At 64.2% G+C, this 54,483-nt stretch carries 44 protein-coding genes; 30 read left to right on the top strand and 14 right to left on the bottom strand.

Annotation, left to right across the window (positions count from 1 at the left end):
• Positions 1-44: 44 nt before the first annotated feature.
• The gene (gene purH, locus FJV80_RS28825; RefSeq protein WP_095793997.1) at positions 45-1,661 is read right to left on the bottom strand and encodes a bifunctional phosphoribosylaminoimidazolecarboxamide formyltransferase/IMP cyclohydrolase; all 1,617 of its coding nucleotides are present in this window, start codon (positions 1,659-1,661) and stop codon (positions 45-47) included.
• 148 nt (positions 1,662-1,809) lie between these two features.
• Here purH and FJV80_RS28820 point away from each other — a divergent pair, with 148 nt between their 5' ends.
• Positions 1,810-2,118: an antibiotic biosynthesis monooxygenase gene (locus FJV80_RS28820; protein WP_142878064.1), complete on the top strand. Its 309-nt coding sequence runs from the start codon at positions 1,810-1,812 to the stop codon at positions 2,116-2,118.
• 27 nt (positions 2,119-2,145) lie between these two features.
• On the opposite strand, the gene FJV80_RS28815 is transcribed toward FJV80_RS28820, so the two are convergent.
• The 3 genes from FJV80_RS28815 to htpX form a co-directional block, all read right to left on the bottom strand.
• The gene (locus FJV80_RS28815; protein ID WP_095775850.1) at positions 2,146-3,870 is read right to left on the bottom strand and encodes a heparinase II/III family protein; all 1,725 of its coding nucleotides are present in this window, start codon (positions 3,868-3,870) and stop codon (positions 2,146-2,148) included.
• Between the two features lie 235 nt (positions 3,871-4,105).
• Complete coding sequence (locus tag FJV80_RS28810) at positions 4,106-5,494, bottom strand: RsmB/NOP family class I SAM-dependent RNA methyltransferase (protein WP_185975280.1); 1,389 nt, start codon at positions 5,492-5,494, stop codon at positions 4,106-4,108.
• Complete coding sequence (gene htpX / locus FJV80_RS28805) at positions 5,485-6,504, bottom strand: zinc metalloprotease HtpX (protein WP_095775848.1); 1,020 nt, start codon at positions 6,502-6,504, stop codon at positions 5,485-5,487. Before htpX ends, FJV80_RS28810 begins: the two co-directional genes overlap by 10 nt.
• Before the next feature lie 102 nt (positions 6,505-6,606).
• Here htpX and FJV80_RS28800 point away from each other — a divergent pair, with 102 nt between their 5' ends.
• Positions 6,607-6,828, top strand: coding sequence for a DUF1674 domain-containing protein (locus FJV80_RS28800; protein ID WP_095775847.1), 222 nt, complete (start codon positions 6,607-6,609; stop codon positions 6,826-6,828).
• A 9-nt stretch (positions 6,829-6,837) separates the two neighbouring features.
• On the opposite strand, the gene FJV80_RS28795 is transcribed toward FJV80_RS28800, so the two are convergent.
• Positions 6,838-7,503, bottom strand: coding sequence for an HAD-IA family hydrolase (locus FJV80_RS28795; protein WP_095790278.1), 666 nt, complete (start codon positions 7,501-7,503; stop codon positions 6,838-6,840).
• Positions 7,504-7,673: 170 nt separating this feature from the next.
• On the opposite strand from FJV80_RS28795, the gene FJV80_RS28790 reads away from it, so the two are divergent.
• The 3 genes from FJV80_RS28790 to FJV80_RS28780 all read left to right on the top strand — a co-directional run bounded on the left by FJV80_RS28790 (position 7,674) and on the right by FJV80_RS28780 (position 12,020).
• Positions 7,674-8,543, top strand: coding sequence for a transglutaminase family protein (locus FJV80_RS28790; RefSeq protein ID WP_142878062.1), 870 nt, complete (start codon positions 7,674-7,676; stop codon positions 8,541-8,543).
• A 399-nt stretch (positions 8,544-8,942) separates the two neighbouring features.
• Positions 8,943-10,358, top strand: coding sequence for a pilus assembly protein (locus FJV80_RS28785; RefSeq protein ID WP_246689073.1), 1,416 nt, complete (start codon positions 8,943-8,945; stop codon positions 10,356-10,358).
• A 393-nt stretch (positions 10,359-10,751) separates the two neighbouring features.
• Positions 10,752-12,020 carry a cyclopropane-fatty-acyl-phospholipid synthase family protein gene (locus FJV80_RS28780; protein WP_095775843.1) on the top strand — a complete coding sequence of 423 codons (1,269 nt, stop codon included), beginning with the start codon at positions 10,752-10,754 and terminating at the stop codon, positions 12,018-12,020.
• Here FJV80_RS28780 and FJV80_RS28775 read toward each other — a convergent pair whose 3' ends face one another.
• Complete coding sequence (locus FJV80_RS28775; RefSeq protein WP_095790275.1) at positions 12,021-12,761, bottom strand: MOSC domain-containing protein; 741 nt, start codon at positions 12,759-12,761, stop codon at positions 12,021-12,023.
• Positions 12,762-12,812: 51 nt separating this feature from the next.
• Positions 12,813-14,768: an acetate--CoA ligase gene (acs, locus tag FJV80_RS28770; protein ID WP_095775841.1), complete on the bottom strand. Its 1,956-nt coding sequence runs from the start codon at positions 14,766-14,768 to the stop codon at positions 12,813-12,815.
• A gap of 315 nt (positions 14,769-15,083) precedes the next feature.
• Here acs and FJV80_RS28765 point away from each other — a divergent pair, with 315 nt between their 5' ends.
• Positions 15,084-15,356: an usg protein gene (locus FJV80_RS28765; RefSeq protein ID WP_095775840.1), complete on the top strand. Its 273-nt coding sequence runs from the start codon at positions 15,084-15,086 to the stop codon at positions 15,354-15,356.
• A gap of 215 nt (positions 15,357-15,571) precedes the next feature.
• Here FJV80_RS28765 and FJV80_RS28755 read toward each other — a convergent pair whose 3' ends face one another.
• Both FJV80_RS28755 and FJV80_RS28750 read right to left on the bottom strand, forming a co-directional pair.
• On the bottom strand, positions 15,572-16,606 hold the full coding sequence (locus tag FJV80_RS28755; RefSeq protein WP_142878060.1) for an aldo/keto reductase: 1,035 nt from the start codon (positions 16,604-16,606) through the stop codon (positions 15,572-15,574).
• Between the two features lie 58 nt (positions 16,607-16,664).
• The gene (locus tag FJV80_RS28750) at positions 16,665-17,846 is read right to left on the bottom strand and encodes an MFS transporter (RefSeq protein ID WP_142878066.1); all 1,182 of its coding nucleotides are present in this window, start codon (positions 17,844-17,846) and stop codon (positions 16,665-16,667) included.
• A gap of 122 nt (positions 17,847-17,968) precedes the next feature.
• On the opposite strand from FJV80_RS28750, the gene FJV80_RS28745 reads away from it, so the two are divergent.
• Positions 17,969-18,877 (top strand): LysR family transcriptional regulator, encoded by a 909-nt coding sequence (locus FJV80_RS28745; protein ID WP_142878059.1) that lies wholly within the window; start codon positions 17,969-17,971, stop codon positions 18,875-18,877.
• A 50-nt stretch (positions 18,878-18,927) separates the two neighbouring features.
• Here FJV80_RS28745 and FJV80_RS28740 read toward each other — a convergent pair whose 3' ends face one another.
• Positions 18,928-19,977: an aldo/keto reductase gene (locus FJV80_RS28740; RefSeq protein WP_142878058.1), complete on the bottom strand. Its 1,050-nt coding sequence runs from the start codon at positions 19,975-19,977 to the stop codon at positions 18,928-18,930.
• Between the two features lie 109 nt (positions 19,978-20,086).
• The gene (locus FJV80_RS28735; protein ID WP_142878057.1) at positions 20,087-20,749 is read right to left on the bottom strand and encodes a YggS family pyridoxal phosphate-dependent enzyme; all 663 of its coding nucleotides are present in this window, start codon (positions 20,747-20,749) and stop codon (positions 20,087-20,089) included.
• 156 nt (positions 20,750-20,905) lie between these two features.
• On the opposite strand from FJV80_RS28735, the gene leuS reads away from it, so the two are divergent.
• The 3 genes from leuS to FJV80_RS28720 all read left to right on the top strand — a co-directional run bounded on the left by leuS (position 20,906) and on the right by FJV80_RS28720 (position 26,944).
• Positions 20,906-23,530 (top strand): leucine--tRNA ligase, encoded by a 2,625-nt coding sequence (gene leuS / locus FJV80_RS28730; protein WP_142878056.1) that lies wholly within the window; start codon positions 20,906-20,908, stop codon positions 23,528-23,530.
• Positions 23,517-24,095, top strand: a complete 579-nt coding sequence (lptE, locus tag FJV80_RS28725; protein ID WP_142878055.1) for an LPS assembly lipoprotein LptE — start codon at positions 23,517-23,519, stop codon at positions 24,093-24,095. The genes leuS and lptE overlap by 14 nt, the downstream gene beginning before the upstream one ends.
• A gap of 266 nt (positions 24,096-24,361) precedes the next feature.
• Positions 24,362-26,944, top strand: a complete 2,583-nt coding sequence (locus tag FJV80_RS28720; protein WP_142878054.1) for a DNA translocase FtsK — start codon at positions 24,362-24,364, stop codon at positions 26,942-26,944.
• Positions 26,945-27,031: 87 nt separating this feature from the next.
• On the opposite strand, the gene fsa is transcribed toward FJV80_RS28720, so the two are convergent.
• On the bottom strand, positions 27,032-27,688 hold the full coding sequence (gene fsa / locus FJV80_RS28715) for a fructose-6-phosphate aldolase (protein ID WP_095775831.1): 657 nt from the start codon (positions 27,686-27,688) through the stop codon (positions 27,032-27,034).
• Between the two features lie 90 nt (positions 27,689-27,778).
• Between fsa and FJV80_RS28710 the strand changes: the two genes are divergently transcribed.
• The 9 genes from FJV80_RS28710 to lepB all read left to right on the top strand — a co-directional run bounded on the left by FJV80_RS28710 (position 27,779) and on the right by lepB (position 37,783).
• Positions 27,779-29,962, top strand: a complete 2,184-nt coding sequence (locus FJV80_RS28710; RefSeq protein ID WP_142878053.1) for a primosomal protein N' — start codon at positions 27,779-27,781, stop codon at positions 29,960-29,962.
• A 50-nt stretch (positions 29,963-30,012) separates the two neighbouring features.
• Positions 30,013-30,708, top strand: coding sequence for an aspartate/glutamate racemase family protein (locus FJV80_RS28705; RefSeq protein ID WP_095794004.1), 696 nt, complete (start codon positions 30,013-30,015; stop codon positions 30,706-30,708).
• Positions 30,709-30,884: 176 nt separating this feature from the next.
• The gene (locus FJV80_RS28700) at positions 30,885-31,280 is read left to right on the top strand and encodes a DUF4345 family protein (protein WP_095793986.1); all 396 of its coding nucleotides are present in this window, start codon (positions 30,885-30,887) and stop codon (positions 31,278-31,280) included.
• Positions 31,281-31,526: 246 nt separating this feature from the next.
• Positions 31,527-32,087, top strand: coding sequence for a F0F1 ATP synthase subunit delta (locus FJV80_RS28695; protein ID WP_142878052.1), 561 nt, complete (start codon positions 31,527-31,529; stop codon positions 32,085-32,087).
• Positions 32,087-33,616: a F0F1 ATP synthase subunit alpha gene (atpA, locus tag FJV80_RS28690; RefSeq protein ID WP_019861845.1), complete on the top strand. Its 1,530-nt coding sequence runs from the start codon at positions 32,087-32,089 to the stop codon at positions 33,614-33,616. The genes FJV80_RS28695 and atpA overlap by 1 nt, the downstream gene beginning before the upstream one ends.
• Before the next feature lie 32 nt (positions 33,617-33,648).
• Positions 33,649-34,533: a F0F1 ATP synthase subunit gamma gene (locus tag FJV80_RS28685; RefSeq protein ID WP_095793983.1), complete on the top strand. Its 885-nt coding sequence runs from the start codon at positions 33,649-33,651 to the stop codon at positions 34,531-34,533.
• A 70-nt stretch (positions 34,534-34,603) separates the two neighbouring features.
• A complete protein-coding gene (gene atpD / locus FJV80_RS28675; RefSeq protein ID WP_181167985.1) occupies positions 34,604-36,199 on the top strand; it encodes a F0F1 ATP synthase subunit beta in 1,596 nt (531 codons plus the stop codon).
• Positions 36,200-36,309: 110 nt separating this feature from the next.
• On the top strand, positions 36,310-36,717 hold the full coding sequence (locus FJV80_RS28670) for a F0F1 ATP synthase subunit epsilon (protein WP_095775824.1): 408 nt from the start codon (positions 36,310-36,312) through the stop codon (positions 36,715-36,717).
• Between the two features lie 88 nt (positions 36,718-36,805).
• Positions 36,806-37,783 carry a signal peptidase I gene (gene lepB / locus FJV80_RS28665; protein ID WP_246689072.1) on the top strand — a complete coding sequence of 326 codons (978 nt, stop codon included), beginning with the start codon at positions 36,806-36,808 and terminating at the stop codon, positions 37,781-37,783.
• Between the two features lie 22 nt (positions 37,784-37,805).
• On the opposite strand, the gene FJV80_RS28660 is transcribed toward lepB, so the two are convergent.
• A complete protein-coding gene (locus FJV80_RS28660) occupies positions 37,806-39,308 on the bottom strand; it encodes a mannitol dehydrogenase family protein (protein ID WP_142878051.1) in 1,503 nt (500 codons plus the stop codon).
• A 179-nt stretch (positions 39,309-39,487) separates the two neighbouring features.
• Here FJV80_RS28660 and uxaC point away from each other — a divergent pair, with 179 nt between their 5' ends.
• From uxaC to FJV80_RS28620, 8 genes are read left to right on the top strand one after another with little or no spacing between them, the layout of a single operon-like run.
• Positions 39,488-40,894, top strand: coding sequence for a glucuronate isomerase (gene uxaC, locus FJV80_RS28655; protein ID WP_142878050.1), 1,407 nt, complete (start codon positions 39,488-39,490; stop codon positions 40,892-40,894).
• 34 nt (positions 40,895-40,928) lie between these two features.
• Positions 40,929-41,906: a TRAP transporter substrate-binding protein gene (locus FJV80_RS28650; protein WP_095790261.1), complete on the top strand. Its 978-nt coding sequence runs from the start codon at positions 40,929-40,931 to the stop codon at positions 41,904-41,906.
• The gene (locus FJV80_RS28645; RefSeq protein ID WP_179296570.1) at positions 41,903-42,490 is read left to right on the top strand and encodes a TRAP transporter small permease; all 588 of its coding nucleotides are present in this window, start codon (positions 41,903-41,905) and stop codon (positions 42,488-42,490) included. Before FJV80_RS28650 ends, FJV80_RS28645 begins: the two co-directional genes overlap by 4 nt.
• A gap of 3 nt (positions 42,491-42,493) precedes the next feature.
• Positions 42,494-43,774, top strand: coding sequence for a TRAP transporter large permease (locus FJV80_RS28640; protein ID WP_095790260.1), 1,281 nt, complete (start codon positions 42,494-42,496; stop codon positions 43,772-43,774).
• Positions 43,775-43,785: 11 nt separating this feature from the next.
• Complete coding sequence (locus FJV80_RS28635; protein ID WP_095790259.1) at positions 43,786-44,559, top strand: FadR/GntR family transcriptional regulator; 774 nt, start codon at positions 43,786-43,788, stop codon at positions 44,557-44,559.
• A 22-nt stretch (positions 44,560-44,581) separates the two neighbouring features.
• Complete coding sequence (gene kduI / locus FJV80_RS28630) at positions 44,582-45,433, top strand: 5-dehydro-4-deoxy-D-glucuronate isomerase (RefSeq protein ID WP_095790258.1); 852 nt, start codon at positions 44,582-44,584, stop codon at positions 45,431-45,433.
• Positions 45,430-46,194 carry a 2-dehydro-3-deoxy-D-gluconate 5-dehydrogenase KduD gene (kduD, locus tag FJV80_RS28625; RefSeq protein ID WP_095790257.1) on the top strand — a complete coding sequence of 255 codons (765 nt, stop codon included), beginning with the start codon at positions 45,430-45,432 and terminating at the stop codon, positions 46,192-46,194. Before kduI ends, kduD begins: the two co-directional genes overlap by 4 nt.
• 9 nt (positions 46,195-46,203) lie before the next feature.
• Positions 46,204-46,563, top strand: a complete 360-nt coding sequence (locus FJV80_RS28620) for a cupin domain-containing protein (protein WP_095775816.1) — start codon at positions 46,204-46,206, stop codon at positions 46,561-46,563.
• A gap of 233 nt (positions 46,564-46,796) precedes the next feature.
• Here FJV80_RS28620 and FJV80_RS28615 read toward each other — a convergent pair whose 3' ends face one another.
• Entirely contained in the window at positions 46,797-48,218 is a 1,422-nt protein-coding gene (locus FJV80_RS28615; protein WP_095793978.1) for a coniferyl aldehyde dehydrogenase, read from the bottom strand.
• A 253-nt stretch (positions 48,219-48,471) separates the two neighbouring features.
• On the opposite strand from FJV80_RS28615, the gene recQ reads away from it, so the two are divergent.
• The 3 genes from recQ (at position 48,472) to FJV80_RS28595 (ending at position 53,499) form a co-directional block, all read left to right on the top strand.
• Positions 48,472-50,310 carry a DNA helicase RecQ gene (gene recQ, locus FJV80_RS28610; RefSeq protein WP_142878049.1) on the top strand — a complete coding sequence of 613 codons (1,839 nt, stop codon included), beginning with the start codon at positions 48,472-48,474 and terminating at the stop codon, positions 50,308-50,310.
• Between the two features lie 1,567 nt (positions 50,311-51,877).
• Positions 51,878-52,834, top strand: coding sequence for a DUF1403 family protein (locus FJV80_RS28600; RefSeq protein ID WP_063169437.1), 957 nt, complete (start codon positions 51,878-51,880; stop codon positions 52,832-52,834).
• Between the two features lie 2 nt (positions 52,835-52,836).
• The gene (locus tag FJV80_RS28595; protein ID WP_063169436.1) at positions 52,837-53,499 is read left to right on the top strand and encodes an SMC-Scp complex subunit ScpB; all 663 of its coding nucleotides are present in this window, start codon (positions 52,837-52,839) and stop codon (positions 53,497-53,499) included.
• Positions 53,500-54,483 lie beyond the last annotated feature (984 nt).

Raw genomic sequence — 54,483 nt, 5'->3', positions numbered from 1 at the left:
AAGCGCGCGCACCGACCCTCCCCATCGAGGGGAGGTAAAAGTGCTCAGTGCCGGAAATGCCTGACCCCGGTAAACACCATCGCAATGCCATGTTCATCGGCGGCCGCAATGACGTCCTTGTCGTTCATCGAGCCGCCGGGCTGGATGACGGCGGTGGCGCCGGCGGCGACTGCGGCAAGCAGACCGTCGGCGAAGGGGAAGAAGGCATCGGAAGCCACCACCGAGCCCTTGGTCAGCGGTTCGGCCATGCCGGCAGCCTCGGCCGCGTCGAGTGCCTTGCGGGCGGCGATGCGGGAGGAATCGACGCGGCTCATCTGGCCGGCGCCGATGCCGACTGTGGCGCCGTCTTTTGCATAGACGATGGCGTTGGACTTGACGTGCTTGGCGACGCGGAAGGCGAATTTGAGATCGGCCATCTCCGCCGGCGTCGGTGCGCGCCTGGTTACCACTTTCAGCTCGAGATCCTCGACCACGGCATTGTCCCGGCCTTGGACGAGCAGGCCGCCGGCAACGGACTTGACCGTCGTGCCGGGCGAGCGCGGGTCGGCCAGGCCACCGGTGACCAGCAGGCGCAGGTTTTTCTTCGCGGCAACGATCGCCGCGGCCTCGTCTGTGGCATCGGGCGCGATGATCACCTCGGTGAAGGTCTTCACGATGTCCTCCGCCGCTTCGGCGTCGAGCGTGCGATTCAATGCGACGATGCCGCCGAAGGCCGAGACCGGATCGCAGGCGAGCGCCTTGGCATAGGCTTGTTTCAGCGACGCGCCCTCGGCGACGCCGCACGGGTTGGCGTGCTTGATGATGGCGACGGCGGCGGAGCGGCTGGGGTCGAACTCGCCGGCCAGTTCGAAGGCGGCGTCGGTGTCGTTGATGTTGTTGTAGGAGAGCTGCTTGCCCTGCAGCTGCCGCGCCGTGGCGACACCTGGACGCTTGTCGCCATTGACGTAGAAGCCGGCGCTTTGGTGCGGGTTTTCGCCGTAGCGCATCACTTCGGCCAGCCGGCCGCCAAAGGCGCGCCAGGTCGGATGCTCGATCTCCAGCGCCTCGGCGAACCAGCTGGAAATCGCCGCGTCATAGCTGGCTGTGCGGGCAAAGGCCTTGGCCGCCAGCTTCTTGCGGAAATCCAGCGACAGCGAGCCGATGTTCATCTCCAGCGCGTTCAGGACCGAGGCATAGTCGCCCGGATCGGTGACGATGGCGACATAGGCATGATTCTTGGCCGAGGCGCGGATCATCGCCGGGCCGCCAATGTCGATGTTCTCGACGATGGCCGCATAGTCGGCGCCGGAGCGCCGGACTTCCTCGAACGGATAGAGATTGGAGACGAGGAGGTCGATCGGCTCGATGCCGTATTTGCGCATCGCCGCCGCATGCTCGGGGTCGTCGCGCACGCCAAGCAGCGCGCCATGCACGGAAGGATGCAGCGTCTTGACGCGGCCATCCATGATCTCGGGGAAGCCGGTGAGCTCGGAGACGTCGCGCACCGCCAGCCCGGCCTCGGCGAGCGCCTTGGCGGTGCCGCCGGTCGAGACCAGTTCGACACCGGCGGCGGCCAAGGCCGTGGCGAAGTCGATGAGGCCGGTCTTGTCGAACACCGAAAGCAAGGCACGGCGTACGGGAACGAGGTCCGGGGCGGGAATGTTCTTGGCGGCGACGGCCATGGGCTGGCGGCCTTTCACGGCTGGAGGGGCAAGCCCGCGCCGTAGCACATGACATCAGGAAATCAAGCGCCGTGCACCATTCGGCGGTTTGATATGCAATTTGCCGGCCCCGGGTATAGGCTGATCTCCTCGCGATGGAGGAATATTGATGGCATTTGTCCGTATTGGCCAGTTCACGGCATTACCGGATACGACCGAGCGGTTGCGGGCGATCTACGAAACCGAGGCGATCCCAGCCATCCGCGCCGCCAACGGCAACATCAGCGCCGTGCTGCTGCAGCAGCATCAGGCGCGCGACACTTTCATGGCAATCACCGTATGGAGCACTGTCGAGGACGCGGAGCGCTATGACCGCAGCGGTCAGGCGGCGGCGATGGCCGACAAGATCCGTTTCGCCTTCGCCGGTCCGCCGACGCTCAGCACCTATGAGGCCTTCGGCATCCCGCAGCAGGCTTGAGCGAGCCGGCCGCCTTCGCGCGGCAAATCAGTTGTTTTCCGGATAGCCGACGATGCTGGTGCGCGTCAGCTGCCAGTGGACTTCGGACATGTCGGACGCCTTGAAGGCAAGCACGATCTGCCGGCTGCGGCGCGGGCCGCCAAGACCGGCGAAATAAATCGATTCCTCGACCTCAGGTACCACTTCGCCCGAGGTGAACACCCAGCTGTCGGCCTGCTCGGCGGTCAGCACCAGGCGGTCATGTTCGTCCTGCAGCAAGTTGATGTCGGGGTGGACATGGAAGCGCACGGTGATGAAGTCACGGCCATTGTTGCGGATCGCGGCATTGCCGGGGCGCTGGAACCGGTCCCTGCCGGCCAGCACATTGCCGTTCGACGACAGTTTCAGCTCGCGCTCGTGCAGGAAGCCGAAACGTGGGACGTAGCCGTCATGGCGGGCGATGAAGCCCTGGACGCCCTTCTGGTCGATGCGCTTGCACTGCACATGCTGCGGGCCGCCGATCAGCGGCGAACCCAGCAGGTCGTTGACGCGCAGCGAATGGCTGAAGCGCGCCGACGAGGTGTCGTTGATGGTGGCGGTCGAGTGCGCGGCGGTGGCGCGGGCCAGCGGCCGGAACTCGGCGGCGCCATAGGTGTCGATGCCGGCATTGACGATGTAATGCTGGCGGCCGGACGACAGTTCGAAGGCAAGGCAGCCGGCGTGCGCTGCGTTGGAAACATCGACCGGCGGCGGTAGGCCGGTGTCGGCGATGACGGTGACGCCGCCCATCGACAGCCGCTCATAGCCCGAATGCGGCGCGTGCAGCAGCGGCGCGCCGGCGGTGTCGTCATGTCGCAATATGGTGGCGATGCGGTCATGGATGGTGGCGCCCATGCCGTTGAAGCGGGCGAGGCTGCCATCCTGGTGGCGGAAGAAGCGCAGCGCCGGCAGCATGCGGTCGATGGCGCCGATCAGTGCCTGCGGCGGGGTCTCCGCCTGGTTGGCGTAGGTCTGGCGCAGCGGCAAAAGGTCGGCGAGGATTTCCAGCACCGACATCGGATTGCGTGAGATATGGCCGCCATCGGCGAGGATCTGGCGGTTGAGTTCCTCGGCGAGGTTGCGGGTGGCGCCGCGCAGCGCAGAAGCCGGCGCCGGCAGGGAAAGCGCGGCGAAGGCAAGTGCTATGCGGGCGCGCAGCCGGTCCTTGCCGTCGGGCATTTCGCGCGCCATCGACCTGAGGTAGCGGATCTGGACGGCCAGCGATTTCAGGAAGGCGCGATAGAAGGGGAACTCTGCGCCCTGCAGCACGACGGAGGAATGCTGCAGCCAGGCGATGACGCGCTTCGCCGTCGTCCCGGGCTCCCAGGCGATACCGGCAATGTTGTTTCCGTGCATGGCGATCCAGTCGGACACCAGGGCACGCGCATTGGCGGCGGCAAGTTCGGTGCCGGCGGCGCGCATGTGGCGCAGCCAGCGAAAGCCATGCAGCGTCTTTTGCCAGCCGTGATTGGGCACGTTGATCTGGAAGGGCGACTTGCCGCCGGTTTCGACCAGGTGCCCCGACAAGGGATAGCGGCCGTAATAGATCTCGAGCGCGATCTGCGGGTCGGCCAGCCGCAGGTCCGGCGGTGCGATCAGCACGCGTTCGGGCGTGCGGCCGGAATAGCGCCAGCGATAGACCGGCCCGGCGCGCAAACGCCGGCGCGTCTTGCGCCAGAACTCCTTCGCGACAAGCGTCCACAGACGCGTCGTGTTGCTGGCAGCCAGTGCCAAAAGCCCTCCTGGTCCGTCCTCTACCCCGGCGCAGAGTTTACATGAATGAACGAGTCGTGCGAAGGCGAATTCCTGGGTATAGGTCCGGGGGCCTATACTCTCCCTAAAAAAGTCAGCAAATCCTGTGAGTTAAGTCAAATAGCGCCGCACCCGCCGGCCGGACGCGACGCGACTTGCTTTTTGTTCCATGCATGTCGTTATCCCAAAACCGCTACGCACTTTTGGGCGACATGCATTAGCCGGCGCGGCGCATGCGCGCGGCGAAGAAGCCGTCCAGGCCCGAGCGTTCCGGCGCGCCGAGGTCGAGGTCGGCCGGCGTGGTGCGCAGCGTGCCTTGTGGCGTCAAGAACGAATCGATGCCGGCGATCTCGCCTTGCCGCAGCGGATCATCGACGACCACTTGCGTTTCCTTCAGAAACGCCAGATGCAACCCTTCGCCTTCGAGCGGGTCGAGCGAACAATTGGAAAAGACGATCCGGCCACCGGGCCTGACCAGCGTGACGGCGCGGGCGAGCAACCGCCTTTGCAGGTCGGCGAGCTTTTCGACATCGGCCGCCGTCTTGGTCCATGGCACGTCGGGATGCCGGCGCACCGTGCCGGTCGACGAGCACGGCGCGTCGAGCAGCACGGCGTCGAACAGCTCCGTGGGCTCATATTTGAGCAAGTCGGCCTGGACGATTTCGGCCGAGAGGCCGAGGCGGTCGAGATTCTGCGCCAGCCGCCCAAGCCGGTTTTTCGAGGTGTCGACGGCGGTGACCCGGGCGCCGGCCAGGACCAGCTGCGCGGTCTTGCCGCCGGGCGCGGCGCAGAGGTCGGCGACGCGCAATCCGCCGACATCGCCGAAAAGCCGCGCCGGCAGGCTGGCCGCGGCATCCTGGACCCACCAGGCACCTTCGGCGAAACCGGGCAGGTCGGTGACGGCACCGGCAAGATTTTGCACGCGCACCGTGCCGGTCGGCAGCACGATGCCGCCGAGTTTTTCGGCCCAGAGTTCGGGATCGGCCTTGACCGAGAAGTCGACCGGCGCCTCGTACCGGTGCGCGGCGAGAATGAGCTTCGCTTTATCGGCGCCATAGGCAGCCTTCAGCCGGTCGGAAAACCATTTTGGAGCTTCATCAGTCGCGGCAAGAGCGGCGGGCAGTTCGGTTTCCTTGGCGCGCGCGAGCGTGCGCAGCACGCCGTTGACGAGACCGGAAAAGCGCTGCGTGCGCGGATCGGACTTGGCGTGGGTGACCGCAAGGTCGACGGCGGCGCTGTCGGGAATGTCGAGGAACAGGATCTGCGCGGCCGCCACATGCAGCATATGCGACAAAGCGGTGGCGTTGGGCGGCAGCGGCTTTTCCAGGCGCCGCGCCAGCAGACCCGTAATGGTCATGCGGAAGCGCAGCGCGGTGACCAGGATTGCCCGCACCAGGCCACGATCGCGCAAATCGAGCGCCTTGTATTGCGGATGGCCGTTTTCGTGGTCGGTCAGTCCGTCGAGCGGAGTCCTGGCATCGATGACAGCGGCAAGCAGCCGCGCCGCCGCCTTGCGGGCGGCGAGACCGGCGACGAATTCGCCGCCGTCTCTATGATCCTGATTGCCTGAGCCTGCGCGTCGAGATCCCGCCACGCTCACGACCATCGGCCTTTGGGTCCGGTCGGATTGCGCCCCCATGGGTTGGCCTTAGGCCTTTCCGGTTCCGCCGGCTGTTCCGCTTGAGGGGCCTGGCCCCACGGGCCGGACGGCTGTTGTTCCCCGGCCTGCCGAGGCGCTGGCGTCGGGCGCGGGGCGGCCTGGTTGCCGCCCGCCATCTGCCGTGCCATCTCCTGCAATGCGGTGATGCGGTTTTCAGTGCTCGGGTGGGTGGAGAACAGATTGTCCATGCGCTCGCCGTGCAGGGGATTGATGATGAAGAGATGGGCCATCGCCGGATTGCGCTCCGCATCGGGGTTGGGAATGCGTTCGGCGCCGCGGGCGATCTTGTCAAGCGCCGATGCCAGCCACAGCGGGTGTCCACAGATTTCGGCACCGCGCCGGTCGGCCTCGTATTCGCGGGTGCGGCTGACCGCCATCTGCACGATCATCGCGGCAAAGGGCGCCACGATCATCGCCGCCAGCACGCCGACAAAACCGAACGGGTTGTTGTTGTCGCGGTTGCCGCCGAGGAAGAAGGCGAAATTGCCGAGCATCGAGATGGCGCCGGCGAAGGTGGCGACGATGGTCATGGTCAGCGTGTCGCGGTGCTGGACGTGGGCGAGTTCGTGCGCCATCACGGCCGCGACCTCTTCATGGGTCAGCCGCTGCAGCAGCCCGGTGGAGGCGGCGACCGCCGCGTTCTGCGGGTTGCGGCCGGTGGCGAAGGCGTTGGGCTGCGGGTTGTCGATCAGATAGGTCCTGGGCATCGGCAGCCCGGCCTGCTTGGCCAGCCCCTGGACGATGGCGTAATATTCCGGCGCGTTCTTCTCATCGACCTCGACGGCGCGGTTCATCGACAGCACCATCTTGTCGGCGTTCCAGTAGCTGAACAGATTGGTGCCGGCGGCGATCAGCAGGGCGATCATCATGCCGCCCGAACCGCCGATCAGGAAGCCGACGCCCATGAACAGCGCCGTCATCGCGGCCAGAAGCATGGCGGTGCGAAGGGTGTTCATCGTCTGCTCCTGTCGTGGTGGTAAAAAGGGGTCGATCGTCGTGAGTTCATGGCTATATGATGGGAAACACCTGCCCCCATTTCAATCTGCCGGGACTATCGCATGACCGACCAGACCAGCAAAACGCCAGCCGGCCCGAACGACGATGCGCCGCCAAGAGACCTGTCGCCCGCCGCACAGCGGGCGCTGGCCGAGGCCGAGGCGCGGCGTACGGATTATCGCAGCAAGGAAGCCGCGCTGCCGAAGGAAGTCGGCGGCCGTGGCGGCAAGGAACCCGGCCGCTATGGCGACTGGGAAGTCAAAGGGCTGACCAGCGACTTTTAGGGATTGGTCTCAAGCGGCGTTGCGCTGCGCCTCAAGCGCCAGCCAACCGCGCTCGTCGATGGTGATGCCGACATTGTCATAGCCCAGGATCGCGGCATGCAGCGTTGGCAGTGGGTGCGAATGCGTGGCGCTGATCACCATGACCGCGGCTTGCGCGGCCTCGGCCGCCGCGATGCCGGCCGGAGCATCCTCGAACACCAGGCAGTCGCGCGCATCGAAGCCGAGCCGTTGCGCGCCAAGCCGGAAACAGTCGGGGGCCGGCTTGCCACGCGAAACGTCTTCAGCCGCAACGATGACCGCGGGGACAGGAATGCCGGCAGCCTCCATGCGCGCAAGCGCCAGGGAGCGTGGCGCCGAGGTGACGATCGCCCAGCTTTCGCCCGGCAGCGCCTTGAGAAACGCCACGGCGCCGGCGATCGGGACAATGCCGTCGAGATCGGCGGCCTCGGCCTTCAGCAGCAGGTCGGCCTCATGCGCCGGGTCGACGCCTGGAAGGGCAAGGTTGGTGATGGTCTCGATCGCCCGCACGCCGTGGATCGTCGGCAGGAAGGCGGCGACGTCGAGGCCATGGCGGCGCGCCCAATCGCTCCACACCCGCTCCGCCGAGGCGATGGAATTGATGAGCGTGCCATCCATGTCGAAAAGGAAGGCCGCGAATTTTCTGCCAGCAAACATGATTTTCCTTGAAGTCGGGGGAGCGTGTCGAGGGAGGGCTGCCCAACCGTAACGTCAAGGCGCGGGCATGGAAAGGCACGAGGGCGTATTTTGCGGCGGTCCAGGGAACCACAGCCATCTCGCGACGTTGGAACGGCATTGCTTTCCATGACGATCGAAGGGGACCTGTGATGCTGATCCGGCTCGGCTACGAAATCGCCATTGAGTGCGCAGAGGCCACACCGGTGATTTCGCTGCTCGAGATCCACAAGGACAGGCAAGCCGACATCAAGCGGCAGACCCGGGTGCTGACCTCGCCTTCGGTGCCGACCAAGCTCTACCATGACCTGCATGGCAATGGCTGCCGCCGCTTCACCGCACCAGCCGGCGCCTTTCGCATCCTCTATGACGCAGTGATCGAAGACAGTGGCGAGACGGACGAGGTCAACACGCTGGCCCGGGAAGTGCCGGTGGCCGAATTACCCGACGATGTGCTCATCTATCTCCTGGGCAGCCGCTATTGCGAGACCGATCACCTCAGTAGTCTCGCCTGGCAGCTGTTTGGCCATCTTCCCTCCGGCTGGGCACGGGTGCAGGCGATCGTCGACTATGTCCACAACCGGCTGTCGTTCGGCTATGGCTATGCGCGTTCGACCCGCACGGCGGCGCAGGCGCATGAGGAGCGGGTCGGCGTCTGCCGCGACTTCGCCCATCTGGCGATCACGCTCTGCCGCTGCATGAACATTCCGGCGCGCTATGTGAACGGCTATCTCGGCGATATCGGCGTGCCGATCGATCCGGCGCCGATGGATTTCTCGGCGTGGATGGAAGTGTTCGTCGACGGCAAATGGTACACGTTCGATCCACGCCACAACCGGCCTAGGACCGGTCGTGTCGTCATCGCGCGCGGCCGCGACGCCACCGACGTGCCTTTGCTGCACAGTTTTGGTCCACACCGGCTCAGCCTGTTCAAGGTGTGGACCTATGAGCAGGAAGGCAATCTGTTCAATCCGCCCCATCACGGTATCGACAGGACGGCCAGCGCACAGATGCTGGCCTAAGGTATGTTGATATTCAGGTGATGCCGGCTCGCAAATGGCCTGACCTGAATCTCAACACATTTTGATTCCGTTCGCGCCCCAACTTACTCGGCTATCTCGGTACAGTTGGCCCGTTGCGGCACAGAAGGCATGTGCCGCATCAGGACGGTGCGAAGCAGTCCGCGATAGCCTCGATTCAAGCATGGTAAGCAGTCCGTAAACGCGGCTGATGCCGCGACTTTTTGTTTACCAGTCATTCACCTTCGACACAGCCGAAGTCCAACAAAAACAAAAGGTTGAAGGTTAGGGGCTCGGTTCCGGCGCCTGACGAGCGGCTTCCGGCTGGAATCCTGCATTGCCCTCATTGCGGCGACGAGGCCGAGGCAAGCGGAGGCTGTTGGATGCGAAATTACGGGGGTCTTGTTCACAGCGGTCGGCGGGTTCGCCAGACACAGCGGTGGAAATTTCGCGATCCTGTTCAGCTTTGCTGCCTCGGTCCTGGCGCTGGCCGCAGGCTTCTCGGTCGACATCTCGCAGCTCTACAACGCCAAATCGAGCCTGCAAGGGGTGATCGACGCCGCGGTGACATCGACGGCCCGCGACCTGACGACCGGGGTCATCAAGGAGGCCGACGCCAACAAGGCGGTGCAGAACTTTCTCGTGGCCAACAGCACGGCGGGCATTCTGCAGCCCGACCAAATAGTGCTCGACAAGCTTATCGTCGACAGGACCGCCAACACGGTGCAGGCGGACGCCCATGTCGATGTCGCCCTGTTCTTCCCAGTTTTCGGCATGGGCAATACGAAACGCGTCACCGCGTCGACGACATCGCTTTATTCGGACAAGACCATCGAAGTGGCGATGATGCTCGATGTGACAGGATCGATGGCCGCCAACTGGTGGGCAAAGACCGACAAGATCGGCGACCTGCAGGCCGCCGCTTCAACCGCCGTAGAAAATCTGCTGGACAACAACATCGACCCGAACAATCCGCGCGTGCGCGTGGCCATTGTTCCCTATGCCGAAGCGGTGAATACGGGCGGCCTCGCCGACAGCGTTTTCGTCGAGCAGGCAGGGGGCTCGAATCTGCCACCACCAGTGCCATCAGCGGGTGCACCGATCCCGGTTGGCTCATCCGTGACCCTGCGGCCCGACAAATGCGCCACCGAGCGCAAGGACAAGGATGGCTATGCCGATTACTCGTCCGACGGGCCGTCCGAGTTGCGCAGGAACAACCAGAACCAGGAGTATCTCGCCAAGGTCAACCGCGATGATCGCATGGGTACCTGCCCGACGCCGGAGCTCATTCCGCTGACAGCCGACAAACAGAAATTGCTCGACACGATTGCTGATTTCAAGGCGGCGGGCGTGACCGCCGGCGGCATCGCCGTGCAATGGGGCTATTACATGCTCTCGCCGTCCTGGCGCTCGACCATTGTCAACGCCCGGCTGGGCACCGGTCCCGCCAATTTCGACAACAGAAAGGTCGGCAAGGTCGCGATCCTGATGACGGACGGCCAGTTCAACACGGCGTTCGCCGGCGGGCGAAGCGCACCCAGATCGCAGAATGCCGGTCAGATGTCGCGAAGCAATGCCGAAAGCATTTGCGACAACATGAAGCGCGACGGCATCGAGATCTTCACCATAGGTTTCGATCTCGACGATCCGTCGATGACATCGACCGAGCGGGATCAGGCAAAGAGCGTGCTCCAGGGCTGCTCGACAGCGGACACGTCCACCCTGAAACATTATTACGAGGCGGCTACGGGTCCCGAACTGAACGAAGCGTTCAATGCCATCGTGCAGAACATCGAGCGGCTGACGATCGCCAAGTGAACCGCCGTGGCCTCCGGCGACATTGGCCCAACGGAAAAGGCCGCCGCTTCTTTCGAAGCCGGCGGCCTTCCGTGTTTCCGTCCATGGCGCGGCCTGTGGCGGCAACCCCTTCGGGCTACCTGCCGCGCATCTCGCGCCTTAACGGGAAGACTGCTTCCCGAAAGTGCAATCCGCTGAGGCCACGTTCTGGAAAACGAAATCACTCGACATCGGATCACCTCCTTTCGATTTGTTGAACACATCCTCATGATGGGGTGCGTTGCAGCAAATGACAAGATGCCGGGCTGAAAAAGGCGTCCCGCCGGAGAATGCCGCGCAGTCGGGTCCGCGTGCTTCGGCTTGCGATCCCCGGCCAAAACGGACAACATGGCGTTATCGGTCACGGGAGGGACCATGGACGCCACCGAGAGAGCCGCGCGCATCGTACGAACCGTGATCGGGGCGCTGCAGCCGGGCTTTGCCGTCAGGCTATGGACCGGGGAACGGATCGGCCCCGCCGGCGGTCCTGTGCTTGCCATCAACGACCAGGATATCGTCTGGCAACTAGCCCGTCGGCCGACTTTCTCGACGCTGGTCGAGATGTGGATTTCCAAAACCGTCGATATCGAAGAGGGATCGCTGTTCGATTTCTACGCCCTGCCTTCGCAAGGTAAGTTGAAGACAAAGCTCAGATCGCTGCCGAAGCTGGCGATTCTGCGCGACCTCCCGGCCGTGCTGCTTTCGCGAAAGCAGATGACGGCACGCACCGATCTATCGGGACACAATCCTTATGTCAGCGGTTCGAGCAAGGAGGCGATCCAGCATCACTACGACATTTCGAATGCTTTCTACCGGCTCTTCCTCGACGAACGAATGGTCTACAGCTGCGGCTATTTCAGGGATTTCGCCAACGGCATAGACCAGGCGCAGATCGACAAGCTCGACCACATCTGCCGCAAGCTCCGGCTGAAGCCGGGCGAAAGCCTGCTCGACATCGGCTGCGGCTGGGGGGCGATGCTGATCCACGCGGCGAAGCATTACGGCGTCGTCGGCCGTGGCGTGTCGCTGTCGGAAGCGCAGACGAAGCTGGCGCGCGAACGCATCCGCGCCGAGGGGCTCGAGGACCGCATCACCATCGAGATAAAATCCTACGCCGAGCTTTCCGGCACGTTCGACAAGATATCGTCGATCGGCATGTTCGAGCATCTGGGCCTCGCCAACCATGCGGCCTATTTCTCGACCGTCCACCGTCTGCTGAAGCCCGGCGGCATCTACCTGCACCACGCCATCACGCGGCGCAGCAAGGGCGACCCGAAGAAGACCCTGCGCAAAGGACCGGAATACAGGGCGCTGATCAAATACATCTTCCCGGGCGGCGAGCTCGACACCATCGGCATGACGCTCGGGAATCTCGAGGCGCACGGTTTCCTCGTCGCCGACGTCGAGAATTTGCGCGAGCATTATGCCCGCACCTGCAGGCTGTGGGCCGAGCGCCTGCAGGCCCGCTTCGATGAGGCGATCGCTGAGGTTGGCGAGCCCAAGGCACGGCTCTGGCTGCTTTATCTCACCGGCTGTTCGATCACCTTCGATCGCGGCTCGGCGCAGATTTTCCAGACAGTCGTCACCAAGCGCGCGCGGGGGCCAAGCGGCCTGCCGCCGACACGGGCCGACCTTTATCGGTAGCTACAGAAAACGCATCGCGTCGCCGACCTTGATACCGGCCGGCCGATCCACTGTGCAGTAGACGCCGAGATTGTGCGCGTTGTGGCGGACCAGATTGCGCAGGATGCCGGGATCGTGGTCGAAGCCGTCCTGGGCGATGATGGTGAAGCCGCAGCGGCGGCAAGGCTCCGAAATGGTCACCAGCAGATCGCCGATCGCGAGCTTGCGGCCGATCCATTCCGTTTCGGGGAACGAGCCTTCCACCGCCGCCATGTCGACGACGACGTTGGGGCGGAAGCGGCGCGGATCGGCGGCGCCATCCGGATGCAGCGCCTTCAGGCGCGCCAACGACGCCGTGGTCAAAAGGTGGATAGGCGCCTTGCTGTAGCGGGCGGCGGTGACCGGACCGGCATAGGCCGGCGGCGCATTCTCCCGGCCGAAGGGCCGGATCGAGGCGGCGAAGCCGAGATAGGCCGATATGGCACGGTCGCATTCGGCGCCGGGTGCGCTCACCCAGTCGCCGCCAGGGACGGCGATCTCCAGGTCGCGATCATTGGCCAGCCGGGTGCGAATGCGCGGCACCTTGTGCCATTTCGCCTCGCGGTCGGGCCTCGCGATCTCGTTGTCCGAGACATCGACGAGGCCGAACATGCGGTCGCCCGCCATGCCCGCCGGTCCGACAAGGATGGCGTCCTGGCGCTCGCCGGCGAGTGAACTCGCCGGATAGCGCCAGAGCTGCGCGACAGTGCCGATATCATTCATTCCGCTGGTCTCTCGTTGGCCGGGCTTCCCGCGACCTTCGACCAGTCGTTTTCAGCCTTTCTTGTTCTGCCGGTTGGCGATGAGATCGTCAACGACGGCCGGATCGGCGAGTGTCGAGGTGTCGCCCAGGGTGGCGAAATCGTCCTCGGCTATCTTGCGCAGGATGCGGCGCATGATCTTGCCCGAGCGTGTCTTGGGCAGGCCGGGAGCGAACTGGATCTTGTCGGGCGAAGCGATGGCGCCGATCTCCTTGCGGACGTGGGCGATGAGCTCCTTGCGCAGTTCCTCGGTCGGCCCCACCCCCTTCATCAAGGTGACGTAGCTGTAGATGCCCTGGCCCTTGATGTCGTGCGGATAGCCGACGACGGCGGCCTCGGACACCGTGTCATGGCTGACCAGCGCCGATTCGACTTCCGCCGTACCCATGCGGTGGCCGGAGACGTTGATGACGTCGTCGACACGGCCGGTGATCCAGTAGTAGCCGTCGGCGTCGCGCCTGCAGCCGTCACCAGTGAAATACTTCCCCTTGTAGGTGGAAAAATAGGTCTGCACGAAACGGTCGTGATCGCCATAGACGGTGCGCATCTGGCCCGGCCAGGAATCGGTGATGCAGAGATTGCCGTCGGCCGCCCCTTCCAGCACCTTGCCTTCGCCGTCGACCAGCTGCGGCTTGACGCCGAAGAAGGGCCGCGTCGCCGAGCCGGGCTTGAGGTCGGTGGCGCCCGGCAGCGGCGTGATCAGGATGCCGCCGGTCTCGGTCTGCCACCAGGTGTCGACGATCGGCACCTTGCCGTTGCCGACGACGTTGAAATACCACTCCCAGGCTTCCGGGTTGATCGGCTCGCCGACCGAACCGAGCACGCGCAGCGATTTGCGCGAGGTCTTCTTGACCGGATCGTTGCCGGCGCCCATCAGCGCGCGCAGCGCGGTCGGGGCGGTGTAGAAGATGTTGACCTTGTGCTTGTCGATGACTTCCCAGAAGCGCGCCTGCGAGGGGTAGTTCGGCACGCCCTCGAACATCAGCGTGGTGGCGCCGTTGGCGAGCGGGCCATAGACGATGTAGCTGTGGCCGGTGACCCAGCCGACATCGGCGGTGCACCAGTAGATGTCGCCGTCATGGTAGTCGAAGACATATTGGTGCGTCATCGAGGCATAGACGAGATAGCCGGCGGTGGTGTGCAGCACGCCCTTCGGCTTGCCGGTCGAGCCTGAGGTGTAAAGGATGAACAGCGGGTCTTCCGCTTTCATCTTCTCGGGCTTGCACTCGGCCTTCACCGTCGCGACCTCGTCGTGATACCAGAGGTCGCGGCCCGGCGCCCAGCCGATCTTGCCGCCGGTGCGGCGCACGACGAGGACGTTCTTCACCATGACGAAGTTCTTGGCGGCGATGTCGATCGCCTTGTCGGTGTTCTCCTTCAGCGGAATCGACTTGCCGCCGCGCAGGCCCTCATCCGATGTGATGACGAAGGTCGATTCGCAGTCGACGATGCGGCCGGCCAGCGCATCGGGCGAGAAGCCGCCGAAGACGATCGAATGGATGGCGCCGATACGCGTGCAGGCCAGCATCGCATAGGCGGCTTCCGGGATCATCGGCATGTAGATGGTGACGCGGTCGCCCTTCTTGACGCCGTGCTTCTTCATCACATTGGCGAGCCGGCAAACGTGCTCGTAGAGCTCGTTGTAGGTAATTTTCTTGTCGTCGTAGGGGTTGTCGCCTTCCCAGATGATGGCGGTCTGGTTGCCACGCTTCTTCAGATGGCGGTCGATGCAATTGTACGAGACATTGGTCAGCCCGTCCTCGAACCATTTGATCGCGACCTTGCCGTCGAAGGAGGTGTTCTTGACCTTGCTGAACGGCTTGAACCAGTCGATGCGCTTGCCGTGCTTGCCCCAGAACTTGTCCGGGTTCTTGATGCTGTCGGCATACCATTTCAGGTAGGTGTCGTTGTCGATCAGCGCGTTCTTCTTCCACGCCGGCTGGACGCGATGGACATGAACCTCGGACATTCCTGACTTTCCTCCCAAACCAATCCGCCGCCTTGAACCGCCGGCTGGATCGCGGCGAAGCGGCCGCGAATTCGGCGGCATTATTACCAGTTCCGGCGTTACGGCAATATTAGACGTTGGATTTGCGTGGCGGGATGCCGCAGGGGCATTGGCGGACGTTGTCAGCACTCAGCTTAGCTCGCTGCTAACTGTATGTTTTCGCGTCGAAAAGCCTGTTTCGATCAGGAAAAATCAATAGACAGTTAAGCAACGGCGCGCACAATCTGACGTTGGGAGGAAAGGAGACTCAACCAAGGGACCGCCAAGGGGGCAGCAATGCGCGACCATGCCGAAATGGACCTGATGCTCAAAGGCTATGGCCTGACCACGGCCAAGATTCTCTATCATTTCCCCGACCATCCCCACCTGCTGCAGAGCTTCATCTGGCAGGACTACGACCTCGCTCCGACGTTTCCGGTGCTGATCAAATTCATCGAATTCTGGAAGGCCAAGCTCGACGGGCCGCTGCACTCGGTTGTCTACACGCACCAGAAGCTGATCGCGCCGAACGAATGGCGCAAGGTGGATGGCGAGTTCGTGCTGCATTAGGGGCTGTAGCGCAGGCATTATCGACCGCTAGTGACTGGCGGAAACGCCCTTCACTTCGTCATCCACGGGCGGAGCAAGGAGCGTAGCGACGCGGCGCAGACCCCTGGAACTGCTCCGCAGCCCAAGGGATCCATGCCGCGACTTCCGAGCGCCGCTGCGGTGCAGAATTCTGCTCCGCTGCAATGGCGGTCCCGGAACGTAGGACCGAGACTTAATTAAACCGCCGGCGGGTTGAGCCGGGCAAAACCTTCCTGGCGGCGATAGGGGAAATACGGATAGGGCGCTGTCACTTCGCTTGCCGCGTCGAGTTTCTTCACCTGTTCGGGCGTCAAGGCCCAGCCGACGGCGCCGAGGTTCTGGCGCAATTGTTCCTCGTTGCGGGCGCCGATGATGACGGAGGAAACGGTCGGGCGCTGCAACAGCCAGTTGATGGCGATCTGCGGCACGGTCCTCCCGGTTTCCCGCGCCACCGCGTCCAGCGCGTCCATCACCCGGTAGAGATGTTCGTCCTCGACCGGCGGGCCGAAGCTTGCGGTGTCATGCAGCCGGCTCTTTTCCGGCAGCGGCTGGCCGCGGCGGATCTTGCCGGTCAGCCGCCCCCATCCGAGCGGGCTCCACACCAGCGCGCCGACGCCCTGGTCGAGGCCGAGCGGCATCAGTTCCCACTCATAGTCGCGGCCGACCAGCGAATAGTAGACCTGGTGCGCGACGTAACGCGGATAACCGTGCTTGTCGGCCTCCGCAAGCGACTTCATCACCTGCCAGCCGGAGAAGTTGGAGACGCCGACATAGCGCAGCTTGCCGGCGCGCACGAGCTCGTCCAGGGTCGACAGCACTTCCTCGATCGGCGTGCCGGCATCGAAGGCGTGCAGTTGCAACAGGTCGATATAGTCGGTGCCGAGGCGCTTCAGCGCGGCGTCCACGGATTTGATCAGTCGTGAACGGGAAGAGCCGTAGTCGGCCGGCCCATCACCCATCGGCAAGGACGTCTTGGTCGAGATCAGCACGGCATCGCGCCGGCCCTTGATGGCTTCGCCGAGCACCTCTTCCGATGCGCCGTTCGAATAGACGTCGGCGGTGTCGAACAGATTGACACCGGATTCCAGGCAGATGTCGACCAGCCGCCGCGCTTCCCTGGCGTCGCTGTTGCCCCAGGCGCCGAACAGCGGACCGGAGCCGCCAAAGGTTCCCGCGCCAAATGAGAGTGCGGGCACTTTCAGGCCCGATGCGCCGAGACGTCGATAGTCCATTTTCTTACTCCTGGTGGTTTGGAAAGGGGTGTCGAAAAAACCGGTCCGCCGACGTGCGTCAGGGTCGGACGGAGACGGGCGCGCCGAGCGCGTTGGCGCGATCAAGGCGCAGGGCCAGCCCGGCCACGCCGAGTGCCGCGACCGGCAGCAAGGCGGCGACCCAGGTGAGCGAACCCAGTCCAAGGCCATGAGCAATGACCGCGCCGCCGAGCCAGGCGCCAGCGGCATTGCCGAGATTGAAGGCGGCGATGTTGAAGGAGGAGGCAAGGCTCTGGCCGGCGCCTTGCGCCTTGTCCAGCACCCACATCTGCAGCGGCGCCACGGTGCCGAAGGCGGCGGCGCCGAGCAGGCCGACATAGATGACGGCCATGACCTGGCTGTGGATGGCGAAGCTCATGGTCGCCAGCACCACGGCGAGCACCACGAGGCTGCCCAGCACCGCCGGCACCAGCCAGCGGTCGGCGACCTTGCCGCCGGCGAGGTTGCCGGCGATGAGGCCGCCGCCGAAGACGAGCAGGATCGGCGACACGGCGGCTTCCTTGAAGCCGCTGATCTCGGTCAACAGCGGAGCGATGTAGGTGAAGACGGCAAAGACGCCGGCATAGCCGAGCACGGTGGTGGCGAGGCCGAGCAGGACCGGCGTGCGGCGCAGCACGGCAAGGTCGGCGCGCAGGTCGCTCTTTTCGGGCGCGACCTCGCTGCGTGGCACCAGGGCCAGGATGACGGCGAACGCCGCCAGGCCGACCAAGGTCACCGCCCAGAAGGTCGCGCGCCAGCCGAAGGCCTGGCCGAGCCAGGTGCCGAAGGGCACGCCGAGGATATTGGCGATGGTGAGCCCGGTGAACATCAGCGCGATCGCCGACGCCTTCTTGTTGGGCGCGACCAGGCCGGTGGCGACGACAGAACCGACGCCGAAGAACGTGCCATGGGCAAAGGCGGTGATGATCCGCGCGCCCATCAGGGTCCAATAATCGGGCGCCAGCGCACAGGCGAGATTGCCCAGCGTGAAGATCGCCATCAGCGCCAGCAGCACGGTCTTGCGCGGCCAGTTGCCGGTGGCGATGGTGAGCAGCGGCGCGCCGATGACGACACCCAGCGCATAGCCCGAAATGAGCTGGCCGGCGGCCGAGATCGAGACGCCGAGGTCCTTGCTGACGTCGATGAGCAGACCCATGATGACGAATTCGGTGACGCCAATGCCAAAGGCACCGGCGGCGAGGGCGTAGAGAGCAAGAGGCATGGCGGTTCCCACTTTGGCGACGAGCGCCTTGTCCAAACCGCGCTCCGAGCCAAAAGATCGTGTCGCCATGCACTGTGAACCAGACTTGCATTGGGCACATTTTCTGTGAAATAGATTCACAAATGGCCAGACCCGACATCAACCGCTCCGGCGAGATCGAAGTGTTTGTGCGCGTGGTCGAGGCGGGTAGCTTCTCGGCGGCGGCGCGCATGTTGCGCATGACGCCATCAGCCGTCAGCAAGCTGATCGCGCGTCTGGAAGCCCGGCTCGGCGCGCGGCTGGTCAGCCGCTCGACACGCAAGCTGCAGCTGACGCCGGAGGGAACGGCGTTCTACGACAGCGGATTGCGTATCCTGGCCGACATGGCCGCGGCCGAGCGCGAGGCGGCGGCGGGTGCCGCACCGCGCGGGCGGCTGCGCGTCAACACCTACGTGCCCTTCGGCGTGCACCGGCTGATCCCGCTGTTGCCGCGCTTCCTCGAACGCTATCCCGAAATTTCGGTCGATCTGGTGCTGACCGACAGCGTCATCGACCTGATGGCCGAACGCGCCGATGTCGCCATCCGCGCCGGGCCGCTCGGCGAATCGCGGCTGGTGGCGCGCAAGCTCGGGCAAAGCCCGGTGGTGGTGGTAGCGGCCCCGTCCTATCTCGAAGCGCATGGCAAGCCGCTGACGCCGGCCGATCTCGATGGGCATAATCGCATGGGCTTCGGCTTCGTCAGGCACATTGATGGCTGGCCGTTTGTCGACGCTGCCGGCAACGCGGTCATGGTCCCGATCACCGGCAACACGCTGGTCAGCGACGGCGAGGCGATGCGGCTGATGACGCTGGCCGGAGCGGGCATCTCCCGGCTGGCGCGCTGGCATGTCGCGGCCGATATCGCTGTCGGGCGGCTAGTGGCGCTGCTGGAGGATTTCAATCCGGGCGACGAGGAGGCGACCCACGCCGTCTATGTCGGCCAGGGCCGGCATCTGCCGGCGCGGGTGCGGGCCTTTCTCGATTTTCTGGGAGAGAGTGTGCGGCTGGCCTGACAGGACACTCGGGAGCCGCCGGGCTCCCGAGATAACTGCGCTGGCAGCTACTATGCTTTCGGCACGAACGGCGCCGGGCGACGGCCGGCCGCCTGGCGCTCCAGCATCCAGCCGGGATATTCGGATGGCAGCGCGCTGACCTCGTCGAGCCTGGCGAGATCGTCCGCGTCGAGCTTCACTTCAGCCGCGGCGAGGTTCTGTTCGAGCTGGTCCATGCGGCTGGCGCCGATGATGACGCTCATCACGAAGGGCTTGGCCAGGACATAGCCGAGCGCCACCGTGGCAACGCTGACGTCATGCTTTCTGGCGATCTCGCGCATGACGGCGACGGCCGCCCAGGCGCGGTCCTCGTTGACCGGCGGGAAGTTGAAGGACGCACGGCGGCCCTCGCCATTGCCGGGCGCGCCAGGACCGTACTTGCCGGAAAGCAGGCCGCCCGCCATCGGCGACCACACCATCAGGCCGAGTTTTTCTTCGCTGATGAGCGGCACGATCTCGCGCTCAAGGTCGCGGCCGGCGATCGAATAGTAGGACTGGATGGTCTCGAAGCGGGCGAAGTCCTTGCGGTCGGCGATGCCGAGCGCCTTGGCGATGCGCCATGCCGCCCAGTTGGAAACGCCGACATAGCGGACCTTGCCGCTGGCAACGAGGTCGTCCAGCGCCCGTAGCGTCTCGTCGATCGGCGTCACCGCGTCGGTGCCGTGCAGCTGATAGAGATCGATATGGTCGAGCTGCAGCCGTTCGAGGCTGGCATCGACCGAATCCATGATGTGGCCGCGCGAGGAACCGCGCTCGTTCGGACCCTGGCCCATGGCCCCATGCACCTTGGTGGCGATGACGACGTCCGACCGTTTGACGCCGAGATCCCTGAGCGACTGGCCGAGCAGGCGCTCGGACTCGCCGAAGGAGTAGACGTCGGCCGTGTCGAAGAAATTGACGCCGGCGGCGATCGAGCGGCCGACGATCTCGTTGACGCCCTTCTGGTCGAGGCTGGCGATCAGCCCCCATTGGGCATTCTGCCCGGCGGCGCCGAAGGTCATGGTGCCGAGGCACAGTTCGGAGACGAACATCCCCGTATTTCCAAGCTGGTTGTAACGCATGGCGAAGCTCCAGGAGAAATGTGTGATGACACAAAACAAATAGGAACGGTACGTTTCGTTTCAAGTCGTGGCGCAGCCGGCTTGCCGAACTGGCCCAAAGGCGTGCGTATCAGCGGCTGCCGAAGATCGCCGAGCCGACCCTGACGCTGGTGGCGCCGAAGGCGATGGCCGTCTCGTAGTCACCGGACATGCCCATCGACAGCTTGGCGACGCCGGCCTCGCGGGCAAGCTTTTCCAGCAGGGCGAAATGCGGGCCGGGATTCTCGTCGGCCGGCGGGATGCACATCAGGCCTTCGATGGCGAGGCCGTGGACATCGCGGCAGCGGGCGACGAAGGCGATCGCCGCGCGCGGCTCGATGCCGGCCTTCTGCGGCTCGGAGCCGGTGTTGACCTGGACATAGAGCTTCGGTGCGCGGCCTTGCCTGGCGATTTCCTTGGCGAGTTCGGCGGCGATTTTCTCGCGGTCGATCGTTTCGATGACGTCGAACAGCGCCACCGCTTCCTTGGTCTTGTTCGATTGCAGCGGACCGATGAGATGCAACTCGATGTCAGGAAAAGCCTGCTTCTGATCGGGCCATTTGGCTTGCGCTTCCTGCACGCGGTTCTCGCCGAAGACCCGTTGGCCGGCCTCGATCACCGGCCGGATGTCGGCGGCGTCAAAGGTCTTGGAGACGGCCACCAGCGTCACCGCGCCGGCCTCGCGGCGGGCCTCCTGCTCGGCGGCGGCGATCTTCGCCTTGACCGCGAAAAACTGCTGAACGGTGTCACCCATATGCAAATCCCGCTGTTTTGACCCGCGTTTTTAGCCGCCGCGATGCCCATATGGTTGACGGGTTTGCCAAACCATGGTGAACACCCGGACCACATTCCCTGAACCGCGGAGCCAGTCGCCCGCGGTTCGCGCCTGCTTTTAAGTGAAAAACGTCCCATGGCAACCGAACGATACAATCCGCGCGCGTCAGAACCCAAATGGCAGAAGGCCTGGGCCGAAAAGAAGCTGTTCGAAGCGCGCAATGACGACCCGAAGCCGAAATACTATGTGCTGGAGATGTTCCCCTATCCGTCGGGGCGCATCCATATCGGTCACACCCGCAATTACACGATGGGCGACGTGGTGGCGCGCTACAAGCGGGCCAAGGGGTTCAACGTGCTGCATCCGATGGGCTGGGACGCCTTCGGCATGCCGGCCGAAAACGCAGCGATGCAGAACAAGGTCCACCCCAAGGAATGGACCTACCAGAACATCGCTACCATGCGCGAGCAGCTCAAGGTCATGGGCCTGTCGCTGGACTGGGCGCGCGAATTCGCGACCTGCGACGTCGACTACTACCACCGCCAGCAGATGCTGTTCCTCGATTTCGTCGAGAAGGGGTTGGTGACGCGCAAATCCTCCAAGGTCAACTGGGACCCGGAGGATATGACGGTGCTCGCCAACGAGCAGGTCATCGACGGGCGCGGCTGGCGCTCCGGAGCGCTGGTCGAACAGCGCGAACTGACGCAGTGGTTCTTCAAGATCACCGACTTTGCGCAGGACCTGCTGGATTCGCTCGACGGCCTCGACGAATGGCCGGAAAAAGTGAAGCTGATGCAGCAGAACTGGATCGGCCGCTCGGAAGGCCTGCTGATCCGCTGGCCTTTGGCCTCCGATGTTGCCGGCGAGCATGAGCTGGAAGTCTACACGACGCGGCCCGACACGATCTTCGGTGCCTCCTTCATGGCCGTCGCCGCCGATCACCCGCTGGCCAAAAAGGCCGCCGAGACCAATCCGGCGCTGGCGAAGTTCATCGACGAGGTCCGCCATATGGGCACGTCGGTGGCCGCACTTGAGACGGCCGAGAAGAAGGGTTTCGACACCGGCATCCGCGTCGTCCATCCCTTCGACGACAGCTGGACGCTGCCCGTCTACGTCGCCAATTTCGTGCTGATGGAATACGGCACCGGCGCCATATTCGGCTGTCCGTCCGGCGACCAACGCGACCTCGACTTCGCCAACAAATACGGCCTGCCGGTGATCCCGGTGGTGATGCCGGAAGGCGGCGATGCGAAGTCGTTCCAGATCACGGAAGAAGCGTATGTCGACGACGGGGTGATGATCAATTCACGCTTCCTCGACGGCATGAAGCCGGACCGCGCCTTCGACGAAGTGGCGAAGCTGCTGGAGCAGAGGACGATCGGCAACCGGCCGATGGCCGAGCGCAAGGTGAATTTCCGCCTGCGCGACTGGGGCATTTCGCGTCAGCGCTACTGGGGCTGCCCGATCCCGATGATCCATTGCGAGGATTGCGGCGTGGTGCCCGTGCCGAAGGCCGACCTGCCGGTCAAGCTGCCCGACGATGTGGATTTCGACCGGCCGGGCAACCCGCTCGACCGGCATCCGACCTGGCGGCATGTAAAGTGCCCGCAATGCGGCAAGGACGCGCGGCGCGAGACCGATACGATGGACACGTTCGTCGATTCGTCCTGGTATTTCGCCCGCTTCACCGCGCCCTGGGCGCATGAGCCGACCGATCCCAGGGCGGCGAACGAATGGCTGCCGGTGGACCAGTATATCGGCGGCATCGAGCATGCGATCCTGCATCTGCTCTATTCGCGCTTCTTCACCCGCGCCATGCGCGAGACCGGCCATGTCGATCTGGCGGAGCCGTTCAAGGGCCTGTTCACGCAAGGCATGGTGGTGCACGAGACCTACCGCGTCGGATCGGCTTCGAACGGCCGCTGGCTGGCGCCGACCGAAGTGCGGCTGGAGGGCGTCGACGGCGAACGCCGCGCCTTCGACATCGCCACCGGCGAGGCTGTCACCATCGGCCCGCTGGAGAAGATGTCGAAGTCGAAGAAGAACACGGTGAGCCCGGAAGACATTACCGACGGCTACGGCGCCGACACGGCGCGCTGGTTCATGCTGTCGGATTCGCCGCCCGAGCGTGATGTCGAGTGGACCGACGATGGCGCCGCCGGCGCGCACCGCTTCATGCAGCGCATCTGGCGGCTGGTGTCGACGGCGGCCGAGACGCTGGCGGGCGTCAAGCCCGCGGCGGCCGACGCCGGCGAGGCGGGAGCGGTGTCGAAGGCCACGCACAAGATCCTGAAGGCGGTCGGCGAGGACATCGAGAAGCTCGGCTTCAACCGCGCCATCGCCCGCATCTATGAACTGGCCAATGTGCTGACCACGCCGCTCAACCAGGTGGCGGAAGGCAAGGCCGATCCGGCACTGCAGAGCGCCTGCCGCCAGGCGGTGGAGATCCTGGTGCATCTGATCGCGCCAGTGATGCCGCATCTGGCAGAAGAGTGCTGGGAGACGCTCGGCGGCACCGATCTGGTCGCCGAACGGCCATGGCCGGTCTTCGACCCGGCGCTGGTCGTCGACAACGAAGTGACCTATCCGGTGCAGGTCAACGGCAAGAAGCGGGGGGATTTGACAATTGCCCGCGACGCGGACCAAGGTGCGGTCGAAAAAGCGGTATTGGCTCTCGACTTCGTGCAGAAAGCACTCGAAGGTAAGGCTCCGCGCAAGGTGATCATCGTACCGCAGAGGATCGTCAATGTCGTTGCCTGATCGGGAAAAGACAGAGCTGAGCCGTCTGCTGCGCCGAGTCGCGCTCGCCGGCCTTGTCGGCTCGCTGGCTCTGGTTTCGGCCTGCACGGTGCGGCCGCTCTATTCCAACGCGCCGTTGTCGACGGGCTCGACCGCCAATGCCGAGCTGGCGTCGATCGCCATCAAGCCGGTCAGGACGCGTTATGCCCAGCAGGTGCGCAACAATCTGATCTTCGGCTTCGGGCGAGGCGCCGGCGAACCGGCTTCGCCGCTTTATTCGCTTAATCTCAGCGTGGCCGAATCTGTTGAATCCTCGGCCCTCGTGCAGGTCGGCACCGATGAGGACGAGCCGACCGCCGGCTCGGTGACGCTGACCGCCAACTATACGCTGACCGATGCGAAAACCGGCGCCGTCATCACCGTCGGCAAGCGCTCGATTACCTCGTCCTTCGACAGGCCGCGCCAGGAATTTGCCTCGTACAGGGCGCAGATCGACGCCGAGAACCGCGCCGCGCGCGAACTGGCCGAGGCGCTGCAGCTGTCCATCGCCCAGGATCTGGTCAGGCACGGCAAGGCGGCCAGCTAGCGCCACTCTTCGTTTCACGGAAACGCCATCTCGATCCTGGTGTCCGGCCGCCTCGCAGCGGCCGGGCAGTATATTTTCAACCCGCCCTTGGCCCGATGCACTGGGATGCGCGGGCGACCGCTGAACGGCGATCAGCCGCTCGAATTCCGATCACCTCACATCGCCGCGAAAGATACGTTTCGACCGCTCCAAAAGCGCTGGCGGGAAGCAACTGTTAACCACTCGCTCCCTATTGCTCAGCGGACATTTCAGAGTGAGTCTTGAGAATGGAATCCAAGCGTTTTCCTCGGGTCAATTCATTGAAGCCAGCTTCGCCCGATGACCCCGAGGGAAAGCGTTTCAACGGCGTGAGCGGCAAGGTGGACGGCCAGCCGCCCGGCGCGACCGCGGGCGGCAATTTCCCGCCACCTGTCGATCTCGGCGGCAATGAAAGTCCCGCCTGGCAGGAGTATTTCTTCCTGGCGCCCAATGTGCGGTTTACCCGCACGCCGGACTACGAAGCCAGCGCACGCCATCCGCGCCAGATCACCTCCGAGCAAGGCGAATCGCCGGCGCCGCCGGCGCGGCAAGCCGTCGCACAGCCTGCCGCGGCTGCGCCGTCGTCCATGGTCCCGTCCCCGTCACTGTCGGCGGCGATGAAAAGCCGGAACGCCGCTTTGGAAGCCGCCCGGCCGCCCGCCGGCAACAAAGCCGTGATGCATGAAAGATCACCGGCCTCGGCATCCGTTCCGCCAAGGCATGCCAGCGAAAAGGCGCGGACCCTGGTGACGGCCGGTCCGGGGACCGCTGCGCCGGTACGTGCATCCGCACCGGCCGCGTCTGCCCAGGGAATGGCGGCGCCGGTCAAGACAACCGACCGCGAAACCGTCCGCTGGCCCTATCTGTCGGATCACGTCTTCTTCGAGCTCATGGCGCCTTACATGATCGAAGGTTCGTCGCCCGCGTCGCGAGCCGTCCCGGTTCAGCGCGCCGCCGCGCCGGTCGCCGCCGGGCGGGTCGATGTTCGCGCCGCGCCGACGGCCGACCCGACCGCGTTGTTCCGTGTCATCGACTGCCTTCCAGGCCAGCAGGCCTCGTCCGCCTCGTCGGATGTCCGTCCGGCCAACTCCAACGAAGCGGTGGTTCAGCCGGCGGCGGGTGGTGTGCCGAAGCGAACCCAGGCGCGGGTCGCAGTGCCCGCCGTCGCGGGCAATGCCGCTCCGGCGCAAGGCGCCGAGGACACCGTGCAGGTTCCGGCCGGGCGCGCCTCTTCGCCGCTGCCTCTGGCCGGCAAGATCGTGCCAGCCACGACGGGCGAGGCGTACGAACTTCCCTCGGAAGAGCTGCTGCAGCAGCCGCCGGAAGGGCAGGGCTTCTATATGTCGCAGGAGCGGCTCGAGCAGAATGCCGATCTCCTGGAGAGCGTGCTCGAGGATTTCGGCGTGCGCGGCGAGATCATCCACGTTCGCCCGGGTCCGGTCGTCACCCTCTATGAGTTCGAGCCGGCGCCGGGCGTCAAATCGTCCCGCGTCATCGGTCTTGCCGATGATATCGCCCGCTCCATGTCGGCGATTTCGGCGCGCGTCGCCGTCGTGCCCGGCCGCAACGTCATCGGCATCGAGCTGCCGAACGAGACGCGCGAGACCGTCTATTTCCGCGAACTGATCGAATCGCAGGGCTTCCGCAAGACCAGCTGCAAGCTGGCGCTTTGCCTCGGCAAGACGATCGGCGGCGAGCCCGTCATCGCCGAACTGGCGAAGATGCCGCATCTGCTGGTCGCCGGCACCACCGGCTCCGGCAAGTCGGTCGCCATCAACACCATGATCCTGTCGCTGCTCTACCGGCTGAAGCCGGAAGAATGCCGGCTGATCATGGTCGATCCGAAGATGCTGGAACTCTCGGTCTATGACGGCATCCCGCATCTTCTGACGCCCGTCGTCACCGATCCCAAGAAGGCCGTCACCGCGCTCAAATGGGCGGTGCGCGAGATGGAGGACCGCTATCGCAAGATGGCGCGGCTCGGCGTGCGCAACATCGACGGCTACAATGAGCGCGCCGCCCAGGCCCGCGACAAGGGCGAGGCGGTCGTCATGACCGTGCAGACCGGCTTCGAAAAGGGCACCGGCGAGCCGCTGTTCGAGCAGCAGGAAATCGATCTTGCGCCGATGCCCTACATCGTCGTCATCGTCGACGAGATGGCCGACCTGATGATGGTCGCCGGCAAGGAGATCGAAGGCGCCATCCAGCGCCTGGCGCAGATGGCACGCGCGGCCGGCATCCATCTGATCATGGCAACGCAACGCCCCTCGGTCGACGTCATCACTGGCACGATCAAGGCCAACTTCCCGACCCGCATCTCCTTCCAGGTCACCTCCAAGATCGACAGCCGCACCATCCTGGGCGAGCAGGGCGCCGAACAGCTGCTCGGCCAGGGCGACATGCTGCACATGATGGGTGGCGGGCGCATTTCGCGCGTGCATGGCCCCTTCGTCTCCGACGCCGAGGTCGAACATGTCGTGGCGCATCTGAAGGCGCAGGGCCGCCCGGAATATCTGGAGACGGTGACCGCCGACGAGGACGAGGAAGAAGTCGAGGACGACCAGGGCGCGGTCTTCGACAAGGGATCGGTCGCCGCTGAGGACGGCGATTCCAGCTATGACGAGGCGGTCAAGGTGGTGGTGCGCGACAAGAAGTGTTCGACGTCCTACATCCAGCGCCGTCTCGGCATAGGCTACAACCGGGCCGCATCCCTGGTCGAGCGCATGGAGAAGGAAGGCCTGGTCGGCGCGCCCAACCATGTCGGCAAGCGCGAAATCATCATGGGCCGGCGCCCGCCGGCAGCCGCGCCCGACGACGACGGCACGGAATGATCGGCGGCCCTTGCGGCGATCGGGCTTCTTCCGACACATAACAAAAAAGGCCGGTCGCCCGGCCTTTCTCATTGAAGCAGTGCGATCTCAGCCGATCTTCTGGCCGGTCTTGGCCCAGTCTGCGAGGAAGGCGGCGAGACCCTTGTCGGTCAGCGGATGGTTGACCAGCGCCTTCAGCGTCGCCGGCGGCGCGGTGATGACGTCGGCGCCGATCAGGGCCGCTTGCTTGACGTGGTTCACCGTGCGCACCGAAGCGGTCAGGATCTCGGTCTGGAAATCGTAATTGTCGTAGATCTGGCGGATCTCCTGGATCAGCTCCATGCCGTCCGAGCCGGTGTCGTCGATGCGGCCGACGAAGGGCGAGATGAAAGAGGCGCCGGCCTTGGCGGCGAGCAGCGCCTGGTTGGCCGAGAAGCACAGCGTGACGTTGACCATGCGGTTCATCTGGGTGCGGATCGTCTTGCAGGCCTTCAGGCCGTCCAGCGTCAGCGGCACCTTGATGCAGACATTGGGCGCGATCTTGGCCAGCACCTCGGCCTCCGCCATCATGTCCTTGTATTCGGTCGCCACGACTTCGGCCGAGACCGGGCCGGCGACGATATCGCAGATCTGCTTGGTGACGTCGGCGATCTTGCCGCCGGATTTGAGAATCAGCGACGGATTGGTGGTGACGCCGTCGAGCAGCCCCAGATCATTCAGCTCACGGATTTCCTTGATGTCGGCGGTGTCGACGAAAAATTTCATGGCGGTCTCCTGACGATTTCGTCGTGCTTGGGAAGGCACGTTCAGCGTTGCTCTTTGATCTAGACCAAAGTCGGGGCAAGGTCACGCCTCATGATCGAAGATTCGCCCTTTGTCGCAGCCGCGCCGGTGCTGGTGCCGATGCCTGCCGAACGCCCCTACACCTATGCCGTGCCGGCCGGCATGCGCGTGGTGCCGGGGTCGATCGTGCGCGTGCCGCTCGGGCCGCGCCAGGTTGCCGGCATCGTCTGGGATGGCGCGGTCGAGACTGTCGACGCGAAAAAACTGCGCCCGATCGAACAGGTCTTCGACTGCCCGCCGATCGACCGTTCGATGCGCCGTTTCGTCGACTGGGTGGCGCAATACACGCTGTCGGCGCCGGGCATGGTGGCGCGGATGCTGCTCAGAGCGCCGGAGGCCTTCGACCCGGAGCCCTGGATCGAGGGGTTGCAGCGCACCCTTATCGTTCCCGACCGGATGACGGATGCGCGGGCGCGCGTGCTGGAAACGGCCGAAGGCGGGTTGGCCTGGACACGATCCGGCCTCGCGCATGCGGCCGGCGTGTCGTCGACGGTGATCGAGGGGCTGAAGGCGCAAGGCGTGTTCGAGGCGGTGATGATCCCGCCGCGCCCGGTCGTGGCAGCACCTGACCCGAGCTATGCCGTGCCGGAATTGATGCCGGACCAGAGCGACGCCGCATCGATGCTGCGCGCCAATGTCGCGGCCGGCGCCTTCAACGTCGCGCTGCTCGACGGCGTCACCGGGTCTGGCAAGACGGAGGTCTATTTCGAGGCGGTGGCGGCCGCGCTCGACCAGGGCAAGCAGGTGCTGATCCTTTTGCCGGAAATCGCGCTGACCCATGCCTTCCTCGAACGCTTCCAGCAGCGCTTCGGCGCCAAGCCAGGCGAATGGCATTCCGACCTACCGCCGAAGATGCGCGAAAAAGTCTGGCGGCAGGTGGCGGAAGGCACGGTGCGCGTCGTTGCCGGCGCGCGCTCGGCGCTGTTCCTGCCGTTCAAGGAGCTCGGCCTGATCGTCGTCGACGAGGAGCACGACCCTGCCTACAAGCAGGAGGACCGTGTCTTCTACAATGCGCGCGACATGGCGGTGGTGCGCGGCCATATTGGCGGCTTCCCGGTGGTGCTGGCATCGGCGACGCCATCGGTCGAGAGCCGCGTCAATGCGAGCCAGGGCAAGTACAACAGGGCCATTCTCTCCGCCCGCTTCGCCGAGGCGGCGCTGCCCCAGCTGAAGTCGATCGACATGCGGCGCGCGCCACCGGCGCGTGGCGGCTTCCTGTCGCCGGTGCTGATCGACCATATGGGCAAGACGCTGGCGAAGAAGGAACAGTCGCTGCTGTTCCTCAACCGGCGCGGCTATGCGCCGCTTACGCTGTGCCGCGTTTGCGGCCACCGTTTCGGCTGCCCGGTCTGTTCGGCCTGGCTGGTCGAGCATCGCTTTCGCGGCCAGCTGGTCTGCCATCATTGCGGGCACAATGAGCGCCGCCCCGAAGCCTGCCCGGAATGCGGCACGCTCGATCATCTGGTCGCCTGCGGCCCGGGCGTCGAGCGCATCGCCGAGGAGGTCGTCACGCATTTCCCCGATGCGCGCACCATTGTCTTGTCGTCCGACCTGATGGGCGGCGTGCGGCGGCTGCGGCTGGAACTGGAGGCGATCGCCGATGGCGAGGCTGACATCGTCATCGGCACACAGCTCGTCGCCAAGGGCCACAATTTTCCCAACATGACGCTGGTCGGCGTCGTCGATGCCGATCTTGGCCTTGCCAATGGCGATCCGCGCGCCGCCGAGCGCACCTTCCAGCTGCTCAGCCAGGTGACCGGCCGCGCCGGCCGCACCGGCAAGAAGAGCCTCGGCCTGCTGCAGACTTTCCAGCCCGACCATCCGGTGATGCGGGCGATAGTCTCGGGCGATGCCGAGGCTTTTTACGAACGCGAGATCGCCGAGCGCGAGCGGGCGGCGCTGCCACCGTTCGGCCGGCTGGCCGGCGTCATCGTCAGCGCGGTGACGCGGGCGGAAGCGGAAGGGCATGCACGCGGCCTGCGCCGCGCCGCGCCCGAGGCGGCAGACCTGTTCGTGCTGGGGCCGGCGGAAGCGCCGCTGTCCCTGCTCGGCGGCCGCCATCGCTTCCGCCTGCTGATCCAGGGCGAACGGCGCGCCGACATGCAGGGCTTTATCCGCGCCATGCTGGCCAACGGGCCGAAGCAGCGAGGTTCGGTCCGGGTGCAGGTCGACATCGATCCGCAGAGCTTTTTGTAAGGTCGCCATATCGGCGATAGGCTGCTGACCAGCGAGAAATGGAAGATCACATGAAAACCCTTGGCTTGCTCGGCGGCATGAGCTGGGAATCGACCGCCATCTACTATCGCCTGCTCAACGAGATCGTGCGCGAGCGCCTCGGCGGGTTGCATTCGGCCAAGCTGCTTTTGTGGTCGTTCGATTTCGCCGAGATCGCCGAGCGGCAGCATCATGGCGATTGGGACGGCGCCGGCGTGCTTCTGAATGATGCCGCGCGCAAGCTGGAGGCGGGCGGTGCGGAAGGCCTGGTTCTGTGCACCAACACCATGCACAGACTGGCTGACCAGGTGCAGGCGTCGGTGTCGATCCCCTTGATCCATATCGCCGACGCCACTGCGGCCGCGGTCAAGCGCACAGGCATGCAGCGCCCGGCGCTGCTGGCGACGCGCTTCACCATGGAGCAGGATTTCTACAAGGGCCGGCTCGCCGACAAATACGGCCTGTCGCCTGTCGTGCCCGATGCGGCCGGGCGCGACATGGTGCATCGCGTCATCTATGACGAGCTCTGTCAGGGCATCGTCAGCGAAGCTTCGAAGGCGGCCTACATGGAAGAGGCCGAACGCCTTCGGCGTGACGAGGCCGCCGACAGCATCATCATGGGCTGCACCGAGATCACCATGCTCATCGGACAGGATGATTTCGACATTCCGGTTTTCGACACGACACGCATCCATGCCGAGGCGGCGGTGGAATTCGCGCTCGGTTGATGCGCCCGCTTTTTATTCTGACGCAATTGCCTAGGGAAAACGCTATGCGTTTTTCCCGGGAAAACGTTTCACACTTTTCCTGGCATGGCCTTGAAAGTGCCTGATGCCATCTGGCGCGGCGCTTTTCCTCGGTTAGAATGCCCGGAATTTCAAAACAGGCATTTCGAGGGGACAGCATGGATTTTGCGCTTCCATGGCCGACGAGCCAGGGCGAATGGCTGGCCTGGTCGAGCGCCGTCTTCACCGTGCTGCTCGGGTTTCTGTTTTTCCTGGCGCCTGGGCTGGCCTTCCGCATCCTGCGCCTGCAGGCGAAACCGGAGAAGGCGGCGGCGATCGCAGAGGGGCGTGGCAGGATGTCGGGCTTTTATCTCGGCGTCGGCCTGTGCTGCATTCTCTTGGCGCAGCCATTGGTTTACATGGCGCTCGGCTTCTCCTGGCTGTTCACGGCCTTCGGCCGGCTGCTGTCGATGATGTCGGATGGCGCCAACACACCTTTCAATTGGGTTTCCATTGTGGTGGAGTTGGTCCTGGCGGCGTTGCCGCTCGCCTTTGCCTTCGGCTTTGTGCCCTGAATCCAAGGCTATTCCGGCGCATCGGGCGCGAGTCTTTCGCCGGATGCGACAATAGTGCCTGAAAAGCATGCGGAACGACGCATTGCGGTCTTAAAATGCCTGTGCTAGACGGCAATCGACTTTCGGCCGGGGATAGCGGAAGCCGCGCCTCCGTGCTTGAAAAAATGCAGTAAGGTCAAAGATTTAGCCAGAGTTTTTGCTCGCGCCAACAATCTGCGGCCTGTCAGACAAGAGAAAAGACGGTCCGTGGCTCAATCGTCATCGCCAATCTCAGGTGTCGCAGAACGCTATGCGGGTTCGCTGTTCGAACTCGCCCTGCAGGCAAATTCCGTGGCCAAGGTCGAGTCCGACCTCAACAGTTTCGAGGCGATGCTCGCGGGCAGTTCCGACCTGACCCGGCTGATCAACAGCCCGGTATTCTCCAGCGAGGAGCAGGCCAAGGCCATCGCGGCGATCGCCGACAAGGCCAAGATCACCGGCCTCACCGGTAATTTCCTGCGCGTCGTCGCCCGCAATCGCCGGCTGTTCGCCGTGCCCGGCATGATCAAGGCGTTCCGCCAGATCGCCGCCGAGCATCGTGGCGAGACCGCTGCTGAAGTGACGTCGGCTCACGAGCTGACGGCTGCCCAGCAGGCCGAACTCAAGGCGGCGCTGAAAAGCGTTGCCGGCAAGGACGTGGCCATCTCCGTCACCGTCGATCCGTCGCTGCTCGGCGGGCTGGTGGTCAGGATGGGCTCGCGCCAGATCGATACGTCGCTCAAAACCAAACTCAATTCGCTCAAGCTTGCACTGAAAGAGGTCGGCTGATGGACATCCGCGCCGCGGAAATTTCCGCAATTCTGAAAGACCAGATCAAGAATTTCGGCAAGGAGGCCGAGGTCTCCGAAGTTGGACAGGTGCTGTCCGTCGGTGACGGTATCGCCCGCGTCTACGGCCTCGACAATGTCCAGGCCGGCGAAATGGTCGAATTCCCCGGCGGCATCCGCGGCATGGCGCTCAACCTCGAAGCCGACAATGTCGGCGTCGTCATCTTCGGCGCCGACCGCGACATCAAGGAAGGCGACACCGTCAAGCGCACCGGCGCCATCGTCGACGTTCCGGTCGGTCCGGGCCTGCTCGGCCGCGTCGTCGACGCGCTCGGCAACCCGATCGACGGCAAGGGCCCGATCAAGGCGACCGAACGCAAGCGCGTCGACGTCAAGGCGCCCGGCATCATCCCGCGCAAGTCGGTGCATGAGCCGATGTCGACCGGCCTCAAGGCCATCGACGCGCTGATCCCGGTCGGCCGCGGCCAGCGCGAGCTGGTGATCGGCGACCGCCAGACCGGCAAGACCGCCATCATCCTCGACACGATGCTCAACCAGAAGTCGGTGCACGACAACGGCCCCGAGAAGGAAAAGCTCTACTGCGTCTACGTCGCCGTCGGCCAGAAGCGCTCGACCGTCGCGCAGTTCGTCAAGGTGCTGGAAGAGCGCGGCGCGCTCGAATATTCGATCATCGTCGCCGCCACCGCTTCCGATCCGGCGCCGATGCAGTTCCTGGCGCCGTTCGCCGGCTGCACCATGGGCGAATATTTCCGCGACAACGGCATGCATGCGCTGATCAGCTACGACGATCTGTCGAAGCAGGCCGTCGCCTATCGCCAGATGTCGCTGCTCCTGCGCCGCCCGCCGGGCCGCGAAGCCTATCCGGGCGACGTCTTCTACCTGCACTCGCGCCTGCTCGAGCGCGCCGCCAAGCTCAATGACGATCTGGGCAATGGCTCGCTGACGGCTCTGCCGGTCATCGAAACCCAGGCCAACGACGTGTCGGCCTACATCCCGACCAACGTGATCTCGATCACCGACGGCCAGATCTTCCTCGAAACCAACCTGTTCTTCCAGGGCATCCGTCCGGCCGTCAACGTCGGTCTGTCGGTGTCGCGCGTCGGTTCCTCGGCGCAGATCAAGGCAATGAAGCAGGTTGCCGGCTCGATCAAGGGCGAGCTCGCGCAGTACCGCGAAATGGCGGCCTTCGCGCAGTTCGGCTCGGATCTCGACGCCGCCACGCAGCGCCTGCTCAACCGCGGATCGCGCCTGACCGAACTCCTGAAGCAGCCGCAGTTCTCGCCGCTGAAGACGGAAGAGCAGGTCGCGGTGATCTTCGCCGGCGTCAACGGCTATCTCGACAAGCTGCCGGTCAACCAGGTCGGCAAGTTCGAGCATGGCCTGCTCAGCCACATGCGTGCGGCGGGCAAGGACGTTCTCGACGCCATCCGCAAGGAAAAGGCGCTGTCGGACGATCTGCGCGCCAAGCTGAAGGCAGAGATCGACGCTTTCGCCAAGACCTTCGCCTGAGCAAAGCGACAAGACGGGATCAGGTTTGAAGCATGCCTTCATTAAAAGACCTTCGTAACCGTATCGCCTCGGTCAAGGCGACGCAGAAGATCACCAAGGCGATGCAGATGGTCGCCGCGGCGAAGCTGCGCCGTGCGCAAGAGGCAGCGGAAGCGGCGCGCCCCTATTCGGAGCGCATGGGTTCCGTGCTGGCCAACATCACCCAGGCAATCGGCAGCGGCGGCGACGCCCCGGCGCTGATGACCGGCACCGGCAAGGACAACGTGCATCTGCTCGTCGTCTGCACCGCCGAGCGCGGCCTGTGCGGCGGCTTCAATTCGCAGATCGCCCGTCTTGCCCGCGATCATATCCGGCGGCTTCTGGCCGACGGCAAGCAGGTCAAGATCATCTGCGTCGGCAAGAAGGGTTTCGACATCCTGCGCCGCGACTATGCCTCGATGATCCTCGATCGCGTCGACCTGCGCGAGGTCAAGACGCTCGGCTTCGTCAATGCCGACGCGATCGCCAAGAAAGTCATCCACCTCTTCAACGAGGGCGCCTTCGACATCTGCACGCTGTTCTATTCGCAGTTCAAGTCGGTGATCAGCCAGGTCCCGACCGCGCAGCAGATCATCCCGGCCGGCGTCGCTTCGGCTCCCGCCGAGGCGGTGGATGGCGGCAATGCCGTCTACGAGTATGAGCCGGAGCCGGGCGAAATCCTCTCCGACCTCATCCCGCGCAACATTTCCGTGCAGGTTTTCCGGGCGCTGCTCGAAAACGCGGCCGGCGAAATGGGCGCCAAGATGAGCGCCATGGACAATGCGACGCGCAACGCCGGCGAGATGATCAACAAGCTGTCGATCACCTACAATCGCCAGCGGCAGGCGCAGATCACCAAGGAACTGATCGAAATCATTTCGGGCGCCGAAGCGCTCTAGGCGTGGTTCGCGGGCCATCGGCCCGCTCCAGGACCGCGTGAGAAACAAAGGACGAAAAAGGGTAAAGACGATGGCGAAAGCAGCGACCCCCAAGACGGCGGCCCCCAAGGCGGCAGCCGCGAAGACCGCAGCCCCCGCAAAGGCGGCCAAGGCTCCGGCAGCCGCCGCGAAGGCAGCTCCGGCAAAGACGGCCGCGGCGCCGGCCAAGGCCGCGGCGGCCAGGACTCCCGCAGTGGCCGCCAAGGCGACGGGCGTCGTCGGCAAGGTCCGCCAGGTCATCGGCGCCGTCGTCGACGTACAATTCGGCGATCACCTTCCGGCGATCCTGAACGCGCTCGAGACGACCAATGTCGGCAATCGCCTGGTGCTCGAAGTTGCCCAGCACCTGGGTGAAAACACCGTGCGCTGCATCGCCATGGACTCCACCGAAGGTCTGGTGCGCGGCCAGGAAGTGCGCGACACCGGTGCGCCGATCACGGTGCCGGTCGGCCCGGGCATGCTCGGCCGCATCATCAACGTCATCGGCGAGCCGGTCGACGAAGAAGGCCCGGTCGACGGGATCGAAATGCGCTCCATCCACCAGCCGGCTCCGACCTATGTCGAGCAGTCGACGGAAGCGCAGATCCTGATCACCGGCATCAAGGTGCTCGACCTGCTGGCACCTTACGCCAAGGGCGGCAAGATCGGCCTGTTCGGCGGCGCCGGCGTCGGCAAGACCGTGCTGATCCAGGAACTGATCAACAACATCGCCAAGGCGCATGGCGGCTATTCGGTGTTCGCCGGCGTCGGCGAGCGCACCCGCGAGGGTAACGATCTCTATCACGAGTTCATCGAATCCGGCGTCAACAAGAAGGGCGGCGGCGAAGGCTCCAAGGCGGCCCTCGTGTACGGCCAGATGAACGAGCCGCCGGGCGCGCGCGCCCGCGTCGGCCTGACCGGCCTGACGGTCGCTGAATATTTCCGCGACCAGGGACAGGACGTGCTGTTCTTCGTCGACAACATCTTCCGCTTCACGCAGGCCGGTTCGGAAGTGTCGGCTCTTCTGGGCCGTATCCCGTCGGCCGTGGGCTATCAGCCGACGCTTGCCACCGACATGGGCGCGCTGCAGGAACGTATCACCACCACCACCAAGGGCTCGATCACCTCGGTGCAGGCCATCTACGTGCCCGCCGACGACTTGACCGACCCGGCGCCGGCAACCTCGTTCGCCCACCTCGACGCGACGACGACGCTGAACCGCGCCATCGCCGAAAAGGGCATCTATCCGGCGGTCGATCCGCTGGATTCGACCTCGCGCATGCTCGACCCGATGGTTGTCGGCGAAGAGCACTATGCCGTTGCCCGCCAGGTGCAGTCGATCCTCCAGCGCTACAAGTCGCTGCAGGACATCATCGCCATCCTGGGCATGGACGAGCTGTCGGAAGAGGACAAGCAGACCGTGGCCCGCGCCCGCAAGATCGAGCGCTTCCTGTCGCAGCCCTTCTTCGTCGCCGAAGTGTTCACCGGCGCGCCGGGCAAGCTCGTCGACCTCGCCGACACCATCAAGGGCTTCAAGGGCCTCTGCAACGGCGACTACGATCACCTGCCGGAAGCCGCCTTCTACATGGTCGGCGGCATCGAGGAAGCGGTCGAGAAGGCACAGCGCCTGGCGGCTGAAGCGGCTTAATCAAGGGAATAGGGAGTAGTCAGTAGTCAGTAGTGAATAGCAGCTGGGTGATCGGGACGGTTCCCTCTCTCCCTACTTCCTACTCACTATTCCCTACTCACTAAATTGACATGGCTGAAGCTTTCAAATTCGAACTGGTCTCGCCGGAGCGCCTGCTGGTTTCCGCTGAGGTCGAATCCGTCGTCATTCCGGGTGCCGAAGGCGAGATGACCGTGATGGCGCATCACGCGCCGGTCATGACCACGATCAAGCCGGGTGTCGTCACGGTGAAGACCGCTTCGGGCGGTGAAGAACGCTATGTCGTGTTCGGCGGTTTCGCCGACATCGTTCCGGCCGGCTGCACGCTGCTGGCAGAATCGGCTGTCGCCGTGAAGGATGTCGACCGCGCCGATCTCGCCCGCCGCATCCAGGAAGCCAAGGAAGATGCCGCCGACGCCAAGGACGACCAGGCGCGCAGCAAGGCCGAGCAGTTCCTTAGCCAGCTGACCACGCTGGAAGGCGCGATTCTTCCGGCCTGAAACTTGCTTCCAATGACTGATTGAAAAGCGGGGCCTTGCCTCGCTTTTTTGTTTGTTGGACAGTCGGACTTGGCGAGGGGGACGGCCGATGACCAACGAAACAGCTGCGCGAGAACCAGCTTCGCGATCCCGGTGGTCGACCGCTCTGGTATCGGCGTTTGGCGGTCCCTTCGGTGGGTTCCTCTGGATCGGCAGCGGCAGACTGGCGGTCGCCAGCCTGATGGTGTTCAGCGCCATCTTTTTCGCGTGTGTCTATACAGGATTTCCGGTGTTGCCGGGCGTCGATCTTGGCCCGGTAGCCAACCTTTCCAGTATTGGTTTGATGCTCCTGTCGGTCGGGCTCGTTGTGCCCTTCACGCGTCGCTTCAAGCCCGACAAGTGGTTTGCGCACGGGCTTTGGGTGCTGGTGCTTGTCTTTTTGACCACTTACCCGTTTGCATTTTCAATACGCGCGTTCCTGTTCCAGCCGTTTTCCATGCCGTCCGGCAGCATGGCGCCGACGCTGGTGGAGGGAGACTATTTCTTTGTCTCCAAATTCGCCTACGGCTACGGTCGCTACAGTGTGCCCTTTGGGCTGTTGCCGGTCGATGGCCGCATATTCGGCGCCGAGCCAAGGCGAGGCGATATCATGGTTTTCAGGGTGCCGACTAACCCAGACATAGACTACGTCAAGAGACTCATCGGTTTGCCCGGTGACAGGATTCAGATGATCGATGGCGTGCTCCACATTAACGGTGTGGCGGTGAAGCTTGAGGCTGTCGGCGATTATTCGTCGGAAGAGGTAAAATCGGCGAAGCTACAGCGGGAAATACTGCCGGAGGGAGTTTCCTATCTGGTGATCGACCTGGCCGACAATTCGGTCGGCGACAACACACGCGAGTTTGTGGTGCCCGTGGGAGAGTATTTCACGTTGGGCGACAATCGCGACAACTCCAACGACAGCCGCTTCCAAATGGGCCTCGTTCCCTACGAAAATCTCGTCGGCAAGGCGGTGCGCCTGTTCTGGAATTCGCGAGGCGTGGAATATTCTTCCCGGCAGACGTTGGACGGTTCGGCTGCCAAATAGCCCGTATCGGGTCCCGCCTTGACTATTCAGTTCCTATTCCCAACGCGGCGAAGGCCAGTGTCGGACCGTCCCGTCGCAGGTGAACGAGATGGACGGCCACGAGTTCAATCAGCGTCTGGCGCTCGGCGTGATCCCTGGCGAAGCCGGCCAAGTCGAACACCACCGTCACGGTTTCGTTCGCCGGCAATTGCTGGTCCAAAAGCGCCGTCAACGCCGCATCGAGCGGGTCGGTGAAATGGTTTTCGGGCAAGGTTTTTCCGCGTGCGGCGCAGGCGGCGATCCAGGCCGCCACCACCAGCGTGAGATGCACGAACTCAGTACCGGCTTCGAGGCATTCGATGGCGGAGGCGATGATGCGCTGCGGCAGTTTCTGGCTGCCATCATTGGCGATCTGCGCCGTGCGGTGGGCGAGCGCGGTGTTTGAAAAACGCTCGGCAAGCTCGGCCGTGTAGGTCGCCGTGTCGAGCCCGGCATCTTCCGGCAATGTCGGGATGGCCTCTGCCCATAGCCCGTCGACGAACTTCCGGATCGCCGGATCGGCGAAAGCGCGGTCGACAGTGGCGTGGCCGCTGAGCAGGCCGAGATAGGCGATGCCCGAATGCGCGCCGTTGAGCAGCCTGAGCTTCATGTCCTCGAAGGGGCCGACATCGCCGACCATGGTGACGCCGAACTTTTCCCAGTCCGGCCTGCCCGCCGGAAAATTGTCCTCGACCACCCATTGGCGGAAGGGCTCGGTCATCACGGGCCAGGCATCGTTGACACCGAGTTCGCCAGCGATGCGTGCCCGGTCGGCGTCGGTGGTTGCCGGCACGATGCGATCGACCATGCTCGACGGAAAGGCGACCTCATTCGCGATGTGGTCGGTGATCCTGGTGTCGCCTGCCGTGGCAAACCTGGCATCGCGCAGCTCGGCGAATTCGGTCAGCAGCCGATGCAGTGTGGCGCCGTTGGCCGGCAGGTTGTCGCAGCACAGCACGGTGAAGGGCGCGGTGCCGGCGGCCAGTCTCCGGGCGAGCGCCTCGGCGAGGAAACCATGCGCCGTCTTCGGCATCCGCGGATTGGCCAGATCATGGATGATATCGGGATGAGCGGTGTCCAATCCGCCGCCCGCGGCCCTGAGATAGGCCTTTTCGGTGATGGTCAGCGTGACGATGCGGGTGCGCGGATCGGTCAGCGCGGCCAGCACCGCGCCCGGGTCTTCCGGTGCCACCAGCATCGACTGGATAGAGCCGATGACGCGCAGCTCCTCCTCGCCACTGCTGCGGATCGCCAGCGTGTAGAGCCCGTCCTGCGGCGACAGCGCGTCGCGCGTGTCGGGGCTGCGCAAGGAGACGCCGACGATGCCCCACTCCGTTTCGCCCGCCGCCAGGCACTCGTCGACATAGGCGGCCTGATGGGCGCGATGGAAGGCGCCGACGCCGAGATGCACGATGCCCGGCGCAACCGTGCCGCGATCATATCGAGGTGCGACGACCCCGGCCGGCAGCGCATGCGCCGTGCGGTTGGAAAGGCGGCGGTCTGTCATCGGTACGCGGCGCTCGTCTGACTGGTGATCTTGCTGGGCGGATCGGCAACCGACGTAACATCGCCGGCCTTTGCCCACAATGCTCAGCTTTGCTCAAAAGTCATCATACAACAGTCTAATTTTTGTATGTTGACATAATTTGTAGCCGACCCTACCGATAGCGCCCTGGGAGGATCGCCGTGGCGCTGACCGATGCGGATTTGCTGTTTCCCGCCGAGGGGCATCCGCGCTCGATCGCCCGCGATCTCTATGCCGGGATCAAAGACCTGCCGCTCGTCAGCCCGCACGGCCACACCGATCCGCGCTGGTACGCGCTCAACGAGCCATTCCCGGACCCTGCGCAATTGCTTATCGTCCCGGACCACTACATCTTCCGTATGCTGTTCAGTCAGGGCGTTCGGCTCGAGGATCTCGGCGTGCCGACCCTCGAAGGCGCGCCGGTGGAGACCGACGGCAGGACGATCTGGCGACGCTTCGCCGAACACTATTATCTCTTCCGTGGCACGCCGACCCGGCTGTGGTTCGACCATGTGCTCGCCGATCTGTTCAGTATCGAAGAGCCGCTGGATGCAACGACGGCCGACCGCCATTACGACACGATCGCGACGGTGCTGCAGTGGGAGAATTTCCGCCCGCGTGCGCTGTTCGAGCGCTTCAACATCGAGGTCATCTCGACCACCGAAGGCGCGCTCGACGATCTCAGATGGCACCAGATGATCCGCGACAGCGGCTGGGAAGGCCGCGTTATCACCGCCTATCGGCCGGATGCCGTCGTCGATCCCGACTTCGAAGGGTTTTCGGCCAATCTCGACCGGCTCGGCGAAATCACAGGCTGCGATACGGGGCGCTGGGCCGGCTATCTCGAGGCGCATCGCCAGCGGCGCGCCTTCTTCAAGAGCTTCGGTGCGACCTCGTCGGATCATGGCCACCCGACGGCCGAGACCGCCAATCTTTCCGATGCGGCGGCGCAGGAGCTGTTCGACCGCATCCGCCGCGGCTCGCAGGATGAGCGCGAGCGCAAACTGTTTCGCGCCCAGATGCTGACCGAGATGGCCAAGATGAGCAAGGATGACGGGCTGGTGCTGCAGATCCACCCCGGCTCCTGGCGCAATCATTCGCCTTCCATTTTCCAGAGATTCGGCCGCGACAAGGGTTTCGATATTCCGACCCGGACCGATTATGTGACGGCGCTGAAGCCGTTGCTCGATTGCGTCGGGCTGGAGCGCGACCTGACCGTCATCCTCTTCACGCTCGACGAGACCAGCTATGCGCGCGAACTGGCGCCGCTGGCCGGCGTCTACCCGGCGCTGAAGCTCGGGCCGGCGTGGTGGTTCCATGACAGCCCCGAAGGCATGCGCCGCTTCCGCGAGATGACGACCGAGACGGCAGGCTTCTACAACACCGTCGGCTTCAACGACGACACCCGCGCCTTTCCCTCGATACCGGCGCGCCACGACGTGGCGCGGCGTGTCGATTGCGCATTCCTGGCGCGGCTCGTCGCCGAACATCGATTGCGCGAGGGCGAGGCGCATGAACTGGCCCGCGACCTTGCCTACACGCTCGCGAAGAAAGCGTACCGGCTGTGAGCCGGGCGTTTCGGTTTTCAAAGGGAGGAAAGTCATGGCGCATTTTTCGAAACTGATGGCAGCCACATTCGCCTTCGGCTCGCTGCTGGTCGGCATTGCCAACGCCGGGACCGTATTGCGATCGTCGGATACGCATCCGGACGGCTATCCGACGGTCGAGGCGGTCAAATACATGGGCGACCTGATCAAGCAGCGCACCAATGGCCGCTATTCGGTCGAGGTCTATCATTCGGCGCAACTTGGCGAGGAGAAGGACACGATCGAGCAGACGCAGGCCGGGGTCATCGACCTCGACCGCGTCTCGATGGGGCCTTTCAACGGCATCGTGCCGGAGACCGCAGTGCCGTCACTGCCCTACATGTTCCGTTCGGTCGAGCACATGCGCCACGTCATGGACGGACCCATCGGCGACCAGATCCTGAAGGCCTTCGAAACGCATGATCTCGTCGGTCTGGCCTTCTACGATTCCGGGGCGCGTTCCTTCTACAACACCAAGAAGGACATCACCTCGATCGCCGACCTGAAAGGCATGAAGTTCCGCGTCATCCAGTCGGACGTGTTTGTCGACATGGTCAATGCGCTGGGCGCCAATGCCACGCCGATGGCCTATGGCGAGGTCTATTCGGCGTTGCAGACCGGCGTCATCGACGGTGCCGAGAACAATTGGCCGAGCTTCGAATCCGCCAAACATTATGAAGTCGCGAAGCACTATACGATGGACCAGCACCAGATCGTGCCGGAAGTGCTCGTCATGTCGAAGGCAAGCTGGGAGAAGCTCTCGCCGGAAGACCAGGGGATCGTGCGGCAAGCGGCCAAGGACAGCGTCGTCAAGATGCGCGAACTGTGGGACGCGCAGGAGAAGAAGTCGCGCGGCATCGTCGAGAAGGCCGGCGTCAAGGTCAGCGAAATCGACAAGCAGCCGCTGATCGATGCGATGAAACCGGTCTACGACAAGTATCTGTCGACGCCCGAGCTGAAGGACCTGGCCGCGCGTATACAGGCCGAGAAATGAGCGGGACGGGCAACGGGCCGAGCAGCGCGGAAACCACCGCGCTGCCTTCGATCAACGCGGCCAAGGGGTTCTGGCGCGGTGTGGAGCGCGTGCTCTCCGGGCTCGCCCGGCTGGCCCTGTGGGTCAGCGGCGCCGGATTGACGCTGATGACGATCATCATCTTCTGGCAGGTTTTCTCGCGCTATATGCTGAACCGCTCGCCGAGCTGGACGGAATCCTTTTCCGTGCTCCTGATGGGCTGGTTCATCTTCCTGGGTGCGGCCGTCGGCGTGCGTGAACGCACGCATCTCGGCTTCGATGTGCTGCTTTATGTCCTGCCCACCTCGGCCAAGGCGGTGCTGCGCAGCATTTCGGACATCGTCGTGTTCGCTTTCGGTGCCGGCATGATCGTCTACGGGGTCCAACTGGCCAAACTGACATGGAACACGGTGATGCCTTCGCTTGCGCTGCCCGGCGGCGTCAGCTTCCTGCCGGTCATTTTGGGTGGTGCGTTGGTCTGCCTGTTTTCACTGGAGCGGCTGGCCGGGCGTTTTGCCGGCCTGCCCGTCGACGCGGATATCTATGCAACCGGCGAGGAGCTTTGAACAATGGCGCTGGCCGTCCTCTTCGGTACATTCGTGTTCCTGCTGGTCATCGGCACGCCGATCGCGTTCTGTCTCGGCGTCGCCAGCTTCGCGACGATCCTGACGCTCGGCCTGCCGCCCGTCGTGGTGTTCCAGCGGCTCAATTCCGGCGTCAGCGTCTTTTCGCTCATGGCCATCCCGTTCTTCATCTTCGCGGGCGACCTGATGGTGCGCGGTGGCATCGCCGCGAGGCTGGTGGCGCTGGCGGGATCGCTGGTCGGCCATCTGCGCGGCGGCCTCGGGCAGGTCAACATAGCGGCCTCGACGATGTTTGGCGGCATTTCCGGCTCGGCGGTCGCGGATGCTTCGGCGGTCGGCGGGCTGATGATCCCGCAGATGAAGGCGCGCGGCTACGGCATCGACTACGCCGTCAACATCACCTCGGTCGGCGCAATCATCGCCCTTTTGATTCCGCCCTCGCACAATATGATCATCTATTCCATCTCTGCTGGCGGCCGCATCTCGATCGCGGACCTTTTCACGGCTGGCGTCCTGCCGGGTCTGCTGCTGGCGCTGTCGCTGATGGTAACGGCGTATTGGGTCGCAAGCCGCCGAGGGTATCCGACGGAACCCTTCGCCGGCTTCGGCCGGGCGTTGCAGTTGCTTGTCGCCGCCATTCCCGGCCTCATCCTGATAGGCATAATCTTCGGCGGCGTCAGGTCCGGCGTCTTCACCGCGACCGAAAGCTCGTGCATCGCCATCGTCTATGCTTTCCTGGTGACGTTGATCGTCTACCGCTCGATGAGTTGGGGCGATTTCGTCGCGGCCACGACGGCGGCGGTGCGTACCACCGCCATGGTGCTGATGATCATCGGCTGTGCGGCTGCCTTCGGCTGGTTGCTCGCCTATCTTCGCGTGCCGGCCGCGCTCGTCGCCTTCCTGCAATCGGTGTCCAGCGACAAGCTGGTCATTCTCCTGCTGATCAATGTCGTGCTTTTGATCCTCGGCACCTTCATGGACATGTCGCCGCTGATCATCATCACGACCCCGATCTTCTTGCCGGTCGTCATGGCCTATGGCGTCGATCCCGTCCATTTCGGCGTGATCCTCATCCTCAATCTCGGCATCGGCCTTTGCACGCCGCCGGTCGGCGCGGTTCTGTTCGTCAGCTGCGCCATCGGCCGTATCCCGATCTGGACAGCGATGCGCTCGATCTGGCCATTCTATGGAGCGGCCTTCGTCGTGCTGATGCTTGTCACCTACGTGCCGGAAATTTCATTGTGGCTGCCGAGCCTGTTCCACTAGGAGATCGCCACGTGTCCGATACCGCGCGCGACCTCAGGGTCGAGAGAAAACCCAAGCTGTCGGAGACCGTCGTGGCGGCGATCCGCAGGCAGCTTCAGGCGGGCGAGATCCTGGCCGGCCACAAACTGCCCACCGAAGGCCAACTGACCGAAACCTTCGGCGTCAGCCGCACCGTCATCCGCGAGGCCTTGGCCAAGCTTGCCGCCGACGGCCTGGTCGAGCCGCGCCAGGGCGCCGGCGTCTTCGTCACCGAGCACATCTCGACGATGTTCGGTGCGCTTGCCGCCGACATGGGTAGCAAGGATTCGATCGCCCTCAACGTGCTCGAAGTGCGCCTGGCGATCGAGATCGAATCGGCCGGGCTCGCCGCCATCCGCCGCAACGCCGCTCAGGAGGCGGCGATCCAGGAAGCCTTCTTTGAATTCGAGCGGCTGCTGCTCGCCAGCGAGCCGACCGGTCCGGCCGATCTTGCCTTCCACCGCGCCATCGCCAGCGCCACCAACAATCCGTTCTACGTCGAGATGCTCGACGTGCTCGGCCGCCGCGCCATTCCGTGCGACGTGACCTCACCCTGGTCCACCGAACTGGTGCAGTCCGACAGCTATCAGCGCGGGCTGCAGCGCGAGCATCTGGTGATCCTCGATGCGATTACATCGGGCGATGCCGAAGCCGCGCGCGAGGCGATGCGCGCCCATCTGGGCGCCAGCCAGCAACGCTACCGAGAGCGTCTGCACGCGCGACAGGCTTATTACGCCAGTTCGGTCAAGGCGGCCGCCGGCGAATGATCCATCGGAAGTCAGGACGGAAATGAGCCAGAACCATACCGACTATACATCGCGCTTCGCCATTGATCCGGTTGCCGCCGCGGCCATGGGAACGGACGAACTGCGGCACAATTTCCACATCGGGGACCTGTTCCAGCCAGGCCGCATCAACCTGACCTACACTCATTATGACCGCATGGTCGTCGGTGGCGCCATGCCGGTGGCGACAGCGTTGCGGCTGGAAGCGATCAAACCGACCGGGACCAAAGGTTTTCTCGATCGTCGCGAACTGATCGCCGTCAACATCGGCGGCGCCGGCACGATCGAAGCAGGCGGCCAGTCCTTCGAATTGCAGGCGCGCGACATGCTCTATCTCAGCATGGGCACCAATGATGTGGCGTTCGCCTCGGATGACAAGGCCGCGCCGGCCAAGTTCTACCTGCTCAGCGCGCCAGCGCACCAGGCACATCCCAACCGGCTGATCCGCGTCAGTGATGCCAGGCGCCTCGACCTCGGCAGCAAGGATGCCTGCAACGAGCGCTCGATCTTCCAGTTCATCCATGCCGAAGGGGCACAGACCTGCCAGCTTGTCGTCGGCATGACGCAGCTGGCGCCCGGCTCCATCTGGAACACCATGCCGTGCCATGTGCACGACCGCCGCATGGAGGCCTATCTTTACTTCGACCTGGCCGAGGCGGCACGCGTCTTCCATTTCATGGGCGAGCCGGACGAAACGCGCCATATCGTCATGCGCAACGAGGAAGCGGTGCTGTCGCCGGGCTGGTCGATCCATTCGGGCGCGGGCACCTCCAACTATGCCTTCATCTGGGCCATGGCCGGTGACAATGTCGACTATACCGACATCGAGCCCGTGACGATGGAAGAGCTGCGGTGAGCGATCTCTCCGCCTTCAGCCTGGCCGGCAAGCGCATTCTCGTCACCGGCGCCAACACCGGCATCGGCCAAGGCATTGTCCTCTCGATCGCGCGCGCGGGCGGCACGGTGGTCGGCGTCGGCCGCTCGTCGATGGACGATACGGCGAGCAAGGTCGCGGCCATCGGCGCCAGGTTCGAAGCGGTGAGCGCCGACCTTGCCGACACGGCGGCCGCCGGACCGATGCTGGATCGGGTGTGGGACGAAAGCGGGCCGCTCGACGGGCTGGTCAACAATGCCGGCATCATCCGGCGCGCCGATGCCGTCGATCTGGCCGAGACCGACTGGGACGACGTCATGGACGTCAATTTGAAGACGGTGTTTCTGCTTTGCCAGTCCTTCGCCAGGCGCGCGCTTGCCGATGGTCGCCGGGGCAAGATCGTCAACATTGCCTCGGTGCTGAGTTTCCAGGGTGGCATCCGCGTCGCCTCCTACACCGCCTCGAAACACGGCGTGCTCGGCATCACCCGCCTGCTCGCCTGCGAATGGGCGGCCAAGGGCATCAATGTCAATGCCATCGCCCCGGGCTATGTCGAGACCAACAACACGCACGCGCTGCGGGCCGACCCCGATCGCAGCGCCGCCATTCTCGGGCGCATTCCAGCGGGGCGGTGGGGCGAGCCGTCGGACATTGGCGATGCCGCCGTCTTCCTGCTGGCACGGGCTTCCGACTATATGCATGGCGCCGCGGTTCCGGTGGATGGCGGCTGGCTGGCGCGCTGAGGAGAGGACATGACCAAGACCAAGATCTTCGCGCATGCCGGCGAGGGCGCCTGGACGCCGACGGCAGACGGCAACAGGCGGCGCGTTCTCCTCTCCACCGATGAGCTGATGCTGGTTGAATTCGGCTTCGACAAGGGTGGCGTCGGCGCCTTGCATTCGCACCCGCATGTCCAGTCAAGCTATGTCGCCGAGGGCCGTTTCGAGGTGACCATCGACGGGCGGACGGAAATTCTCGAGGCCGGCGGCAGCTTCATCGTGCCGTCCGGTCTGGTGCATGGCGTCAAGGCGCTGGAAGCGGGACGGCTGGTCGACAGCTTTACGCCGCACCGTGCCGATTTTCTTGCTCTAAATCAAAGCGATAGAGCATGATGTCGTCCGAAAACCGCTTCACAGTTTTCGGCATCATGCTTTAGCCGAGGACTTGGCCAGCCAAATCTGGGAGATCGAGTGCGGGCGCATGACCCGCGCCCCAAAAGAGGCGCGGGTTGTTGCCTGGGCGCTTGTGGCGCCGCGGTACTCAAGACATGACCGCAGGATGTGAAGACTGCCGCATCGTGGTGAAGATACGCTTAATGCGCCGTACAACCGACGGCTGCCTTCGGTCAGGTGATGTGCCGGAGCAGGCTGAAAATCCGCTCGAACGTCTTGCCGTAGGGCGGGCGCAGCAGGGCGCCGGCGCTCAGGCGCGACTGCAGGAAAACCGGCTTCTCCTTGCTGAAGGTGCGGAACCCCCATTCGCCGTGATAGGCGCCCATGCCGCTGGCGCCGACGCCGCCGAAAGGCTGGTTCTCCTGCACCAGATGCAGCATGCAGTCGTTGACGGTGACGCCGCCGGCGACGGTCTCGCGCAAGATACGCCGGCGGTTGGTGCTGTCGTTGCCGAACCAGTAGAGCGCCAGCGGCCGGTCGGCCTGGTTCACATGGCTGATCGCCTCGTCGACGGTGGCATATTCGACGATCGGCAGCACCGGGCCGAAAATCTCCTCGCGCATCAGCCGCAAATCCGGGCCGGCATTGCTGACCAGGGTCGGCAAAAGTTTGCGGCTCGCGGCGCCGAAGTCCTCGCCGGCCGGATTGATTTCGACGACATCGGCACCGGCATCGCGGGCTTCCGCGATCATGGCGCGCAGGCGCTGAAAATGCCGGTCGCTGATGATGGCGGTGTAGTCGGGGTTGTCGCGCAGCGTCGGGTAGAGCCGCGCCACCGCGGCAGCGAGTTTGGCGGCGACCGTGCCGGCCTGCCCCTTGGGCACCAGCAGATAGTCCGGTGCGATGCAGGTCTGCCCGGCATTGAGCAGCTTGCCATAGGCGATGCTGGCCGTTGCCGCATCGAGATCGCAGGAGGGATCGAAGATCGCCGGCGACTTGCCGCCGAGTTCGAGCGTGACCGGAGTGAGGTTGGCGGCCGCGGCGATCGCGACCTGGCGGCCGACCGCGGTCGAGCCGGTGAACAGCAGATGATCGAACGGCATCGACACGAAGGCCTTGCCCATCTCGGCATCGCCGGGGATGACGCTCAACTCGTCCCAGGCGAAGTGCTCGCCGGCCAGCCTGGCGAGCAGCGCGGAGAAGGCCGGCGTCAGTTCGGACGGCTTTACCAGCACGCGGTTGCCGGCGGCGAGCGCTGCCGTGACCGGCGCGACGGCAAGCTGGAACGGGTAGTTCCAGGGCGACACGATGCCGACGACGCCGAGCGGCTGTGGCACGAGGCGATTGCGGCCCGGCAGGAACGGCAAGGTGGTGGCGACACGACGTTCCCGCATCCAGCCGCTCAGATGAGACAGCGTGTGGCGGATGCCGGCGCGCACGACAAACAGTTCGGCAAGGCGCGTCTCATGCGCCGAGCGGCCGCCAAAGTCGGCACCGATCGCGGCGCAGATCTCCGCCTCATGCTGCTCGGTCAAAGCTAGCAGGCGCTTCAGCCGGTCTTTGCGAACACTCAGGTCCGGAAAGGGCTGCTTCTCGAAGGCCGTACGCTGCAGCTGGAACCGTTCACCCAGGACATCCTGTCTCACCTGCAGCATCGCGCCCTCCCTGGCTTTTGCCGGCCAAGCTTACATCCAAGCGCGAAGGAATCCAGCGGGGGTGCAGGTGTCGCGGGGGAAGGTGTGCCTTCCCGGGCCACGGCCAATCAGTCCGCCGTCAACATGGATGACCGTTCCGGTTGTGTTCCGAGGATAGCTGCGCTACTCCAAAGGTTCACGCGGAGAGCATCTTGATCGATTCCCACATCCTCTCCCATCCCCGAAAAATCGCTTCCCGTCCGGTGTCCGACTGATGTCGGCACAGGCAGCGAGTGTCCGGGCGGAGGATCCCAAGCGGCGCGTCCTGAAGGACGTGTTCGGCTTCGACGATTTCCGCCCCGGCCAGGCCGATGTCATGGACGCGCTGCTCGGCGGGCGCCATGTGCTGGCCGTCATGCCGACGGGTGCGGGCAAATCGCTTTGCTACCAGGTGCCGGCGCTGGTCATGGGCGGGCTCGCCCTGGTCGTGTCGCCGCTGGTGGCGCTGATGCAGGATCAGGTCGCGGCCTTGCGGCTGGCCGGCGTCGGCGCCGATACGATCAATTCCTCGCTCGACCGGGAAGCCAATGTCGCCGCCTGGCGCCGCGTGGCATCAGGCCAGACGCGGCTGCTCTACCTGGCGCCGGAACGGCTGATGACCGAGCGGATGCTCGAGGCGCTTTCCAGGCTCGAAATCAGCCTGATCGCCATCGACGAGGCACATTGCATCTCGCAATGGGGGCCGGCGTTCCGGCCTGAGTATGAGGATCTGTCGCGCCTGCGCCACATCTTCCCCAACGTGCCGATCATCGCGGTGACGGCGACGGCGGATGAGAGCACGCGCAGCGATATCGAGGCACGGCTGTTCGCCGAGCGGGTCGAAACCCTGGTGCTGGGGTTCGACCGGCCCAACATCAAGCTCGCCATCGAATCCAAGCAGGACAGCAAGCGGCAATTGCTGCGTTTCATCGAGCGTCACCCGGGCAAGAGCGGCATCGTCTACTGCCTGTCGCGCAAGAAGACGGAGGAGATGGCGGCCTTCCTGGAAAAGAACGGCGTCACCGCGCTCGCCTATCACGCCGGCATGAGCAAGGAGGCGCGCGAGGCCAATCAAAACGCCTTCATGACGCTGTCGGGCGTCGTCATGGTGGCGACCATCGCCTTCGGCATGGGCATCGACAAGCCCGATGTCGCCTATGTCTTCCATACCGACATGCCGGGCAGCCTGGAGGCCTATTATCAGGAGATCGGCCGTGCCGGCCGTGACGGGCGCAAGGCCGAGGCGCATATGCTGTACGGCCTTGGCGACATCCGCATGCGCCGGCTGTTCATCGACGACGAGGATGCTGCGGTCGAGCACAAGAAGCGCGCGCATCGCCGGCTCGACACGCTGATCGGCTATTGCGAGACGGCGCAGTGCCGCCGCCAGGTGCTGCTCGGCTATTTCGGAGAAGAAGCCGAGCCTTGCGGCAATTGCGACAACTGCCTGGATCAGGTGCCGCGCGCCGATGGCGGCGCGGAAGCGCGCATCATCCTGGCCGCGGTCGCGCAGAGCGGCGAGCGCTTCGGCGCCGCCCATGTCATCGATATCCTGCTCCGCCATGAGACCGAGAAGATCCTGGCCCGCGGTCACCAGAAGCTCGCCAGCTTCGGCAGCGGCGCGGCGCACAAGAAGGATTTCTGGATATCGCTGATCCGGCAGCTCGTCGCCGGCGGTTTCCTCGAGCCGGATCCGAGCGGCCATGGCGGCCTCGCCATCGCCGAGAAAGGCCATGCGCTCGGCCGCGGCGAGATGCCGTTCCATTACCGTGTCGAGATGCGCAGCCGCGCCTTGCGCAAGATGCGGGCGGAGGGTTCGGGTGCCAACGCCGATGGCGTCGATGCCTCGCTGCTGGCCACGCTCAAATCCCTGCGGCTGCGCCTGGCCAAGGAGCGCCAGGTGCCGGCCTATGTGGTGTTTTCCGACCGCACGCTGATCGACATGGCCGAACGCCGCCCGCGCGACCTCGACGCCTTCGCCGAGGTCCATGGCGTGGGAGGGGCGAAGCTCAAGGAGTTCGGGGAGATTTTTGTCAAGGCGATTGCCGGACACCGGTCCGACGGGTCGGTCTGAAGCCCGCACCACATCCTGCAAGCTGTGAGGGTCACCAGCGGGAGCGCAACCGCTACTGGAATAAGCGGCCGCCGTACCCGTCGCGGAGCCCATCTTCATCTGTCACTCAAGAATGAAATAGAGCGGGGCAAGCATTGCGAATGCCGAGACAACGGTGAGCAATAGGTCTGTGACCATAAGCCCCCGCTCGGAATTCATGACCACTTTTACAGCGTGAGCAAAGCAACCAACCCCTCCGCCGCTCGTTGACCTAAGCTGGGATGATCCCTAGCCACCTCTTGGCCCGCCCTTGATCCCCATTCAGGGTGGGCTCTTTTTGCCTATTAGGCGGCAGCATTTCGATGCTGAGCAAGACCGCATCCTCAGACCGCCTTGCTTTTTTCGAAGAAGGTCGCCGCCGTGCAGTTGCCGGGGCTGGACCTAATACCTTCGTCGCAACCGCTCGACCTTGCGTCGCAATAAAAGTTTCGGAACTATTTTAGCGTATGCTAATTTAATCGCCATTGTCGCGGTCAGTTTATGCGTTTCGCAACAAGATTTCGGAGGAATGATAAGATGAGCGGCAACCGCGATGATCCACCAATTGAACGACGCTCACTTCCCCGGGCGGCCGTTCTAAAGGAGGGAACCATTGTCACAGAGGGTATGACAATCGCTTGCTCCGTCAGAAATCAACACGCTCATGGTGCGGAGCTACGGGTGGAGCCCGGCGTGGTTGTTCCCGAGCGGTTCGTCCTGCACGTCCCTGCGGATGGTGTCGAATATCGTGCCGTGGTGCGATGGAGGAAGAATGAGCGGCTTGGCGTACAGATCCATTGAAACAGCCATCAAGCAACTGGCCGAATTTATCGCGTCATGAGCACTCGCGGAATGCGCGATCCTGGATGCGATTGGTGATCAATGGCGGAGAGGGAGGGATTCCCTTTCACCTCTATGATACTGAAAATACTAGTCTTTTCGCGCTTTTTGTTACACAGTTTGTTACACAGCTACAACTACGATTTATAACCGCTCTAAGCTCGCAGCTTTTGGGCTCGCCTGCCCAATCCATCCGATCTGTCGAAACCGATGGCTTGTAGGACACTCCCGCGTGTGTACGTTGGGGCTTGGGTCAGAAGGTGACCCACAGCAAAGACGGGAGCGCCGCAGCGCAAAAGATCTCATCGGTCAAGGAACAGATAGTGAAGTAGCCTGTGACAATCGGCGCCAGCATCACCTCCAAAGCCGACCAGGAAAAACCCGCAAAAAACGTCGCCCTCAGATACCCCGTCGGCAATGAATATGGGACCGAAGTTGCGCGGCAGATCGGGCGTTAGATGCCTTCATGACATCTGAACCTGAGCAGGCTCCTACGCCGCGAGCCGGCACATTTCCGAACGGAGTTTCGTCCGGCTGCGCAAAAAGGTGCCCTGTCGAGACTTACTTGTTGGCCAAATGGCTTAGCAGGGACGAACTCGTGAAGAGATTGATAATGCAACACTATCAGTCGTTGTGCTGATCCGACAGGCTGTGCGTTTTGGCACGAAAATCATGGCGAAAAGCGCACCGGCACTTTACTCTCCAAATTATGATTCGCCTCGATCCCGCGACCGCCAGCTCCTCTGCGCCGCCCTCCGTTCCCGCGTGGGCGATCACAAGCGCCGGCGCGCCGAGTGACGGCGACGCCGCCTTCCGGGCCGGCGCCGCCCTGGGTGCCCTCGACACGCTCGCCCGCGCGCAGGCAGCCTGGGCCGGCGCTTGGCGGCAGCGGCTGGCGGTTCGCTGCGCCGCCTCCAGCATGCGGCTCGCCGGCCGCGCCGAGGATGCGGCCGCCTTGCGCGATGCCTGGCATTTGCGTCCCCTACGTGCTGACCCCGGTCCCGCAGGCGCCGTCTTTGGCGCCTGGCGGCAGTTGGCCAGGCAGCCGCCCGCCGCTACGCCCGGCCGGCTCGGGAAGATACTCGACCAGCTTGGCCTCCATTGGGACGGCGCCGCGCTCGCCGACCTTTGCACGCAGATCGAAAAACTCGGGGTATCCCAGCGGTCGGCGCCATTCGACGCCGCGGCGATCGCCGCTGAGGTCGTCGCCATGCGTCCCGATGCCGAAGTCTTTGGCTGGTGGCTCGCCGACCTGGTACTGGCGCAACGCCTGGGCTGGCCGCAGCCCCTGCCGCTCCTAATGGCGCAGGGTTTTGGACCATCTTTCCGCACCGAGGCCGGCGGTGGCCGGCGCATCCGGCCCGGGGACAAGAATTTTGAGCGGGCGGTTTGCATCGCGCTCGTCGCGGCCGCCGCGGACGCTTGTCGGTTGGCCGCCGAGCTGTCGCGCCGGGCCGAAAAACTCCTGGCGGTGGCGCCGAAACTGCGCGCCAAAGGCGCCGGCGACGTAATCTTTCTGCTGCTCAGTGAAGACGCCGTGTCCGGATCGCTGACGACGGACAATCTGTCGCGCTTTGCATCGCGACGGCTGTTCGAACGGCTGCAGCAACTGGAGGTCGTGCGCGAGCTCTCCGGCCGCCCCACATTCCGGCTGTTCGGGCTGTAGCGATGAGCGAAGCGTCCGCCCGCCGCAAGCCAAACGATCAGCCGGCGCTGCTCGACACCGAACTGGAACATCTGCCGCCGGAGCTGCGCTGGTGCGAATGGATGGCCCGCGTCGAAGCGGTGATCTTTGCGGCAAATGAACCGGTGACACGTAGTGTCCTCGCGCGGGTGGTGGGAAAAAACTGCAATATCGAGCTGATCATCGACGACATTCGCGCCGAACTCGCCGGCCGCCCTTACGAGCTGGTCGCGGTCGCCGGCGGCTGGCAGCACCGGACCAAAAAGGTTTTTGGCGACGCCATTCACGCAGCCTTCGGCACGGCAGCGGGCGAGGGAGCAAAAGAACTGTCGCAGGCGGAGGCGCTTGTCTTGATGTGCATTGCCTATTTCCAGCCGATCACCCGTGGCGAGCTGTCGAGCTTTTTCGGCAAGGAGGTGTCACGTGACCTGATCGGCGTGCTGCGCGCTGAGCAGCTGGTCGCCTCGGGGCCGCGCAGCCCGCAGCCGGGCGCGCCCTACACCTATGTGACGACCAAAACTTTTCTGTCGCAGTTCGGGCTCGACACGCTGCGCCAGCTGCCGGATTTCGAGGCGCTCGAGGACGCCGGGCTGCTGTCGAAGGAGAAGCTGCTGGATCATCCCAGGGTTTGCAGATATCGACGATGATGGCGCCAGCGCCGCGCTCGACGAATAGATGATCCCATCACGGCGGGACACACGCGATCTCGCCGCTCGTCACATAGAAGATTGCGCCACGCACGCCGTCTGGTCTCGCCGGCTGGGTCCTTCGCGTGACGGAAGGGAGGTGGCGGCACGCGTCCGCTTGTCGATGAAGGATAAGCGAACAGGCAATTGATCGAGCCTGGTCGCACATGTCGATCACCATTGAGAGCTCTCGAAGGGAGAAAGTTCAATTGAACCACGTCTACCTTGAGCTTCTCGCGACGATTGAGGCGTTAAGATCCAGCCCATCGGGGCGACCATTCAGACGCTGATGGACAAGGTTCGCGACCTTTCACAGACGATCAAAGCCCTGAAAGACGATCTCCACCAGACAGCCGGCTATGGCCTGCTAAGAACCTAGCCAGCCGGCGAGTGCCCATCCCGGCCATTGTCAGCGAGGCGGCCATCCCAACAAGATCGCCTTGCCGCCACCGCCAATGGCGGATGCTGACAGCAGCGCCATAAGAACGCCAACGTAGATGGGGAAGATCATCCTCGGGCTATTCGTCCTTCCAAATGACAGTCTTCCCCCGAAAATCCCAATGAAATTTGAGGTTGGCTTTCAGTACCTCGGTGGGGATCCTCGGCTCGATCGCTGTGTGGAGAGCGTTATACGTTTCTCGGCAGAAGCTCGGCGGCGGGACATTCAGCTTGTACCCCGACGGGTACCTAAAATCTTGCTGAGAATTCATCAGGTCAAGGTTGTTGGCAATCATCTTCACGTTCCCAATCGGCGGCATTCCTAGGGCCACTGCGGCTTCGTAAATGTCCTCGATCTTGTGACCGAAGCCGAGCCGGAGACCGCGTTTCGACACGCCCTTTGAAGCTAGATACGCTTTCAAGAGGAGTTCTAGGTGTGAGCTTTCGAGAGGTTGTCCATTCGGACCGGACCGAGGAGACTGGAGTTACCACGCTTCAGCATCCATC

The sequence above is a fragment of the Mesorhizobium sp. WSM4310 genome, assembly GCF_007003935.1.
In the GTDB taxonomy this organism is placed as follows: domain Bacteria; phylum Pseudomonadota; class Alphaproteobacteria; order Rhizobiales; family Rhizobiaceae; genus Mesorhizobium.
This window is presented reverse-complemented; position numbering and strand designations above follow the sequence as displayed.

What these genes read in the sequence shown, in the direction of transcription:
- FJV80_RS28810 (WP_185975280.1), bottom strand. Translation starts at nt 5,494, where the DNA reads ATGGTCGTGAGCGTGGCGGGATCTCGACGCGCAGGCTCAGGCAATCAG.
- FJV80_RS28750 (WP_142878066.1), bottom strand. Translation starts at nt 17,846, where the DNA reads ATGCCTCTTGCTCTCTACGCCCTCGCCGCCGGTGCCTTTGGCATTGGC.
- FJV80_RS28710 (WP_142878053.1), top strand. Translation starts at nt 27,779, where the DNA reads ATGATCGAAGATTCGCCCTTTGTCGCAGCCGCGCCGGTGCTGGTGCCG.
- FJV80_RS28765 (WP_095775840.1), top strand. Translation starts at nt 15,084, where the DNA reads ATGCGCGACCATGCCGAAATGGACCTGATGCTCAAAGGCTATGGCCTG.
- recQ (WP_142878049.1), top strand. Translation starts at nt 48,472, where the DNA reads ATGTCGGCACAGGCAGCGAGTGTCCGGGCGGAGGATCCCAAGCGGCGC.
- FJV80_RS28650 (WP_095790261.1), top strand. Translation starts at nt 40,929, where the DNA reads ATGGCGCATTTTTCGAAACTGATGGCAGCCACATTCGCCTTCGGCTCG.
- FJV80_RS28705 (WP_095794004.1), top strand. Translation starts at nt 30,013, where the DNA reads ATGAAAACCCTTGGCTTGCTCGGCGGCATGAGCTGGGAATCGACCGCC.
- FJV80_RS28755 (WP_142878060.1), bottom strand. Translation starts at nt 16,606, where the DNA reads ATGGACTATCGACGTCTCGGCGCATCGGGCCTGAAAGTGCCCGCACTC.
- atpA (WP_019861845.1), top strand. Translation starts at nt 32,087, where the DNA reads ATGGACATCCGCGCCGCGGAAATTTCCGCAATTCTGAAAGACCAGATC.
- FJV80_RS28800 (WP_095775847.1), top strand. Translation starts at nt 6,607, where the DNA reads ATGACCGACCAGACCAGCAAAACGCCAGCCGGCCCGAACGACGATGCG.
- FJV80_RS28720 (WP_142878054.1), top strand. Translation starts at nt 24,362, where the DNA reads ATGGAATCCAAGCGTTTTCCTCGGGTCAATTCATTGAAGCCAGCTTCG.
- lepB (WP_246689072.1), top strand. Translation starts at nt 36,806, where the DNA reads ATGACCAACGAAACAGCTGCGCGAGAACCAGCTTCGCGATCCCGGTGG.
- FJV80_RS28775 (WP_095790275.1), bottom strand. Translation starts at nt 12,761, where the DNA reads ATGAATGATATCGGCACTGTCGCGCAGCTCTGGCGCTATCCGGCGAGT.
- FJV80_RS28700 (WP_095793986.1), top strand. Translation starts at nt 30,885, where the DNA reads ATGGATTTTGCGCTTCCATGGCCGACGAGCCAGGGCGAATGGCTGGCC.
- leuS (WP_142878056.1), top strand. Translation starts at nt 20,906, where the DNA reads ATGGCAACCGAACGATACAATCCGCGCGCGTCAGAACCCAAATGGCAG.
- FJV80_RS28735 (WP_142878057.1), bottom strand. Translation starts at nt 20,749, where the DNA reads ATGGGTGACACCGTTCAGCAGTTTTTCGCGGTCAAGGCGAAGATCGCC.
- FJV80_RS28640 (WP_095790260.1), top strand. Translation starts at nt 42,494, where the DNA reads ATGGCGCTGGCCGTCCTCTTCGGTACATTCGTGTTCCTGCTGGTCATC.
- lptE (WP_142878055.1), top strand. Translation starts at nt 23,517, where the DNA reads ATGTCGTTGCCTGATCGGGAAAAGACAGAGCTGAGCCGTCTGCTGCGC.
- FJV80_RS28795 (WP_095790278.1), bottom strand. Translation starts at nt 7,503, where the DNA reads ATGTTTGCTGGCAGAAAATTCGCGGCCTTCCTTTTCGACATGGATGGC.
- htpX (WP_095775848.1), bottom strand. Translation starts at nt 6,504, where the DNA reads ATGAACACCCTTCGCACCGCCATGCTTCTGGCCGCGATGACGGCGCTG.
- kduI (WP_095790258.1), top strand. Translation starts at nt 44,582, where the DNA reads ATGAGCCAGAACCATACCGACTATACATCGCGCTTCGCCATTGATCCG.
- FJV80_RS28745 (WP_142878059.1), top strand. Translation starts at nt 17,969, where the DNA reads ATGGCCAGACCCGACATCAACCGCTCCGGCGAGATCGAAGTGTTTGTG.
- purH (WP_095793997.1), bottom strand. Translation starts at nt 1,661, where the DNA reads ATGGCCGTCGCCGCCAAGAACATTCCCGCCCCGGACCTCGTTCCCGTA.
- FJV80_RS28790 (WP_142878062.1), top strand. Translation starts at nt 7,674, where the DNA reads ATGCTGATCCGGCTCGGCTACGAAATCGCCATTGAGTGCGCAGAGGCC.
- FJV80_RS28685 (WP_095793983.1), top strand. Translation starts at nt 33,649, where the DNA reads ATGCCTTCATTAAAAGACCTTCGTAACCGTATCGCCTCGGTCAAGGCG.
- fsa (WP_095775831.1), bottom strand. Translation starts at nt 27,688, where the DNA reads ATGAAATTTTTCGTCGACACCGCCGACATCAAGGAAATCCGTGAGCTG.
- FJV80_RS28670 (WP_095775824.1), top strand. Translation starts at nt 36,310, where the DNA reads ATGGCTGAAGCTTTCAAATTCGAACTGGTCTCGCCGGAGCGCCTGCTG.
- FJV80_RS28820 (WP_142878064.1), top strand. Translation starts at nt 1,810, where the DNA reads ATGGCATTTGTCCGTATTGGCCAGTTCACGGCATTACCGGATACGACC.
- FJV80_RS28620 (WP_095775816.1), top strand. Translation starts at nt 46,204, where the DNA reads ATGACCAAGACCAAGATCTTCGCGCATGCCGGCGAGGGCGCCTGGACG.
- FJV80_RS28660 (WP_142878051.1), bottom strand. Translation starts at nt 39,308, where the DNA reads ATGACAGACCGCCGCCTTTCCAACCGCACGGCGCATGCGCTGCCGGCC.
- FJV80_RS28645 (WP_179296570.1), top strand. Translation starts at nt 41,903, where the DNA reads ATGAGCGGGACGGGCAACGGGCCGAGCAGCGCGGAAACCACCGCGCTG.
- FJV80_RS28615 (WP_095793978.1), bottom strand. Translation starts at nt 48,218, where the DNA reads ATGCTGCAGGTGAGACAGGATGTCCTGGGTGAACGGTTCCAGCTGCAG.
- FJV80_RS28740 (WP_142878058.1), bottom strand. Translation starts at nt 19,977, where the DNA reads ATGCGTTACAACCAGCTTGGAAATACGGGGATGTTCGTCTCCGAACTG.
- FJV80_RS28780 (WP_095775843.1), top strand. Translation starts at nt 10,752, where the DNA reads ATGGACGCCACCGAGAGAGCCGCGCGCATCGTACGAACCGTGATCGGG.
- FJV80_RS28600 (WP_063169437.1), top strand. Translation starts at nt 51,878, where the DNA reads ATGATTCGCCTCGATCCCGCGACCGCCAGCTCCTCTGCGCCGCCCTCC.
- FJV80_RS28595 (WP_063169436.1), top strand. Translation starts at nt 52,837, where the DNA reads ATGAGCGAAGCGTCCGCCCGCCGCAAGCCAAACGATCAGCCGGCGCTG.
- atpD (WP_181167985.1), top strand. Translation starts at nt 34,604, where the DNA reads ATGGCGAAAGCAGCGACCCCCAAGACGGCGGCCCCCAAGGCGGCAGCC.
- acs (WP_095775841.1), bottom strand. Translation starts at nt 14,768, where the DNA reads ATGTCCGAGGTTCATGTCCATCGCGTCCAGCCGGCGTGGAAGAAGAAC.